Here is a 55,451-nt window from a genome sequence, read left to right on the forward strand (position 1 = left end):
GCTCACGACGTCGTCGAGCGCCGTCACCGGGTCGCTGCTGTTCTACCTCGGCTCGGCGCTCGGCCTGTGGGCGATCGTGCAGGGCATCGTCGCCGCGGTCACGAAGCGCGGACGCGGCTGGGGTGTCTTCGCGATCATCCTCGCGATCGTCGCGGCGATCGCGTTCGTGGTGGCCATCCTCATCTCGGCCGTCTCGGCCAGCGGGATGTCCTGACCCGACCAGATCGTCCCGGACGGCCCGTCGTGCACCCGCACGGCGGGCCGTCCTCGTCCCCGAGGGCGACACGAGCGTGACCCCCGTGCGCGTGGCACCGCTCGCTCTCGGGGCGGCGCGGTTACCCTCGAACCGATGTCCCTCCCGCCCGACGACCGCCAGCAGCCCGACCGCACCGACCGCGCCCGGGAACCGCGTCATGCGGCGCCCGTGACGGCCGGCGTGAGCCCCGGCAGCACCTTCGCTCCGATCAGCCTGCGCCCCGCGGTCGACGCCGACGCCGTCCAGCAGCGGCTGCGCGACCTCGGGCAGAGCCGCAGCACCGACGCGCTCGCGGAGCGTGCCGAGCTCCTCCGCCTGCTCGGTCGGCTCGACGAGTCGCTCGTCATCGCCGAGGAGGTCTTCCGCCTGACGATGTTCACGGGGGAGCGCTCGGACAAGGTCTCCGCACGGATCCGTCGCGCGCACGTCCTGCACGACCTCGGGCGGTACGAGCGTGCCGCGACCGAGTCGGCCCTGGCACGGGACACCGCCCGGACCGAGGAGTGGCCGGAGCTCGAGGGCGCAGCGGCCGAGCTCGAGGGCTGGTCGCTGTTCGAACTCTCCCGCTTCGACGAGGCCCGTGCCGCGCTGTCCCGGGCGTACCAGGCGTTCCGCCAGGCCGGTGCGCCGTCGGAGCGCACCGAGGCGCTCCGCACGGCGGTCGAGGCAGCGCTCCGGGCCTCGGTCGCGCAGCCCCCGGCCGAGGACAAGCCGCGCACCGCCCGCGACGTCGCCGCACGCCGTGCGGACGAGGACGAACCGGCCGCACCCCGCGCTCCGGAGCCCGTGCAGCAGACCCCGACGGTGCGCCGCCGGGTCCTCGGTGCGCCGGACGCCGCCCGGACCGAGGCGGACGAACTCTGGGGCCGCATCGCCGCACGTGCCGCGCAGAAGGGCCAGGCCGGACGCGACGAACCCGGCGACGACGAACGGTGACGACGCTCGAGGCCGTCCGGTCCCGCGCCGAACACCTGATGACGGCACACCTCGGGGCGGGCAGCTGGTCGTTCGGGTTCGACCACGCCAAGACCCGGGCGGGCCAGTGCGACTTCGCCCGCAAGCGCATCACGGTGAGCCGCCACCTCGCCGTGCGGTTCTCCGAGGACGACGTCGACCAGGTGCTCCTGCACGAGATCGCGCACGCGGTGGCCGGGGCCCGCGCCGGCCACGGACCCACGTGGCGCCGGACGGCGAAGGCACTCGGCTACACGGGCACACGCCTGTACGACGGCCCCGTGGCGAGCGAACTCGCACCGTGGATCGGCACGTGTCCGGCCGGGCACGAGCACTTCCGCTACCGCACCCCGACCCGGCCGCTGGCGTGCGCGAAGTGCTCCCGCCGGTTCGACCCCCGGAACGTCATCGCGTGGGAGCGCCGAGCGGCGGAGGCCAGCCGAGCTACCGCATGATGCCGATCGCATGCGGAGGCGCGCCGGTAACCCGTTAGCCTGGGCGGATGCACACGGGGCAGCACATCCGCACGGACACCGGTTCCACGTGGTTCTTCGACGCCGGACGGATCGCCCTCGACTTCGCACACACCGGCGGGTTCGCCGACGATCCGGACGGCCGACGTCCGCGGGCGCAGCTCGGCGAACTGCTCGCGACACCGGCCGACCTCGACGAGTGGCTGAGCGACCACACCGAGCCGATCGACGTCGGCGCGACCGCCCGCGAGCTGCAGGACGCCCGGGCCCTCCGTGCAGCGATCGCCCGACTGGCCGTCGCCGCGGCTCCGGGTCCGGCCTCGACCGCGGCGGAACGGACCGCGGTGGCTGCCGGCCTCCGCGCCGGGACGGGTCGCACGCGCCCGGCACCGGACGACATCGACACGGTCAACCTGTTCGCCGCGCTGCCGGACGTGCCGCCGAGCCTGCCCGGCGGCCGTCGTCGTGCGGGCGCGAACCGGGTGCGGCTCGCCCAGGCGCTGTCGAGCGTCGCACGGGACGCCGTGGCCCTGTTCACCGAGGTCGGCTTCGACGACGTCGCCGCGGACGGACAGCCGACGCGGTTGAGCCGCTGCTCGGCGGACGACTGCGGCCTCGTCTTCTACGACTCGTCGCGCGGGGGTACACGCCGGTGGTGCTCGATGCAGCGGTGCGGCAACCGGGCGAAGGTGCGGGCGCACCGGGCCCGACGCGCGGCGGTCTGAGCCGACCCGCGCCTCCTGGCCTGCTCGCGGCTCCGGCCCGGGCCGATTCGCGTGCGTCACGAAAACAAGGATTCGGCGTGCCGAATCCTCTGGCATGCTGTCTGCATGACCGACACCGCTGCCCGTCCCGCCGAGACGACCACGCCTCGGAAGCGCGCGGCCGGCCTGACCCTGCTCGGCCCCGCGTTCGTGGCCGCCATCGCCTACGTCGACCCCGGCAACGTCGCCGCGAACCTCACCGCGGGCGCGAAGTACGGCTACCTGCTGCTCTGGGTCCTCGTCGCCGCGAACGCCAGCGCGGTCGTCGTGCAGTACCTCTCCGCCAAGCTCGGCGTCGTCACCGGCAAGTCCCTGCCGGAGCACCTCGGCCTGCGGATGAAGCGCACGCCCCGGCTGCTGTTCTGGGCGCAGGCCGAGGTCGTGGCCGCCGCGACCGACATCGCCGAGGTCATCGGCGGCGCACTCGCGCTGCACCTGCTCTTCGGGCTGCCACTGGTCGCCGGCGGGGTGATCACCGGCGTGGTCTCGATGGCGATCCTCACCCTGCAGAGCCACCGCGGCACCCGGACGTTCGAGGCCGTGGTGACGGCGATGCTCGCGATCCTCACGGTGGGGTTCTGCGCCGGGCTGCTGTTCGCGCAGGTGTCACCGGGCGAGCTCGTCTCGGGGCTCGTCCCGCGGTTCGAGGGGTCCGGGTCGGTGATGCTCGCCGCCTCGATGCTCGGCGCGACGGTGATGCCGCACGCGGTCTACCTGCACTCCGCCCTGGCGCGCGACCGGCACGGCGACGTCCCGGCGGGCCCGGAGCGTCGTCGGGTGCTCGTCGCGACGCGGTGGGACGTCGGACTGGCGCTCCTGGTGGCCGGCGGGGTGAACATCTGCATGCTCGTCCTCGCGGCGGCGACGCTGCCCGGGGTCGCCGACACGGACTCGATCCCCGGAGCGCAGCGGGCGATCGCCGAGCACGTCGGACCGGTCGTGGGCGTGCTGTTCGCGGTGGGGCTGCTGGCGTCGGGGCTCGCCTCGACCTCGGTGGGCTGCATGGCCGGCGCCGAGATCATGAAGGGACTGCTGCACGTGCGGATCCCGCTGCTGGCCCGACGGCTGGTCACGCTCGTGCCCGCCATCGTCCTGCTCGCGGTGAACGCGGACGCGACGATGCTGCTCGTGGTGAGCCAGGTCGTGCTGAGCTTCGGGATCGCCTTCGCGATCGTGCCGCTGGTCGTCTACACGTCCCGGCGCAGCGTGATGGGTGCGGACGTCAACGCGATGACCACCCGCGTCGTCGCGGGGGTCATCGCGTTGGTGATCGTCGCGCTCAACGTGGCGCTCATCGTGCTGACGCTGGCCGGTTAGTCGACGACGCGGACGCCCTTCCAGAACGCCACGTAGCCCGAGTAGTCCTTGCCGACGCGGTCGAACGACGACGGGATGGGCGTCGGGTACGACCAGGCGTTGTCCTGCAGCGCCTGCCCGTCGACGTTCACCGTGTAGTACTGCGTGTCGCCCTTCCACGGGCAGTGGTACTGGGTGGGGCTCTCGGTGAACAGCTCGCTCTTCACGCTCGACGGCGGGAAGTACCAGTTGCCCTCGATCTGGATGAGGTCCTCCTGCGGGGCCTCGGCGATCACGGTGTCTCCGACGACTGCCTTCACGGCACGCTCCTTCGCTCTGCGGTCCGGCGGGGTACCGGATGTGGAGGTCGAACGCTACGCGCGCGAACTCGATTCCCGCAGGGTCTCCAGCTGGCCGTCCACCGCGAGCGCCGCGTGCACGTCGGCCGGTTCGAGCGCCGCGGCCGCCTCGGACGCGCTGACCAGGTGCTTCACCGCCCGCCGCAGTCCCGTGTAGGCCGCACAGGCGGCCGCCGCCTCGGGCGAGGTGTGGTCGATCCCGACCTCGGCGAGCGCGTCGACCACGGCACCGGCCGCGAGCAGGTCCTCGACCGCGAAGTCCGGTGCGTCCGGCACGTCCGCGGCCTCGCCCGCCGCTTCCGCGGCGTCGTCACCGGGTGCGTGGTGGCGTCCGGCGGCGACGATCGCGACGACGCAGCGGTCACCGCGTTCGGCCTGGAGGCGCGTCACGCGTTCCGCGACCGCCGTCGCGTTGCCGAGGTGGCCGAGCACGACCTCCGGACCGTCCGGCACCTGCGCGGCGACCGCGCGGAGCGCCCGTCGGCGGGCGGGTCCGTCGTGCGCCGCGGACGCCGGGAGGACGTCGACCCAGACGACCAGGTGCGTCCCCGGGGCGATCCGCGCGGCGCCGCCGGTCCCCCATGCGAAGCGGACCTGGTACTTCTCCTGCGTGCGTGCTGCCACCTGCGACACGATAGCCGTCGGCGGGTCCCTGATCCTTTCCACAGGTGCTCCGCCGTCCGGGGTTCGTCAGGGTCGGCGACCGTAGGATCTGTTGCCATGGAGATCGCCCCCGCACCCACCCTGACCGGCGACCGCGTGACGCTCGAGCCCCTCGGCTCCGAGCACGCGGACGACCTGCGGGCGGCGGTCGCGGACGGCGATCTGTGGCGCACCTGGTACACCTCGATCCCCGCCCCGGCACAGGTCGACGACGAGATCGACCGGCGGCTCGCCGAGCAGGCAGCGGGACGGATGGTGCCGTTCGCGGTGCGCGACCGCCCGACCGGCCGGGTCGTGGGGTCGACGACGTTCCTCAACCCCGACACGGGCAACCGCCGGGTCGAGATCGGTGCGACGTTCCTGTCGCGGTCGACGCAGCGCACGGGCATCAACACCGAAGCGAAGCTGCTCATGCTCTCGCACGCGTTCGACGTCTGGCAGTGCATCGCGGTCGAGTTCCGGACCCACTGGCACAACCTCCAGTCCCGCACGGCCATCGCGGCACTCGGTGCGAAGCAGGACGGCGTGCTCCGGAACCACTCGATCGGTCGTGACGGCACGCTGCGGGACACCGTGGTGTTCTCCGTGATCGCGTCGGAGTGGCCGACCGTCCGGTTGTCCCTCGCCGAACGGCTCCGTCGGCACGACCGCGCCGAGGGCGCTCGACGCCGATCCGCCCGGCACGCCTGACGCGATGCCGTCCGGCACGCCTGCCGCCGGGCCCGCCGCTCGTCCACCGCGCACGAGTAGCGTTCGCGGCATGCACGTGGGCATCCGGATCACCCTCGACGCACCGGTCGAGGCCGTGCGTGACGCCCTGCTGTCCCCGGCGGTGATGGTCGCCGTGACGAAGCCGTTCCTGGTCTACCGGTCGCGCGATCCGCAGGGGTTCCCGGTGCGCTGGGTGCCGGGCGAGCCGCACCCCATCACCGCGAGCGCCTTCGGCGTGGTCCCGAGCGGCGACACGCACGTCGACCTCGACCTGTACGAGGTGCGCGGTGTGCCCGTGCAACGCGACAACGGCGGTGGCACGAGCGGGCTGTTCGGACGGATGTCGATGCAGCACCGGATGGCGACCGTCGACCTCGGGGACGGTCGGACGCGCCTCGTCGACCGGCTCTCGTACCGGATGCGGCCCGCGGTGCTCGGCGTCCTGCTCTGGCCGGGGATGTGGGTGATCTGGCAGTGGCGCGCGCTGCGGATGCGCGCCCTCGCGCCCGGTTGGCGGCGCGCCCGACGAGCCGCGGCCTGACCGCCGGACCCGCGCCGTTCCTCCAGGCAGGGCGTACGCTCGTACCGTGAGCCAGACGCATGAGCCGGCAACCGACGACCGCGTGCACAGCACGCTCGCCACCGTGGACTGGCGGCGGATGACCTTCGACCTGTACCGACGGGTGCGGGCGACGAACGACCCGGAGACCGCCCACGCGCTGTGGCGCGAGACTCGTGACGCGATGTTCGGCGAGCACCCGGCCAGCCCGCTGCTCGACGAGGACGCCCGCGACTTCGAGTCCCTGCCCGTCCCGGACTACGACCCGTCGTGGCGCTTCCGTGCCCGGATCGAGCCGGCGGAGCCCCTCGCGATGGACGTCGAGACGGGCACCGACGGCATCGTGCACTTCGACCGGCTCGGCGTCGTGACCCTGGCCGGCATCGGTTCGCTCGACGTGTGGTCGCACGGCGGCTACGCGGGCGGCGTGTTCATCCCGGTCAAGGACTCGAGCGCCGGCAAGGCCCGCGGGACCTACGGCGGCGGACGCTACCTCGTCGACACGATCAAGGGCGCGGACCTCGGGGGCGACGACGGCGAGCTCGTCCTCGACTTCAACTTCGCCTACAACCCGTCGTGCGCGTACGACCCGGCGTGGGCGTGCCCGCTCGCGCCTCCGGGCAACACCGTCGCGGTCCCGATCCCCGTCGGCGAGCAGTACGACTTCTAGGGTGGAGCACATGTCGGGTCTCGTCGCGATCGACGCCGGAGGGCGCATCCCGCCGTTCGAGCAGGTCCGGTCCCAGATCGCCGCGCAGATCAGCGCCGGGTACCTCGTGGACGGTGAACGGCTGCCGAGCGTCCGTGGACTCGCGGACGAGCTCGGGCTCGCCGCCGGGACGGTGGCGCGGGCGTACCAGTTGCTCGAAGAGGCCGGGCTCGTGCAGACCGCACGCGGCGCCGGAACCCGGGTGATCCGACCGGCCGAGGTTCCGTCGTCGGTGACCGATGCCGCCCGTGCCCTCGCTGCCGCCGCACGGGCCGCGGGGCTGTCCGCCGACCAGGCCGCTGCCGCCCTGCGGGACGCCTGGCCCGCCTGACGCGGGCGCGCGCTGCGTCAGGGCGCGCCGCGCCGCAGTGTGCGAGGTTCCGCGCGGCGTGCGATGCCGCGCGCGTCCCACGGCACGTGGAACCTCGCACAGTGCCGCGGCCTTCCGCGTCCGGCGCGCTGCGTCAGCAGCGCTCGAACACGTAGTCGTCGCTCGACGGCGTCACGAGGTCCCGGTCGCGGAGGATCGTCATCGCCGGCCGCTTCGCCGAGGCACACACCGACGACCACGACTGCTCGCTGTTGTCCGAGTACTCGACGTCGATGACCCGCTTGCCGTACGCCTTCGTGTACTCGCCGCACTCCTGGTAGACGAAGCACTCCTCGGCGACCACGAAGTCGAAGCCGGTCTGCTTCCGCCCGGACGCCCCGAGCTGCGGCGTGTTCTTCTGCCCGACCGCGAGCCCCTCGCCGTGCCCGAGACGGACGAGCGCGGCGGCGAGTGCGAGGTTCCCGGAGCGCGTCAGCTTCCCCTTCGAGCGCGTCCACGAGTCGAGGTTGTCGAACTCGACGGCGTCGAACCCGCGATCGGCGCACCGGGCGACGGACTTCGTGAGGACCCGCACGATCGTCGCGCGCTTCGCAGCGGTCGTCGTGTCGAGCAACATCTCGTCCGGCCAGCCCGGGTCGGACACCGGCTTGCCCGATCGGTCGCGGAGGATCGCCGTCGGGTGGTCCCGCTTCCACATCGCGGCGTCCTCCGGCTGGGTCTGGAAGCCGTTGACGTAGCAGATCGAGTACTTCCCCGCCGCCGGGCGTGCGGTGCTGTCGCGTTCGACGATCGTGACACCTGCCGGCGGCGCGTACGAGCCGCCCAGCTGGTAGTCGGGGACGCCCGAGGTGGGCAGGTTCCGGTACGACGCGGTGGGCACCGCGGCGGCGCAGGACGCCGTCCCCAGGACGGCGACGAGGGCCGTCGCGACGGTCAGCAGGACGGTTCTGGTGCGCACCGGTGCATCCTCGCACGAGCCGGCGGACACCTCGGCCTGGGGGATCCGACCCGCGCACGCTATGCTGGACGTACTCGAGGCGCCGATCGCCTCGTGCGTCGTACGGACGCCCCCGAACTCCCGGTCCACGGACCGATGATCGAGCACCTCCCGAAGGTGCCAGGCTTCTCTGCTGCGGCGACTGCGCCAGCCACACCCGTTGGCGCGCATCCCGCCCGCGCGCTGCCTCGCAAGCGCGACCACAGCCGGAGCACTCCGGTTGGAAAGGTCACCATGACCAACGAAGACATCCGTTTCTCCGACCTCGGCGTCCCCGCGCCGATGGTCGCCGTCCTCGCCGACCAGGGCAAGGAGACCGCGTTCCCCATCCAGGAGGACACGCTCCCCGACTCCCTGCAGGGCAAGGACGTGCTCGGCCGTGGCCGCACCGGCTCCGGCAAGACGATCGCGTTCGCGATCCCGCTCGTCGCCCGCCTCGCCGCGAGTGGCCGCAAGCGCCGCGCCGGCCGGCCCCGTGCCCTGGTGCTCGCCCCCACCCGTGAGCTCGCGACCCAGATCGACGTCGCCCTCGCCCCGCTCGCCAAGGCCATGGGCCTGAACACCACGACCGTCTTCGGCGGCGTCGGGCAGGGTCGTCAGGTCGACGCCCTGCGCGGCGGCGTGGACGTCGTCGTGGCGTGCCCCGGCCGTCTCGCCGACCTCATGCAGCAGGGCCACGTCAACCTCGGTGACATCGAGGTGACCGTCCTCGACGAGGCCGACCACATGGCCGACATGGGCTTCCTCCCCGGTGTGACCAAGATCATGCAGGCCACGCCCGAGCAGGGGCAGCGTCTGCTGTTCTCCGCCACGCTCGACAACGGCGTGGACAAGCTCGTCAAGAAGTTCCTGCACAACCCGGTCATGCACTCGGTCGACGAGGCGAACAGCCCCGTCGAGGCGATGACCCACCACCTGTTCGAGGTCGCCGACGCCGACGCGAAGAAGGACCTCGTCCGGACGCTCGCGAGCGGCACCGGTCGTCGCATCCTCTTCATGCGCACGAAGCACCACGCCAAGCGCCTCGCCAAGCAGCTCAGCAGCCAGGGCATCCCGGCCGTCGACCTGCAGGGCAACCTGTCGCAGGGTGCCCGTGAGCGGAACCTCGCGAAGTTCTCCTCCGGCGAGGCCCTCGTGCTCGTCGCCACCGACGTCGCCGCCCGCGGTGTGCACGTCGACCACGTCGAGCTCGTCGTGCACGTCGACCCGCCCACCGAGCACAAGGCGTACCTGCACCGCTCGGGCCGTACCGCCCGCGCCGGTTCGTCCGGTGACGTCGTCACCGTGACGATGCCCGCCGAGCGTCGCGACGTCGCGCAGATGATGCGCGCGGCCGCGATCAAGGTCACGCCGCAGCAGGTCACGGCGAACTCCCCCGCCGTCACGGAGCTGGTCGGCGAGATCGCTCCGGTCCGCCACGTCGCCCCGGAGCAGCCGGCACAGCAGCAGCGCCAGCCCAAGCAGCGCACCACCGAGTCCGACAACGCGAGCGGCGGCCGTCGCCGTGGTCGCGGCGGTCGTCCCGGAGGCGCGGCGCAGCCCGCGCGCACCGGCTCGGCTTCCGGGTCGTCCGGTGCAGGGCGTCGCGGCGGTCGTCCCGCCGAGGCCGGCGCCGGCGCGTCGACCGGCTCCGCCGGTGGGCAGCGCTCGGGTGCCGCGTCCGGCGGTCGCCGCAGTGGTGGCAGCCGTCGCGCGTCGAGCGACACCGTCCGCGGCGGGTCCGCTCCGGTCTGGTCCTCGGAGGGCGGCTACGCCGCCGGTCGTGGGTCCGGCACCGAGTCGGGCGGCAACCGTCGTGGTGGCTCGCGCCGCGCCTCCCGTCCGGCGGGTTCCGCGCGCTGACGGCTCGCGCCGCGCACAGCGTCGACCAACCGCGGTCCCGCCGGTTCCGCGCGCTGATCCTGTCGGCGTGGGGAACCTCCACGCCGCCTGAGCACGGACGCACTCCACGGGCGTAGGTTCTCCTTCACCGGATGCCGCGCGAGCGACTGACGGGGAACTGTCCGCTGTCGGAAGGAGAGCCTATGGCTGGGATCGAAGACGTCAAGAACGCCGCTGCGAAGGCAGCTGGCAAGGCCAAGGAAGCCGTCGGGAACGTGACGGACAACGACCGCCTCAAGGCTGAAGGCAAGACCGATCAGGTCAAGGCCGACACCAAGCAGGCAGGTACGAACGTCAAGGACGCCGCTTCAGGCGTGGCCGACAGCCTCAAGAACGACAACAAGTAAGCCGGTCCAGTACCGCGCTGCGAAGCCCCCGGGTCCGATTCGGATCCGGGGGCTTCGTCGTGCGCGGGTGGCGTCGGCCGCTACATGAGGGCGCCGACCGATGCGAGTCCGGCGCGGAGGAGCGCTCCGCGACCGCCCTCCATCTCGTCGGCAACGGCGTCGGAAGCTGCCTCCATCGGGCTCATCCAGGTCAGCTCGAGGGCGTCCTGCCGGGGCTCGCACGTGCCGGTCACGGGGACGACGTACGCGAGGGAGATCGCGTGCTGCCGTTCGTCCGTGTAGACGGACGCGCCGGGCAGCGGGAAGTACTCGGCCACGGTGAACGGGGTGGGGCTCGACGGCAGCTGCGGGAACGCCATCGGCCCGAGGTCCTTCTCGAGGTGCCGGAACAATGCGGTCCGGATCGACTCGCCGAACATCACGCGCCCGGACACGAGCGTGCGGGCGATGGAACCGCTCGGGGCGACGCGCAGCAGCACGCCCACCTCGGTGACGACGCCGAGGCCGTCGGTGCGGACGGGCACCGCCTCGACGTAGCAGATCGGCAGTCGACGGCGGACGTTCGCGAGCTCCTCGTCGGACAGCCAGCCGGAGTCGGGGTCGGGGGTGCGCAGCGAGGCCATGCACCGTGTCTACCAGTCACTGTGGCGAGTTCGGCGGAAGGCGCGGGGGTTGGGGATGGTTGATGCGTCAACTACTGTCGTCCACATGATCGATCGCGATGCCGTGCAGTGGACCCGGAGCCCCTCCGAGCGTGCGGGGACCCCGCTGCTCGTGACGATGCACGGGGTGGGGTCGAACGAGCGCGACCTGCTCGGACTCGCCCCGGCGCTGCCGTCGTCGTGGACCTTGGCGTCGCTGCGTGCGCCGATGCCGTTCGGGCAGGGGTACAGCTGGTACCCGCTCGGCACGCCGGGCTCCCCGGCACTCGGGCCCGTCGACGAGTCCGTCGCCGGTGTCCTCGAGTGGATCGACTCGGTCGCGGCCGAGCACCCGCGGATCGGGCTGCTCGGGTTCTCGCAGGGTGGGTCGATGGCGCTGCAACTGCTCCGGGCACGGCCCGCTGCGTTCGCGTTCGCGGTGTCGCTGTCCGGCTTCGTCGTCCCGGGCGTGACGGACTCGCGTGACGAGGCCGTCGCCGCCGTCCGGCCCCGGGTGTTCCTCGGGCACGGCGACCTCGACCCGGTGATCCCCGGCGAGGCCACCGCCCGGACGCAGGCGTGGGCGGCGACGAACACCACCGTCACGGATCGCACGTACGAGGGCCTCCCCCACGCGGTGTCCGCAGCGGAGCTGGCGGACGTGGCCGCGTTCATCGGCGCGTAGGCGCGCTCGGCGGGCTCGGCGCGCTCGGCGCGTCCCGCGGCGCGCTTGGTGAGCAGAAATGGTCGGGTCCGACGTGCGGACTCGACCATTGCTGCTCACGATGCGGACGGGAGGCGCGGTGCCAGCTGGCACCGCGCCTCCCGTCACGGGTTCCGACGTCAGTCGGCGAGGATCTGCAGGAGGTCCTTGCGGAGCTGGTCGATCTTGGCGGTCGCCGCCTTCGCCTGCTCCTCCGTCGCGCTGGTGCGGTACATGTGCAGGACGCCCATGGTCTTCCGCAGCGCCTCGATGAACTCGCGGGACGAGTCCGGGAGGCCCGGCGCGTCGAAGGCCGCGGCGATCTCGTCCGCCTTCGCCTCTGCCTCGGCCTTGCCGGCGTCGGTGAGCTCGAAGAGCGTCTTCCGGCCGTCTCCCGTGGAGACGACGAGGTCCTCGTCCACGAGCTGCTGGAGCGTCGGGTAGACCGAACCGGGGCTCGGCTTCCAGGCGCCGCCGGTGCGTTCGGCGATGGTCTTGATGACGGCGTAGCCGTTCTGCGGGCCCTCGGCCAGCAGGCCGAGGGTCGCGAGGCGGACGTCGCCGCGGCGACGGCGTTCGCGGCCGAAGCCGGGACCGCCGAACCCCGGACCGCCGAAGCCGGGTCCGAAGCCGCGACCGAAGCCGGGGCCGAAGCCGGGGCCGAAGCCGCCGCGTCCGCCGTGGTCGTGGTCACCGCGGTCGCGGCCGGGGAAGCCGGCGCCGTGGTGCTGCCGCGCGCCGCCGAAACGGGGGCCGCGCGGGTGCTGGGTGGTGTCGAAGTCGTTGTGCATGGGTCGCATGATGCGTCCTTCCGTCGTGCTGAGTCGGCTCGCGAACGGTCTGACCGGAATCGTCTTCGTCGTATCGCGATGTGTTAACGATAGATCGGTAACTATCGCTCTGTCAAGGGGTACGTCCGCACGGGCCGCTGTCGGTGGTGGCGGGCAGGATGGGACGGACCATGACGGACGTCCTCGAGCGCTTCTCCCCCGCCACCGCGGAGTGGTTCCGCGGCGCCTTCGCCGCACCGACCCCGGCGCAGGCCGGTGCGTGGGACGCCGTCTCCACCGGGCAGCACGCGCTCGTGATCGCCCCGACGGGGTCCGGCAAGACGCTGGCATCGTTCCTGTGGTCGATCGACCGACTCATCAGCTCGACCGACCGTCCGCCCGCGAAGCAGCGCACCCGGGTGCTCTACGTGTCCCCGCTGAAGGCCCTCGGCGTCGACGTCGAACGGAACCTGCGCAGCCCGCTCGTCGGCATCACCCAGACCGCGCGGCGCCTCGGGCTCGAACCACCCGACGTCACGGTCGGGGTCCGCAGCGGTGACACCCCGTCGTCCGATCGGCAGAAGCTGCTGCGGCAGCCGCCGGACATCCTCATCACGACGCCGGAGTCGCTGTACCTCATGCTCACCTCGCAGGCGCGCGAGACCCTGGTGAACGTCGACACCGTCATCGTGGACGAGGTGCACGCCGTCGCGTCCACCAAGCGCGGCGCCCACCTGGCGGTCTCGCTCGAACGGCTCGACGACCTGCTCGAGAAGCCCGTGCAGCGGATCGGGCTCTCGGCGACGGTGCGCCCCCCGGAAGAGGTGGCGCGGTTCCTCGGCGGACGCGCACCGGTGTCGATCATCGCCCCGCCGGCGCAGAAGACGTTCGACCTGCGGGTCGTCGTGCCGGTCGACGACATGGCCGAGCTCGGTGCACCGCCCGTCGGTGCGGACGCGACCGAGTCACCGACGAACGGGTCGATCTGGCCCCACGTCGAGGAACGCGTGGTCGACCTGGTCGAGGAACACCGGTCGACCATCGTGTTCGCGAACTCCCGCCGCCTGGCCGAGCGGTTGACGGCACGGCTGAACGAGATCCACGAGGAACGCGTGCTCGCGGCGGCGGGCTCGGTCGGCGACGGGGCGCTGGTGCCGGCCGGTGCCTCCCCCGCCGACGACGGCCTGCCGGTCGCGCGCGGGCGTCCGCAGTCCCCGGCACGGACCTCGGCGCACGCCGTCGCACCGCAGGGCACGAAGCGGCCCCCGGCGCAGGTGATCGGCGCGTCCGGGCAGACCGGTGGCGGGGGCTCCGATGCCGCCGTGCCGGTGCTCGCCCGCGCCCACCACGGTTCCGTCTCGAAGGACCAGCGCGCCATCATCGAGGACGACCTGAAGTCCGGTCGACTGCGCTGCGTCGTCGCGACGAGTTCGCTCGAGCTCGGCATCGACATGGGCGAGGTCGACCTCGTCGTGCAGGTCGAGGCGCCGCCCTCGGTCGCGAGCGGCCTGCAGCGCGTCGGTCGCGCCGGGCACCAGGTCGGCGAGATCTCCCGCGGCGTGCTGTTCCCGAAGCACCGCGCCGACCTGGTGAACAGCGCCGTGACGGTCGAGCGGATGGTCGCCGGGCAGATCGAGTCGATCTCGGTGCCGGCGAACCCGCTCGACGTCCTCGCGCAGCACACCGTGGCAGCGGGGGCGATCGACACGGTCGACGTCGAGCACTGGTTCGAGCTCGTGCGGCGGAGCGCCCCGTTCAGCGGTCTGCCCCGCTCCGCGTTCGAGGCCACGCTCGACCTCGTGACCGGGCGCTACCCGAGCGACGAGTTCGCCGAGCTCCGCCCGCGCCTGGTGTGGGATCGCGTGCACGGCACCCTGACCGGGCGTCCGGGTGCCCAGCGGCTCGCGGTCACCAGCGGCGGGACGATCCCCGACCGCGGCATGTTCGGCGTGTTCATGGTCGGCGAGAAGGCCTCACGCGTCGGCGAGCTCGACGAGGAGATGGTCTACGAGTCCCGCGTCGGCGACGTCTTCGCGCTGGGTGCGACGAGCTGGCGCATCGAGGAGATCACCCACGACCGGGTGATCGTCAGCCCCGCGTTCGGGCAGCCGGGTCGCGTGCCGTTCTGGAAGGGCGACGGTATCGGTCGCCCCGCGGAACTCGGCCGTGCCACCGGGGCCTTCGTGCGTGAGGTCGAGGGGGCTTCCGACGACGACGCACGTGCCAGGGTCGCCGCCGGCGGGCTCGACGAACGGGCCGTGACGAACCTGCTCACCTTCCTCCGCGACCAGCGCGCCGCGACCGGACACGTGCCGAACGACACGACCCTCGTGATCGAACGCTTCCGTGACGAGCTCGGCGACTGGCGGCTCATCCTGCACTCGCCGTACGGCATGCAGGTGCACGCGCCGTGGGCCCTGGCCGTCGCCGCACGACTCCGTGAGCGCCACGGGATCGACGGCGACGCCATGGCCGCCGACGACGGGATCGTCGTGCGCATCCCCGAGACCGATGCCGAGCCTCCCGGCGCCGACCTGTTCGTGTTCGAGCGGGACGACCTCGAAGCGCTCGTGACGGACGAGGTCGGGGCGTCGGCGCTGTTCGCCGCGCGCTTCCGTGAGTGCGCCGCGCGGGCGCTCCTGCTGCCCCGCCGGAACCCCGGGCAGCGGTCCCCGCTCTGGCAGCAGCGGCAGCGGGCCTCGCAGCTGCTCGAGGTCGCCCAGAAGTACCCGACCTTCCCGATCGTGCTCGAGACCGTGCGCGAGGTCCTCCAGGACGTGTACGACGTGCCCGCCCTGCTGGGGATCGCCGACGACATCGCGGGCCGGCGCATCCGGTTGGTCGAGACCGAGACGGAGACGCCGTCGCCGTTCGCGCGATCGCTGCTCTTCGGGTACGTCGCCGCGTTCATGTACGAGGGGGACTCCCCGCTCGCCGAGCGTCGGGCGGCCGCACTGTCCCTCGACTCGACGCTGCTCGGCGAGCTGCTCGGTCGTGCCGAGCTCCGCGAGCTGCTCGACCCGGCGGTCATCGCCTCGGTCGAGCGTGACCTGCAGCGGCTCTCACCGGACCGCCGGGCACGCGACGCCGAGGGGATCGTCGACGTCCTGCGGCTCGTGGGCGCGCTCGACCTCGACGAGATCGTGGACCGGAGCTGGCTGGCGGAGGCGGATGACCGCGCCGCAGCGACGACCGAGTTGCAGACCGTGCTCGCCGCGCTCGAGCGGGACCGCCGCGTGCTCGCGTTCTCGCACGCCGGTGCGACCCGCTGGGCCGTGATCGAGGACGCCTCCCGCCTGCGCGACGCCCTCGGGGTGCCCCTGCCGATCGGCGTGCCGACGGCGTTCGTCGAACCGGTGGCCGACCCGCTCGGCGACCTGGTCGGCCGGTACGCCCGGTCGCACGGGCCGTTCTCCGCGCAGGACGCCGCCGGACGGCTGGGGCTCGGGATCGCCGTCGTGCAGGACACCCTGCGCCGCCTCGTCGCCGACCGCCGCGTGGTCGAGGGCGAGTTCCGTCCCGATCGCCAGGGTGCGGAGTGGTGCGACGCCGAGGTGCTCCGCCGCATCCGCACGAAGTCGCTCGCGGCGCTCCGGCACGAGGTCGAGCCGGTCGCGCCGGACGCCCTCGCGCGGTTCCTGCCCGCGTGGCAGCACGTCCGGACCGCCGGTACCCGCGGTGGGCTGCGCGGCGTCGACGGGGTGCTCCAGGTCGTCGACCAGCTCGCCGGGGTGGCACTGCCCGCGAGCGCGTGGGAGACCCTCGTGCTGCCGGCACGCGTCGGCGACTACGCGCCGAGCATGCTCGACGAGCTCACCGCCACGGGCGAGGTCCTCTGGTCCGGCGGCGGCACCCTGCCGGGCAACGACGGCTGGATCCGCCTGCACCTCGCCGACACCGCGACCACGACCCTGGCGGAGCCCTCCGGTGACGAGACGACCGAGCTCCAGCGGGACGTGCTCGGTGCGCTCGCGGGCGGCGGCGCGTACTTCTTCCGGCAGCTCGGGCAGGCCGTGGGCAGCACCGACGACACCGCCCTGTCGACCGCACTGTGGGACCTGGTGTGGGCCGGACAGATCACGAACGACACCTTCGCGCCGTTGCGGGCGATGCTCGGCGGGAAGGCGAAGAGCTCGAGCGCACCCCGCGCACGGGCGTACCGCGGGCGTCGTCGGCCGACGATGCCGACGCAGTCCGGTCCGCCGTCCGTCGGCGGCCGGTGGTCCCTGCTCCCCCTCGCCGAGTCCGACGCGACCGTCCGTGCCGCCGCGACCGCCGAACAGCTGCTCGAGCGGTACGGCGTCGTCACCCGCGGCGCGGTGCAGGTCGAGGGCGTCCGGGGCGGGTTCGCCGGCGTGTACCGGGTGCTCTCCCGCTTCGAGGAGTCCGGCCGGGCACGCCGGGGCTACTTCGTCGAGGGCCTCGGTGCCGCGCAGTTCGCGACGGGGCCCACCGTCGACCGGCTCCGCACCTACGCGCGCGACATCGACGACGACGAACGGGCCGACCCGGACCGGTCGCGTGATGCCCTGACCCTCGCGGCGACCGACCCGGCGAACGCGTACGGGGCATCGCTGCCGTGGCCGTCCGACACCGCCCCCGGGCCCGACGACGACGGTCCGGGCGGCGCCGACGGTACCGCTGGTCGTCCCGGTGGGACCGCCGACTCCGCTCCCGCGAAGACGACGGACCGCGGGCACCGGCCCGGGCGCAAGGCGGGTGCGCTCGTCACGACGGTCGACGGGCACCTCGCGGTGTACGTCGAACGCGGTGGCAAGTCGGTGCTGACCTTCACCGACGACCCGGCGGACCTCGCCGTGGCGGCGGCGTCGATCGCCGCGACCGTGCGGAGCGGCCTGCGGAAGCTCTCGGTCGAGCGGGTGGACGGGGACTTCGTCCTCGAGACGCCGCTCGGTTCGGCGCTGCGCGAAGCCGGGTTCACCGCCACGCCGCAGGGGCTGCGTCTCCGTGTCTGAGCGCACGACGGGGGTGCCCGGTGCCTGAGGGCGACACCGTCTTCCGCGCCGCCCGTCGGCTCCACGCCGCACTGGCGGGGAAGGTCCTCACCCGCAGCGACTTCCGGGTGCCGGCGTTCGCCACGCTCGACCTCGTCGGCCGCACGGTGGACGAGGTCGTCCCGCGTGGCAAGCACCTGCTGCACCGGATCGGCGACCTCACCGTGCACTCGCACCTCAAGATGGAGGGGCGGTGGGACGTCTACGCGCCCGGGGACCGCTGGCGTCGCCCGGCACACCAGGCACGGGTGGTGCTCGACGCTGCCGACGTCTCGACGGTCGGCTTCGCGCTCGGGGTGCTCGAGGTCGTCCCCCGCGACCAGGAGTCCGAGATCGTCGGGTACCTCGGCCCCGACCTGCTCGGTCCCGACTGGGACGCCGACCTCGCGCTGGCGAACCTGACGCGGGACCCTGATCGTCCGGTCGGCCTCGCACTGCTCGACCAGCGGGTGCTCGCCGGCCTCGGGAACGTCTACCGCAACGAACTGTGCTTCCTGCGCGGCGTCCTGCCGACTCGTCCGGTGCGCGAGGTGCACGACCCGGCGCGGATGATCGCCCTGGCGAGCCGGCTCATCCACGCCAACCGTGACCGCAGCGCCCGTGTGACCACCGGGGTCGATCGGCCCGGTCGGCGCTTCTGGGTGTACGGCCGAGCGGGGAAGCCGTGCCTGCGCTGCGGGACGCCGATCCGGTACGGGGAGCTCGGTGAGTCGGAGCTGACCCTGCGCGACACCTACTGGTGTCCGCGCTGCCAGACCTGACGGGGCGCGGCCACCGCGCCGGCGCTACGCGCGCGACATGATCCACGCCAGCATGTACGACCGCGAGTTCGCCGAGTCGACCACCGCGTCCGGCAACGCCCGCGCCTCCCGCAGCGCCGTGGCCGCATCGGCCCGTGACGCCAGCGCCCGGTACATGAGCAGGTAGTCGCCGAACTGCACGTCGTACCTGCCGTCCGGCACGGCCTCGGCCAGCACCCGACGGATCTGCGCCGCCCCACCGGCATCGACGTACGAGGCCGCCACGGCCGGCATCGGGATGAGCTCGATGCCCGCGGGCGCGGCCGCCGCGGCGCTGAACCAGGTCGCGTGGTCGCGCTTGCCGCCCCAGGTCAGCGAGACCACCCGGTGCCGGAACTCCGGGAACGCGGAGAGGTCCGGGTCGAGCACGTCCCGTGCGGCCGAAGCCGCCTCGTTGGAGAGCAGCCAGGTCCCGACGGACCGGAGCGACGACGACCCCGACGACGACCCCGACGACGAGCCGGACACCGCTCCCCACAGCGCGACGCCGTTCCACGCCGAGACGGCCTCGGACGACGACTCCTGGTTGTTGCCGTCCGCGAACGGCGAGAACCCGGACGCCCACGAGTGCTGCGCGTACGGGTCGTAGACGCGGAGCGCCGGGAACGAGGCGGTGGCCTCCGGCGAGGCGATGTCCGCCGCGACGAGGTCGGCCACGGTCCGCCACCGGCTGACGAGCGCCGGGTCGTCGGCGGCGAGGACGGCGGCTGCGGACAGCACGTAGCCGTAGTGGAAGTGGTGGTCGTTGAACTCGTCGGAGCCGAACGAGGCCTCCTGCCCGACGAGCCCGTGCAGCGTGGGGTCGTAGGCGAAGCACCGCGCCGTGCGGGTCCCGCACCCGGCGGGGTCGAACCACTGGTCGAGCTCGTCGACGACCGAGGTCTTCAGCGCGTCCGCCACCGACGAGAGGTCGAGCTGCGTCGCGAGCCGGTACAGGTTCGCGACGCGGTACAGGTCCTTCCCACCGCCGTAGCTGTCCGCGGCGTACGACGAGGCATCCACCGTGGAAGCGTCGGCGCGGACCTGGGTGACGAGCGCCGCTCGCTCCGCGGACGACAGCCCCGACAGGTCGAGGGTGTCCGAGGGCCGGACCGTGTCGACCGCGAACCGCAGGGCGGTGCCGGTGCAGACCGGGGCCGGTCCCTGGACGGTCTCGTAGTGCAGGCCGGTGCACTCCAGGCCGGTCGTGCCCTGCCCCGGCTGCGGGACGAGCACGCCCCGGTCGCCGGAGCCGAAGTCGTACGTGAGCGTCGTGCGCTGCTTCCCCCGCGAGGCGCTGCGGTCGAGCGCGACCCCCGTGAGCGGACGGGCGGCGGCGACGAGCCGGGCCGTCTGGGCCGCGGTCGCGCCGTCCGGGACCGGCAGGAGCACGACGCTGCCGCCGGACCGCACGTCGATCGTGTCGCCGTCGATCGTCCCGTCGCGGACGACGAGCTGCCAGGTCCGGCCACCGCTGGTGACGGTCCCGGTACCGTCCCCGGTGCCGTCGATCGGCGAGGTCGCGGTGACGGTGCCGGCACGCGCGGCGGTGTACGTCACGAGCGGCGAGCCCTCGGCGACCACCGTGTGCCCGAGGACGGTGGAGCCGTCACGGTGCTCGACGGTCACGGACACCGAGTCGTAGGCGGACACCAGGGTCGAAGTCGCACCGAGGTCGAGTCCGACCTGCTGCGTCGCGCCGCCGGCGATGGTCTTCTCGGTGGCCGTGACGGTGGGGAGCCCGGCCGCGAAGCCGTCGTCGGTCACCTGCCACGAGATCGGGCTGGGGAACACCGGCTGCGGTGCCGCGCCGAAGACGAGTCCCGAGAACCAGCGGTTCGTCGGCGGCAGCAGGCCGTCGGCGAGGCGCATCGCGCCCGCCTTCGACGACGCGACGTCGCCGAGAGCGGCGACCGCGCGCGCCTGTGCCGCACCGTTCGTGGTGGGCGAGGTGGTCTCGCCGGGGTGATCCGTGCCTCCAGGACCGGTGCACGCGGTCACGAGCATCGCGACGGCCGTCACGACGGTGACGCTGGTGGACAGCCTGGAGGCACGGCGCACGCCGACCCGACGGCGCGCGTCCGGCGCCTGGTCGCGACGGGCAGACCGAGGCAGCCGGAGCATGGGGCTACAGTCCGATCTGCCGCGCGAAGTCACGGACGAGGTCCGTGACGCCCGCGAGCCGGCCGTCGTCCCGCAGGTGCAGGGTGGCGTCCACCGGCGTCCCGGGGCTCGTGATCCCGCTCGACGGCGACGCGGAGAGCTCGGGGCTCTCGACGTCGACCGTGGTCTTCGCCTGTCCTTGGTCGTTGGTCTCGACGCTGACGCTCTTCACGGTGCCCCGGATCGTCGTGTCGTTCGGGAGCACGAGGTCGACCGCGGCGCCGTTCCGGATCCGCCCGTAGTCCCGGGCCGTCACGATGAAGCTCGAGGTGACGAAGAGGCTGTCCTCCTTGTGGATCGTGCCGAGCTCGGAGCCGGCCTGCACGTATCCGCCGGTCTTCACGTCGACCTTGGCGACGGTGCCGGAGACCTCGGCCTTGAACGTGATGAAGCCGTCGGCGCCGATGTCGTACGCGCTCGTCTGCGTGTTCGCGCCCACGACGCCCTTCCGGATGTCCTGCGCGAGCTGGAGGCTCTGCACCTGCAGGAGCTGGTCGCCCTTCCGGACGGTGTCGCCCTCCTCGACGTACTCCTCGGTGACGGTCCCGCCGTAGTCGGTGCCGACGGCGTACTCCTGCGCGGCGATCGCCGCCGAGGTGCTCGCCACGGCGCTCTGCCGCTGGTTGAAGACGAGCGTGCACGCCGCCACGACGACGAGCACCACGATGAGCCCCGCGAACAGCCGGAGTCGGTTCGTCCAGGTCATGCCGTCACCCCGTCCAGCATCGCGGTCAGCCGGTCCGTCACGCGGTTCCGGGCCTGTTCGCGGAACGCGGCGATGATGAACGCGAGGAACACGAGGGTGTTCGTGGTGTTCCAGGCCGTCGCGAGCGTCAGCTGCCCGTTGTCGAGGTCACGCCAGACCGCCACGACGCTCGTCAACGCCAGGAACACGAACACGAGCACCTGCGGGACGATGAAGTTGAACGGGGAGGGCGTCCGACCACGGGAGGCGCCGGTGACGTGCCACGCCTGCTCCTTGCCGCAGACGACGTTCCAGAGCGCGCTCGCGTAGATCGGGAACGAGACCGCGGCGAGCAGGAGCGTCTCGTACCGGAACGACCCGAGGGCGTAGAACGCGAGGAGCACCTGCGCACCGTAGAAGCCGAGGTAGAACAGCACCCACTCGCCGGCCCCGATCGTCAGGTTCATCGGGCGCAGGTCGAAGTAGATCTCGAGCGGCGGTACGAGCAGGAGGAGCCCGGGGACGATGCCCGTCAGGTAGAAGCTCGCGGTGACGAGGTACTGCAGCCGCTGGTCCATCGTCAGCCGGTGCTTCGGGCGGAACGGGAAGTGCGTGAGCAGGATCTCGAAGCCGCCCGTGGCCCACCGGAGCTGCTGCTTGGTGAAGCCCTCGATGGTCTCCGGGGCGTCGCCGACGGCGAGGGTCATCGGGATGAAGACGGTCTTCCAGCCGCGCTCGTGGAGCATCAGGCTCGTCCAGACGTCCTCGGACTTCGAGTCGGTGTACATGCCGCCGATCTCGTCGATGGCCTCGCGGCGGAAGATGACGTTCGTCCCGACGCAGAACGCCGCGTTGAACCGGTTCCGGCCGGGCTGGATGAACCGGTAGAACACCGTCTGCATGTACCCGGCACCCCGCGAGACGAGGTTGTGGAGGTTGCCGTACGACTGCGGGGTCTGCACGAAGGCGATCCCGTCGTCGGCGAAGAACGGCACGGTCTCGAACAGGAAGTCCGGCTTCGGCACGAAGTCCGCGTCGAAGACCGCGAAGTAGTCGCCCTTGGCGAGCGTCAGCGCGTGGTTGATGTTGCCCGCCTTCGCGCCGTGCGACGAGAGCCGACGGACGTACCGGGCGCCGAGCTCCTCGGCGAGCGCCCGTACCTCGTCGCTCCGCCCGTCGTCGAGCACCCACGTGCGGTGCTCGCCGCGCATGGCCACCGCGGCCTGCACGGTCGCGGCCACCTTGGTGAGCTCCTCGCCGTAGACGGTGATGAAGACGTCGACGTCCACCCGGCGTCCGCGCACGTGCATCGGCCAGCGGTGGGGCTGGTCGGCGGCGCCGCTGCGGGCGATGGTGTCGCGGTCGAACAGGGTGTCCTGGGTGTGGTGGAACGCGAAGTCCCGGGGGTCGGAGCCGCCGGAGAGGATCGTCCACATGGACAGGAGCGCCTGCCCCACGAGCACGCTCTCGGCGACGATCACGAGTCCGTACGGCAGGAAGTCGCCCCGGTTCGCCGGGTCGAGGAGGAACACCGCGTACGCCATCACGCCGAGCGTGGCGACGAGCACGATGAGGACCATCACGGGGCTGTGCGCCCGGCTCTCGGCACGCGGTCGGACGTAGGGCACCGGCTCGGTCTGCCGGCGGCGTCGGGCGCGCTCGCGGTCGCGCGGCGTGAGCGGTGCCGGGAGCTGGAAGTCGAAGGACTGCAGCTCGTCGGTCGCCTCTGGTGCTCGGAGTGGCGTCGGGGTACGACGAACGTCGGGTGGTGCGGACATGGCGTGGTCTCCTGTCGGGTTCGGAGAGGACTCACGCGTGGTCGAGCGCAGGCGCCGACGCATCGTGAGACGGGCGTCGGCGGCTGCGGCGACATGGATCCGGACCCTCGGGAGGTCCGGCCGGCGAGGGACTAGGGATCCTGCGCCGGCGGTGCTCGCGACCGTGGGTGCGGTCGCGGTGTTCGGTGTGTCGTGTCGTGGTGCGGTCGTGCTGTCGACGGCCCGTCGCCGTCGGTGTTGCGAGCGTAGGTCCGACGGTGGTGCTGGTTCGTGACGAACGTGTGAACAAGTCTCGGGGGCGGCGATCGTGCGGTTTCCCGCAAGCGGCCGCCCCCGACGCGACGTCAGACCGCGGAGCGTCCCGCGGCGGGGCGTCGGCGCAGGGTGGCGTCGAGCACGGCCGGCGGCTGGTACTGCTGGTCGAGCCGTCCGACGTCGGTGCCCGGCGGGACGATCGCGTCGATGCGGTCGAGGACCTCGTCGGAGAGCACCACGTCGGCACCGGCGAGCAGGTCGTCGAGCTGCTCCACGGAGCGCGGGCCGATCAGGGCGCTCGTGACGCCGGGGTGCGCGATCGCGAAGGCCATCGCGAGGTGGGTCATCCGGATGCCGGTCTCCTCGGACAGTGCGACCACCTGTTCCACGGCGTCGATCCGTCGCTCGTCGCGGTTGTGCCGGAACATGGTCACGCGGGCGAGGTCGGTGTCCTGCCCCTTCCGGAAGCGGCCGGTCAGCATGCCGCCGGCGAGGGGACTCCACACGAGGGACCCCATGCCGTACCGCTGGACGACCGGGAGGACCTCGCGCTCGATGCCGCGGTTGAGGATCGAGTACGTGGGCTGCTCCGTCCGGAAGCGCTCGAGCCCGCGGCGCTCCGACGTCCACTGCGCCTCGACCTGCATCGACGCGGGGAAGTCCGAGCTGCCGATCGCCCGGACCTTGCCGCTGCGGATCAGGTCGGTCAGGGCGGACAGGGTCTCCTCGAGGTCGACCGTGTCGTCGGGTCGGTGCGCCTGGTACAGGTCGATGTGGTCGGTCCGGAGGCGCCGCAGCGACCCCTCGACGGCCTGCGTGATCCACCGCCGGGAGTTGCCGCGCCGGTTCGGGTCGTCGCCCATCGGGCCGTTGAACTTGGTGGCGATGACGACGTCGTCCCGGCGGCCGGCGAGCGCCTTGCCGAGCAGTTCCTCGGAGCCGCCCTGCGAGTAGCGGTCGGCGGTGTCGATGAAGTTGATGCCCGCGTCGAGTGCGCGGTGGACGATGCGGATCGAGTCCTGCTCGTCGCCGTTGCCGATGCTGCCGTCGGTGCCGAGCATCATGGCGCCGAGGGCGAAGGGGCTGACCTGGATGCCGGTGCGGCCGAGGGTGCGGTACTGCATGTGCGGTTCCTCCTGTCGATGGCGTTCCGGGTGTCGGTGCCGTATCGTGGCCCGAAGTGGAACGCTCTTCCGGAACTATACGGAACGGCTTTCCGTTTACGCAAGAGGAGGACTCCGTGCGCGCCGACGCCCGACGCAATGCCGACGCCCTGACCGACGCCGCCAAGGCCGTCTTCGCGACCGACGGGGTGGACGCCCCCGCGAAGCTGATCGCGGACCGGGCCGGGGTCGGGGTCGGCACGCTGTACCGACGGTTCCCGCAGCGCTCGGACCTCGTCGTCGCGGTGTTCCAGCGGGCGGTCGAGTCGACGGCGGCCGCCGCGGACGAGCTCGCCGCCGCACACGCTCCCGACGAAGCGCTCGGCCTGTGGCTGCAGCGGTTCACCGAGTTCGTCGCGACGAAGCGCGGGCTCGCCGCCGCCCTGCACTCGGGCGACCCGGCGTTCGAGGCGCTGCCGGACTACTTCCTCGCGCGACTCGGTGGCGCCCTCGGTGGACTCCTCGATGACGCAGCGGCCGCCGGGACGATCCGCCCCGACGTCGACGCGCAGCAGCTCCTGCACGCGGTGGCCGACCTGTGCCACGGTGCTCCGACGATCGAGCAGAGCCAGCTGCTCGTCGGGCTGCTCGTGGACGGGCTCCGCTACCGGGCGACGGCCTGACCGGCGGGGTGGAGCCGCTCGGCCGCGGTCGCCCGGACGGCCTCGGTCACGCGCTCGAGCAGCGGTGAGGCCAGGTTCCAGCGCTGCCACCAGAGCGCCACGTCCGCCCGACGGCCGGGAGTGAGCTCGACGAGGTCACCCCGGTCGAGGGCATCGAGGCACTGCGCCTCCGGCAGCATCCCCCAGCCGAAGCCGAGCGACACCGCACGGGCGAAGTCCGCCGAGGTCGGGACGAAGTGCCGAGGCCCGGACGGCGCGTGGCCGAGCACCCGCCGCAGGTACCCCTGCTGCAGGTCGTCGTCGCGGTCGTAGTCCACGAGGGGCACCCGGTCGAGGAGCCGTGTCATCCGCTGCTCGCTGTCGACACCCGGCAGGTACCGGGCGACGAACGACGGGGAGGCGACGGCCCGGTACCGGTCGATCCCCAGCGGCACCGAGGAGCACCCCTGCACCGGCTCGGCCTCGGCCGTGACCGCCGCCATCACCGTGCCCGCGCGGAGGAGTTCGGCGGTGCGGTCCTGGTCCTCGCGGTGGAGGTCGAACACGACCTCGGTGTCGGCACGCACGAGGGCGAGCGCGTCGAGGAACCAGGTACCCAGCGAGTCGGCGTTCACCGCGAGCGGGATCGAGGGGACGACCGAGTCGCCGCCGCCGAGCGCCCGGGTGGTCTCCTCGTCGAGCAACTGGGCCTGTCGTGCGTGACGGAGGACGACCTCGCCGTCGGGGGTCGGGCGGACGGGCGTCGTCCGCTGCAGGAGCACCCGGCCCACCTGCTGCTCCATCGACTTGATGCGCTGCGACACCGCCGAGGGCGTGATCGACAGCGCTCTGGCCGCGGCGTCGAGCGTCCCGTGGTCGACCGCGGCGAGCAGGGTCTCGAGGTGTTCGCGCTGCATTCGTGGCATGCAGCTGAGCTTACGCAGCATCAGGAACGTGAGCTGTACTGCACGTGGCCGCGGCCGTACGGTCGGACCGTGACCACACTCCTCCCCCTGCTCGCCGGCCTCGGTACCGGGCTCGCGCTCATCGTGGCGATCGGTGTGCAGAACACGTACCTGCTCCGGCTCGCGGTGACCTCGTCGGTACGGGTCGTCGCAGCGGCGGTGGTGGTCTGCGCGCTCTCGGATGCCGTGCTGATCCTCGCGGGGGTGCTCGGTGTCGGGGTCGTGGTGGAGCGGTTCCCGGAGGCGCTCGTGGTGATCCGCTTCGTCGGTGCGGCGTTCCTGGTGACCTACGGGGTGCTCGCGGCTCGGCGGGCGCTGTGGCCGTCCGGCGCGGCGATGCGGGTGGAGTCGGCGGCGGCGGACGACGGCGTGCCGGTGGCGACCGCGGCGGTGGGACCGGCCACCTCGGCGACGGTGTGTGCGGGACGGACGCGCACCGCGCCTCCAGGACCCCGACGAACCGACCGCGCCGTCACCATGCGGACAGCCGTCGTGACGATGCTCCTGTTCACGTGGGCCAACCCGCACGTCTACCTGGACACGCTCGTATTCCTCGGGTCCGTCGCGAACCAGCAGGGGCCGGCGGAGCGGTGGTGGTGGACGGTGGGGGCGGTCCTCGCGAGTTGCATGTGGTTCGGCGCGCTCGGGTTCGGCGGACGGCTGCTGCGACCGTTGTTCGCGAAGCCGCTGACGTGGCGCGTGTTCGACGGGCTCGTCGCGCTCGTCATGCTCGGGTTCGGCGCGGCGCTCGCGCTGGGCGCCTGACGCGGCGCACGGCGGGTGGCCGCGTGGAACCACGTTTCTGACACCGAACCAGCCCCCGCGCGTGGTTCGGTGTCGGAAACCTGGTTCGACCCGCCCGCCAGCGCCAGAGCCAGCGCCAGCGCCAGCGCCAGCGCCCGCGCAAGCGCCAGCGCCAGAGCGCGCGCCCGCCCTACTGCAGGCCCTTGCCCACCCGGCTGTTGCGACGGCTGTACCCGAAGTAGATCGCGAACCCGACGACGAGCCAGATGACGAACCGGAGCCACGTCTCGACCTCGAGGTTCAACATCAACCAGAAGCACAGCACCGCCGAGACGATCGGCAGCACCGGCGACCACGGCACCCGGAAGGCACGCGGCGCGTCCGGCCGCGAACGACGGAGCACGATGATCCCGATCGACACGAGCACGAACGCGGACAGGGTGCCGATGTTGATCATGCCCTCGAGCTTGTCGACCGCGGTGAAGCCGGCGAGCAGCGCGACGACGACACCCGCGACGACCTGCACGCGCACCGGGGTCTGCGTCTTCTCGTTCGTCTTCGAGAACCAGCGCGGCAGCAGGCCGTCACGGCTCATCGCGAAGACGATGCGGGACAGGCCGAGCAGCAGCACCATGACGACCGTGGTCAGACCGATCAGGGAGCCGATCGCGATGATGCCGGCGGCCCACGGCAGCCCGACGATGTCGAAGGCCGATGCCAGCGACGGCGTCTTCTCCTCGGCCAGGCGCTGGTACGACACCATGCCCGTGATGACGACGCTGACGCCGACGTAGAGCAGCGTCACGATACCGAGGCCGATGAAGATGCCGCGCGGCAGGGTCTTCTGCGGGTTCTCGGTCTCCTCCGCGCTGGTCGCGACGACGTCGAATCCGATGAACGCGAAGAACACGAGGGAGGCCGCGGCGAGCAGGCCGAAGACGCCGTACTGGGCGGGCTCCGAGCCGGTGAACCAGGACACGAGCGACTGGGTCCAGACGCTCCCCTCCGAGCCGCGGGCGGGCGACGCCGGCGGGATGAAGGGGGTGAAGTTCGCGGCCTTGACGAAGAACGCACCGGCGACGATGACGAACACGACGATGGCGACCTTGATGACCGTGATGACGGCCGAGACCCGCGACGACAGGCGGGTGCCGAACGCGAGCAGCACCGTGAAGATGCCGACGATCAGGACCGGGCCCCAGGTGAACGGGATCGGCCCGAGCTGGATCGTGCTCGGCAGGTCGACGCCGAACACCTCGAACGCGGTGCTGAGGTAGATGCCCCAGTACTTCGCGATGACGGCGCTGGCGGTGAGGGTCTCGAGGATGAGGTCCCACCCGACGATCCAGGCGAGCAGCTCGCCCATCGTGGCGTAGGTGAACGTGTACGCGGAGCCGGCGACGGGGATCGTCGAGGCGAACTCGGCGTAGCACATGATCGCGAGGCCGCAGGTGACGGCGGCGAGCAGGAACGAGATGATGACGCCTGGTCCGGCGAAGTTCGCGGCGGCGTTCGCACCGACCGAGAAGATGCCGGCGCCGACGGCGACCGCGATCCCCATCGCGGCGATGTCGAACGTCTTCAGGGAGCGTTTCAGGGACCGGCCCTGCTCCTCGGAGTCGGCCAGTGAGGCCTCGATCGACTTGATGCGGAGCTTCTGTGCCATGGGGTGGATCCCGTCATCGGCTGGCGGCGGACCCCGCGACATTACTGGTGTACCACCCCGACACGCAAACACCGCGGACGGGTGTGGCCCGGCAGCGCGGCCTCCGACAGCGCGTGGTCCGGGGCCCGGGAGGCGCGGCTCGGCTCAGACGGACCGGCGCCAGTCCGACAGGAACCGCGCTCCGGCGTCGTCGTGGATCACGCCGTCGGGTGCCGTGAGCACCGGGTAGGGCGTCGCCGGGACCCCGTCGGACGGGCGGACGTCGACGTGCGCCACCTCGTGGCCGTTCGCGTGCAGCCAGTCCGCCATCGCGTAGTCGCTCCGGGAGTCGCCCATCGTCCGCCACGCCAGGGGCAGCTCGCCGTCCTGCGCGAGGAGCTCGAGCGACCGTTCGGCGCCCATGTCCTTGCCGCTGCGGTCGGACTCGACGTCGGTCGAGATGATCGTCGGGTCGATGCGCCACTGCACGGCACCGTCGGCGTCGGGGCGGACGTCGTCGAGCCGGCGGACCCCGAGCCCGCGGCGCTGGAGCGCGGCCATGGCCTTCGCGTCGAACTCCGGCTGGCGGGCGAGGTACGTGGCGTTCGGCACCTCGACGCGCTGCTCGATCGAGACCATCGCGCGCTTCGTCTCGTCGAAGAAGACCAGGTCGGCGTACTCGTCGCGGACGAGCTCGCGCATCTCGTCGGCGTAGTCCCGCGGCAGCGCCAGGTTCTCGGCGACGGTCAGCTCGCCCATGCCGCCCTCGTACTGCGGGCCGATCGAGCACCAGACGGCGCCCTTCTCGCACACGGCGTGCACGCGGCCGCCCGCCGCGAGACCGCCGGCGAGCAGCGGTCCGACGACCTCCTGCCGGATGAAGGCGTCGCTCCGCCCCGTGTTGAACACGACTGGGATGCCCTCGGCCGCGAGCGCGACGAGGTCCTCGATGATGCTCGGGATCGCGATGGTGCGCGAGACGGGGCTGGCGATGGGCCCGTCGACGTCGAGCAGGAGTCCGAGGCGAGGTGCGTTCACGACGACCATCCTTGCAGCCCCGGTGGTCAGCGCCGTGCGGCCGTCCGCGCGGTGAAGCGGTCGAGCAGCTGGCCGAGGGCCTCGGGTGCGGGCACGTGTCCCTGCCCCGGCACCTCGGCGTACTCCGAACCCGGGACGGCCTCGACGACCGCCCGGGCCGCCTGCCGCATCCACTCGAGGCCGTCGCCGCCGGCCGCGACGAGGACGGGCACGCCCACGGCTGCGGCCACCCGCTCGGGGATCGCGAGACCGTTGAGGACCCGGACGTCACGGCTCAGCACGTGCGCGTCGACGACGAGGGACCGCCACAGCGCACCCTTCAGCCGGAGTGCGGTGATCTGGCCCATGGGGACGCCGAGGACGTGCGCGAGGAACGCCCGGACGGCCTGGGCGCGACGTCCGACCGCGACGTGCTCGTCGAGGACGTCCGCGAAGACGACGTCGTCGGCGTGCGGGTCGACGGTGGCGCGGTAGGGCGGTTCCCAGAGCACGGCGGCGTCGAGTCGGACCCCGCCCGCGAGGCCGTGCAGCACCACGCCCGCGCCCACGCAGAGGCCGACCGCCGTGACGGGACCCTCGACGTCGGCGACGACGGCCGCGAGGTCCTCGACCTCGCGCTCGATCGCCCACGGGTCGGTGTCGCCGCTCGCGCCGCGGCCGCGTCGGTCGTAGGTGATGACCCGGTAGCGGTCCTGCAGGGTCGCGGTCAGGCCGGTGACGAACGGGGTGCCGTGGTGGTCGAACGCCCCGCCGACGACGACGAGCGCGGGGCCGGTCCCGGCGTCGGACACGGCGAGCACCGTGCCGTCCGCGGAGACGACCGTGCGGTCGACGTGCTGGTCCATGGGGTCCTCGAAGGTGGGTCGACCGCGGTGCGCCGCTGGCGCGCGTGGGGTCCTTCGGGTCTGGTCCTTGGCGGGTCGGTTGTGTCGAGCATGACAGCCCCGTGCCCCCGCGTCGACACCCGCAACCAGGGGGAGAACACCGGGTCGATCACGTGATTCACAAAATCGTGAATCAGGTGTAGCGTTCGCGGCATGGACGATGTGGTCGTGGCATCCGGGCTCGTGAAGACCTTCGGACGTGCCCGCGCGCTCGACGGCCTGGACCTCCGGGTCGCCGCCGGCGAGGTGCACGGGTTCCTCGGCCCGAACGGCGCCGGGAAGTCGACGACGGTACGGGTGCTGCTCGGGTTGCTCCGAGCGAGCGGTGGTTCGGTGCGCGTGTTCGGGCGCGATCCGTGGCGCGACGCCGTGCCCGTGCACGCGGACCTCGCCTCGGTGCCGGGCGACGTCGCACTCTGGCCGAACCTGACCGGCGGCGAGACGATCGACCTGCTCACGGGGCTGCGGGGCGGAGCGGTGCCGGAGCTCCGCGCGCGCCTGGTCCGTGACTTCGACCTCGACACCCGCAAGCACGCCCGGTCCTACTCGAAGGGCAACCGCCAGAAGGTCGCCCTCGTCGCCGCGTTCGCCCGGCCTGCCCGGCTGTACGTGCTCGACGAGCCCACGAGCGGCCTCGATCCCGTCATGGAGGAGGTCTTCCGCGCCGAGGTCCGCCGCGTCCGGTCCGAGGGGGCGACCGTGCTGCTGTCGAGCCACATCCTCAGCGAGGTCGAGGCGCTCTGCGACCGGGTGACGATCATCCGTGCCGGGCAGGTCGTCGAGGAAGGCACCCTCGCCCAGATGCGACACCTCACCCGGAGCAGCGTGTCCGTCACCACGGACGCCCCGGCGGACGCGATCCGGGCGCTGCCCGGCGTGCACGACCTGGTCGCCGAGGACGGCACCCTGCGGTTCGGCGCCGAGGCGTCAGCGGTCGCGGGCGTGATCGCGGCGCTCGACGGCCACCGTGTCGAGGCGCTCACGGTGGAGCCGCCCTCGCTCGAGGAGCTCTTCCTGCGCCACTACGGCCGGGAGGGACGATGACCGTCATCGGGGGCGCGTTCCGTCGCGAGCGTGTCCGGGTGCCGGTCTGGGCCGTCGTCGGCGGGCTGCTCGCCGCCGCCACCGCAGCGGCCGTGCCGCAGGCGTTCGGCGACGCCGCCGAGCGGCGGACGCTGGTCGAGCTCATCACGGCGACCCCGAGCCTCCTGGCCATCCGCGGCGTCCCGGACGGCACCGACGAGGGTGCGTACGCGTTCTTCGAGATCTTCACGTACCTCGGGCTCGTCGCGGGCCTGATGTCGGTCTTCCTGGTGACCCGGCAGACCCGGCAGGACGAGGACTCCGGCCGAGCCGAGCTCCTGCTCGCGGGCCCGGTGCACCGCCGGAGCCCGCTCGTCGCAGCCGTGTGGGTGGCCACGGCCGCGAACGTCCTGCTCGGTCTGCTCGTCACGCTCGGCTTCGCGGCCGGCGGCCTGCCGGCGTCGGGGTCCGCCCTCGCCGGCACCGCGGCCACGTGCGTCGGCCTCGCCTACACCGGCGTCGCCGTCGTCGTGGCGCAGGTCGCGCCGACCGCTCGGTCGACGAACGCGATCGGCGTCGGGGTCGTCGCCGCCACGTACCTGCTCCGTGCGGCCGGGGACGCCGTCGGGACCCGGAGCGCCGACGGCCTCACCGTGACGAGTGCCTGGCCGAGCTGGCTGAGCCCGATCGGGTGGGGCCAGCACGTCTTCCCCTTCACGCGACAGGACTGGGGACCGCTCGTGCCGTGCCTGGTCGTGGCGGTCGTCGGCGTCACGGCAGCCCTGGTGGTGCGCGGCCGGCGGGACCTCGGCGCGAGTCTCCTCCAGGAACGACCGGGTCGCGCGGACGGTCGACTCCGGACGTCGCTCGGGCTCGCCTGGCGCCTGCACCGGACCACCGTGCTCGCCTGGGCCGTCGGTGGGGCGGTCCTCGGAGCGTTCGCCGGGGGACTCGGCACCACGGCGATCGACGCGATCGGCGCCGATTCCTCTGTGACGAGGCTGCTCGAGACCCTGGTACCCGGCGGCCGCGGAGCCCTGCTGGACGAGTTCGTCGCCGCGGTGGTCGGGATCACCTCGATCCTCGCGGCCGCCGCCGGGATCGGAGCGTTGAACCGGGCCGCCGAGGACGACCGCGACGGCCGCTCCGAGCTCCTCCTCGCCACGCCGGTCGGACGGGTCCGGCGTCTCGGGGAGTGGCTCGGGATCGGCGTCGGCGCGGCGGTGGCGGTGTCGCTCACGACCGGTGTCGTGGGCGGACTGGCGTTCATCGCGACCGGGACGGACCGGTTCTGGTCGACCGTCGCGGCCGGGCTGGCGCAGATCCCGGCAGCGCTCGTGCTCATCGGCGTCGCGGCCGTCGTCGCGGTCGCGCTCCCGAGGATCGCCGGGTGGCTCGTGTGGGTCGCCCTCGGGGTCGCGCTCCTGCTCGGCCAGTTCGGCGGCCTGTTGCGGGTGCCGGACTGGGCTCGGCAGATCAGCCCGTTCACCCACACGCCCGGTGTCCCCGCCGCGCACGTCGACTGGGCCGGGGCGTGGTGGCTGCTCGGTGTCGCAGTGTTCCTCGGTATCGTCGCTCTCGTGCTCGCTCGTCGCCAGGAGACCCGCCCGTGACGCCGGAGGCGAACCGTCTCGTCGAGGCGTTCGCGGACGCCGGGTTCCCCCGGATGCCCGCCGCCGCACTCGTCGCGGTACTGACCAGCGAGTCGTCGGCCCTCACCGCCGCGGAGCTCGCGACGGAGCTCGAGGTCAGCCCCGCCGCCGTGTCCGGAGCAGTCCGCTACCTGCAGACCGTCGGGATGATGACCCGGCAACGCGTCGCGGGCGACCGTCGGTACGTGTACGAGCTGCCCGAGCACGCCTGGTACGCGGCGTCGGTCAACAACCAGGCGCTGTACGAACGGCTCGCATCCGTCGCAGAGACCACGGCGGCGTCGCTCGACGTGCCGGCCGCCCGGGAGCGCGTGCTCGACATGGCCGGGTTCTTCCGGTTCGTCCAGCGCCGCATCCCGGACCTGCTCGACGAGTGGAACGCTCAGCGTTCCTGACCGTCAGCGCCCCCACCCGTCACCGCTCGCGGGAGATCGCTCGGCGGTGGCCGGCGTCGACCACGACCACCAGCAGCCGGCCGTCGTCGATCTCATAGATGAGGCGAGAGTCGGCCGAACGGATCCGCCAACCCGGTCGGTTCACGAGCTTCCGCGCGGCTGGGGGACGTCGGTGCTCGGCGAGGAGCGTGCGGATGACACGTTGCGCGCACGGGATGACCTCGATGCGTTCGTTCTCCGCGATGGCGGCGTCGCGTGAGGGAGACGGGCTCGCGCCGGGCATCGTCGATGATCGACGCCAGGCGGGTCCGCGCTCGTGCGTTTCGTATAGGTCAGACCAGGGCCGTCGTGCCCACCGACTCCCGCTCGAGCAGGGACCGCTTCACGTCGAGCCCCCACGCGAAGCCGCCGAGCGTGCCGTCGGTCCGCAGCACGCGGTGGCACGGCACGAACAGCGCCGGGGCGTTCCGCGCACACACGCTCGCCGCGGCCCGGACGGCGTCGGGTCGCCCCATCGCGGCGGCGAACCCGGTGTAGGTCAACGTCCCACCGGCGGGGATCAACCGGAGCTGCCGCCACCCCTCGGCGAAGAGCTCGGTGCCGAACTGACGCACCGGCACCTGCATCGCGTGCTCGACCTCGCCCGCGTAGAACGCGTCGACGGCGTCCGCCGAGGCCACACGTCCGTCCACCACGCGTTCCGGCCGGTGCCGGTCGGCGAGGCGCGCGAGGATGCGCTCCGCGTCGTCCGTCCAGCCCGAGGCGAGGACGCGGCCCTCGGTGTCCTCGAGCACGGTGAAGGGGCCGTCGGGGGTGTCCAGCGTCTGGATCGTCGCATCGGTCATCGTTCGTCCTTCCGGGCGGCCGGAGCCGCGGTCGTGTGGGTCGCACCGGTCGTCGCCGTCGCGCGGTCGATGATCGGTCGCCAGCAGTGCATCGTGAGGTAGCTCCGCCACGGCGCCACCTGCTCCGACCATAGGGAGAGCTCGCGCGCCGAACCGGGCAGCCCGAGTTCCTGTGCACCGTTGCGCACGGCGAGGTCGCTGTGGAGGAAGACGTCCGGGTGGTGGCGGACCCGGAGCGCCACGTAGTCGGCGGTCCAGGGCCCGATGCCCTTCACCGCGAGGAGTCCGGCGCGCAGCTCGTCGAGCGACTGCCCGCCGTCGACCACGAGCGACCCGTCGGCGAGCGCGGCGGCCACCCGGAGGATCGTGTCGACGCGGGCAGCCGGGCCGCGGAGCACCTCGTGCCCGCGGGCCGCGATGACGGCGGCGGACGGGAACAGCAGGCCGTCCGGCGCGATCGCGGACGGCACGGGCGCACCGAGCGCCGCGACCAACCGCGTCTGCGCCGTCCGGGCCGCCGCGACGGACACCTGCTGGCCGATGAGGGTCCGGAAGACGATCTCGTGCGGGTCCACGGCGCCGGGCAGCCGGATGCCGGGGACCCGGGCGACGGCGTCGGCGAGCTGGGGCACCGCGCCGAGCACGGCGTCGACGGCTTCCGGATCGGCGTCGAGGTCGAAGTACGAGCGCACCCGCGCCACGAGCGTCGGGAGGTCGGAGAGGTCCGTGACCCGCACGCGCAGGTCGATCCCGCTCCCCCGCCCGGCCACCCCGGGGACGGCGGCCGAGGCGCTGAACCAGGCCGCGCCTCCTGGCAGGTCGAGCACCCGTCCGTACGACGTGACCCGCCCGGCGTCGTCGACCTCCACCTGCTCCGTGCCCGCCAGGGCGTGGAGCGCGTGCCAGTCGAGGAGCCCCTGCGCGTCGAACGGCGCGCGCGCCGGCAGGTGCACGTGCAGCGCCCCGTCCGCGACCGGTCGGAGCGTGCGGCGTGCGCGGAGCTCGGTCGGCGTGACCGCGAAGACCTCGCGCACGGTCTCGTTGAACTGGCGGACGCTCGCGAACCCGGCGGCGAACGCGACGTCCGCGACGGGCAGGTCGGACGAGGTGAGCAGCGTCCGCGCGGTCTGTGCGCGGTGCGCCCGGCTGAGCGCCTTGGGCCCGGCACCGAGCTCGGCGGTCATGATGCGGTTGAGCTGCCGCTCGGAGTACCCGACGCGGGCGGCGAGGCCGGGCACGCCGTCGCGTTCGACGACGCCGTCGAGGACGAGGCGCATGGCGCGTCCGGCGACGTCCTCGCGGAGGTCCCACTCGGGGCTGCCCGGTGTCGCCTCGGGCAGGCAGCGCTTGCAGGCGCGGAAGCCGGCGAGGTGCGCGGCGGCACTGGTGCGGTAGAAGGTGACGCCGGACTCGCGGGGCGTCCGGGCCGGGCACGAGGGGCGGCAGTAGATGCCGGTGGAGTGCACGGCGGTGACGAACTGCCCGTCGAACCGGGCATCGCGGGAGGCGACGACCCGGTAGCGCTCGGCGTGCAGTGTGTCTGGTGCGGTGGACATGCCCACAGCCTGACACGGCTCACCGACATCGACTGGCGGAAATCAGACAGGGCAGCGGACACCCGTCAGTGCGGGAACGCAGGCCTGGAGGCGCGGCTAGCGTGGGGTGGGTGACCCTGGTGGACGACGTGGCCGACTCCGGCGACCTGCCCTGCCGGACCGACGTCGAGATCGCGCTGCTGGTGGTGTCCCGGCGGCACCGGTACGAGGGGCGACCGGCGGACGGGGCGCTGCCCGCCCTGGACGGCGAGCCGGACGACCTGCGCGAGCGCGTCGAGCTGCGCGCGGGACTCGGGATCGTCGGCGACCGGTACTTCGCGTCGCGGGCGCACGTGCACGCCTCGGTGACCGTGATCGGTCTCGAGGGGCTCGACGCCGTCGCCGCCGAACTCGGTGCGGCCGTCGACCCGGTCGCGACCCGGCGGAACGTGTTCCTCCGCGGGGCGGACGTCGAGGCGCTCCGGGGCCAGCCGTTCGCGCTCGACTCCGGGCAGGGGGTGGTCCGCTTCCGCGGGTACCGGCCGGCGAAGCCGTGCGCCTGGATGGACCACGAGGTGGCCCCGGGGGCGTTCCGGGCGATGCGCGGGCGGGGCGGGGTGCGGTGCGACCCGGAGTCCGACGGCGTCCTCGCCCTCGGTCCCGCGGTGCTCCGCACGGCCCGCCCCGTCGCGCTCCCCTGACGCGCCAGCGCAGTGCCGGCTACGCGGTCAGTGCGGACTCGATGGCGTCGACGAACGCCGGCAGGTCGTCCGGGTTCCGCGAGGTGATGAGCCCGCCGTCGACCTGGACCTCCTGGTCGACCCACTCGGCCCCGGCGTTCCGCACGTCGGTCTGCAGCGACGGGAACGACGTGATCGTCTTCCCCGACACGACACCGGCCTCAATGAGGGTCCACGGCCCGTGGCAGATCGCGGCGACGGGCTTGCCGGCCTCGGCGAACGCCTGCACGAGGGAGACCGCCTGCTGGTCGGTGCGGAGGGTGTCGGCGTTGATCGTGCCCCCGGGGACGACGAGCGCGTCGAACGAGCCGGCGTTGACACCGGCGATGGTGGTGTCCGGGTCGACGTTCTTGCCCGGGTCCTTGTCGCCGACGAGGGTCGCGATCGCCCCGGTCTCCTGCGCCGCCACCGTCACGGTCGCGCCGCGCTCGCGGAGCTGGTCGATCGGGACGACGATCTCGTCCTGCTCCACGCCGTAGTTCGTCGCGATGACGAGGATCTTCTTGCCGTCGAGTGCTGCCATGGTCGTTCCTTCCGCGGCCCGGTCGTTCCGGCCGCACGACCAGCGTCGTCGGGGAGCGCTGGAAGCGTCCGCAGGTGGACAGCCGTGGGCGGCGATCGGGTCAGCCGCGGATGCGGAAGGCCGTTCCCTCGCGCTCCACGGAGATGCCGTCGTAGCCGCCCACTCGGTACAGTCCCGCGGTGACGTCGGCCTCGAGCGTCCCCACGACGACCGTGGTAGCCCCTGAGGCGATGGCGGCCTCGAGCCCGGCGGGTGCGTCCTCGAAGGCCACGCAGTCGGCGGCGTCGACACCGAGCAGTGCCGCACCGCGCAGGTACCCGTCCGGGTGCGGCTTGCCGTGCTCGACGTCCTCGGAGGCGACGAGCGCCTCGGGCACGTGCACCCCGGCGGCCTGCATCCGCTCCACCGCGAGGTCGCGGGGCGCACTCGTGACGATCGCGACCGGCACCCCGGCGTCGACCAGCCGGGACACGAACGCCCCGGCGCCCGGGACCTCCGAGATGCCCTCGGTGCTCTCGCGCTCCTCGGCGACGAGCCCGGCAGCGATCCGCAGCTGCTCGTCGTGGTCGAGGTCGGGCAGGAAGCGCTGGATCGTGCTGATCGCCTGGCGGCCGTGCGAGAAGGCGAGGATCTCCGCGGGGTCTATGCCGTGCTCGACACCGAAGCGGGTCCAGGTCGCCTCGACCACCGCGGTCGAGTCGACGAGCGTCCCGTCCATGTCGAAGAGGACCCCGGACGCCACGATGTCGATCACGCGCCCGACCCTAGCGTGCCGCCCCGGTCACTCGCCGGGGTCGGGCGCGCGGTGCCGGTCACTCGCCGGGGTCGGGTGCGTGGTGCCGGTCACTCGCCGGGGTCGGGTGCCCGCACGTACCGGGTGAGCAGCACACCGTCACGCCCGAGGAGCACGTGGGCCGGCCGGAAGCGCCGGAGGTCGGGCGAACCGCCGCGGGTGATGCGCGGGCCGGCGCCACCCTCGAGCGACGGGTCGACCGTCAGCGTGAGTTCGTCCACGAGGTCCGCCGCCACGAGCGCCCCGAAGAACGTCGGTCCGCCCTCGCAGTGCACCGTGCCGAAGCCGCGCGACACCAGGGCGTCCCGCAGGGTGACGGGGTCGACCGTGTCCGGGTCGTCGTCGGAGCTGCACGGTACGACGTCCGCGACCGCCGCGAGCGCCGCGGCCCGGGGCGACGACGCTGCGGTCGTCGAGGTGAGGACGATCGGACGCACCGGCGCCTCGGTGAACACCGGGGACGCCGGGTCGAGGGACAGCGAGCCCGAGACGATCGCGAACACCGGGTGGTCGGGCAGCCCGTGTGCCCGCCGCCAGGCCACGTCGGCGTCGTGCAGCACCATCGGCCCGTAGCCCTCGTCACGGACGGTCCCGGCGGCGACCAGCACCGCGTCGGCCACCCGGCGCAGCAGGTCGAACACGCGCAGGTCGTCCGGCCCGCCGAGCGAACCCGAGACCCCGTCACCCGCGGCCGTCGCCGAGCCGTCGAGCGTCGTCACGAAGTTCACCCGCAGCCAGGGTGCGACCGCCCCCGCCGTGTACAGCTCGAGCAGCTCGTCGTCGGACAGGTCGGCGATCGACGGCGGGAGGACGCTCACGTGTTGTGCCGCGCTTCCACCGGTGCCCGCCAGCCGAGCGTCGCCTCGACCATGCGCATCGCGTCCACGCTCTCGGCGACGTCGTGCATCCGGACGATCCGCGCGCCGAGCATCGCGCTCACGGTCGCGACCGCCAACGACCCCGCCAGTCGCTCACCGCGGGGGCGCCCGAGCGACTCCCCCACGAAGTCCTTGTTCGAGACCGCCGCGAGCACCGGGTAGCCGAGCGCGACCACCTCGGGCAGGCGTCGGGTGAGCTCGAGCGTGTGCACCGTGTTCTTGTTGAGGTCGTGCCCCGGGTCGACGATGATCCGCGACTCCGGGATGCCAGCCGCGAGGGCCCGGTCGACCCGCTCGCGCAGGAACCCGACGACCTCGGTCGTCACGTCGCCGTACTGCGGCGGGGCCGGCAGCGGACGACGGGGCTCCGCCAGCGAGTGCGTGATCACGATCGTCGCGTCGGAGTCCGCCACGACGGCCGCCATCCGGGGGTCGGACAGCCCCGTCGTGTCGTTCACCACGCTCGCACCGGCCTCGATCGCCGCTGCGGCGACCTCGGGCCGGAAGGTGTCGACGCTGATCGTCACGTCGGACTCCTGCGCGAGCTGCCGGACGACGGGGACGACGCGGTCGATCTCGTCGGCGGCGGGCAGCTCCGGCCCCGGCGCGAACTTCACGCCGCCGATGTCGACCCAGTCCGCGCCCTGCTCGGCCGCGTGCACGGCGGCCTCGACGGCACGGTCGAGTGCGAAGGTCGCGCCGCGGTCGTGGAACGAGTCGGGCGTGCGGTTCACGATCGCCATGACGGCGATGCGGTGGTCGAAGTCGACGGTCCGGCGGCCGATGGTGCGCACGGGCTCGCGCAGGTCGGGGACGACCCACCCGGGTGCGGTGGCAGCAGGGCCCTGGCGCGCCCCGCCTCGCTCGGTCGTCACGCGTCCGCCCCGCGGCCGGCCCCGACATCCGCGCCTGCACCGGCACCGATCAGGGCGATCGCCTCGGCCCGTCCGGCGGCCTCGGCCAGGGTGCCGGTCGCCGCCACGGTCACGGTCGTCGACCCGGTCTGCCGCTCCCCACGGGTCGTCACGCACTGGTGCTGCGCGTCGAGGACCACGAGGACGCCGGCGGCCCCGAGCCCCTCGGCGATGGTCGCCGCGACCTGCTCGCCGAGCCGCTCCTGCAGCTGCGGACGGGAGGCCACCGCGTCGAGCACGCGCGACAGCGTGCCGAGGCCGATGAGCCGGTCCCCCGGCGCGTACGCGAGGTGCGCCACACCGAGGAACGGGAGCAGGTGGTGCTCGCACACGGACCGGAACTTCACGTCGCGCACGATGACGAGCTGCCCGCGGTCGCCCGGTTCGGCGTGGACCGTGCCGTCGCGGGCGATCGCCACCGCGTCCGTCCCGATGCCGGAGAAGAACTCGGCGTACGACTCGGCCACACGAGCGGGCGTGCGGGCGAGTTCCGCGCGGTCGGGATCCTCGCCGATCGCGAGCAGGAGCTCCCGCACGGCGGACTCGATGCGCGCACGGTCCAGACGTTGGTTCACCCGTCCATCCAACACCAGCCCTGGCCGCAGGACGCGACCGGCCACCGGGGGTGACGTACCCCGTCGAGGCGAGCCGCGCCTCCAGGAAATCCCCTGGAAGGAAGCTGTGACGTGCCGGAAACCCAGCGCCCTTTAAGCTTGTTCGGTGAGCGCCCCGCAGACCGACACCACGCCCCGGAACCGCTTCGCGACCGGCCTCGACCGCTTCTTCTCCATCACGCACCGCGGATCGACGATCCCCCGCGAGATCCGGGGCGGCCTCGTCTCCTTCGTGACGATGGCCTACATCGTCATCCTCAACCCGCTCATCCTCGGCGGGTTCAGCCAGGACCAGGCGCCGCAGGACGTCCTCGGCGGCTGGCTGCAGAACGCCCAGGTCGCCGCGGCCACCGGACTCGTCGCCGGGCTCATGACGATCGCGATGGGCCTCATCGCGAACCTGCCGTTCGGCATCGCCGCGGGGCTCGGGATCAACTCGTTCCTCGCCGTCAGCGTCGTGCACCAGGTCACCTGGGCCGAGGCGATGGGCCTCGTCGTCATCAACGGCGTCGTGATCGTGATCCTGGCGTTGACGGGCATCCGGACGATGATCTTCACGGCCGTGCCCGCGCAGCTCAAGGCGGCAATCACCGTCGGCATCGGTCTGTTCATCGCGTTCATCGGCCTGGTCGACTCCGGGTTCGTCCGCACCACGAAGAACGCCTCCCCGCCGCTGCAGCTCGGCGAGGACGGCTCCATCGCAGCACTGCCGACCATCGTCTTCCTGATCGGCCTCGTCATCATCGGCACGCTGATGGCCCGCAAGGTCCGGGGCGCCCTGCTCATCGGCATCGTGGCGACCACGGTCATCGCGATCATCCTGCAGGCGATCTTCACGGTACCGACCTCGGTCGACTCCCCCACCGGCTGGAACCTCAACGCGCCGGGGCTGCCCTCCGCGCTGTTCGCGGTGCCCGACCTGTCGCTCGTCGGTCACGCGGACGTCTTCGGTGCCTTCACCCGCATCGGCCCCATCGCCGCGTCGATGCTCGTCTTCACCCTCGTCTTCACGAACTTCTTCGACGCCATGGGCACGATGACCGGCCTCGCGAAGGCCGCCGGTGTCGCGAACCCCGACGGCACCTTCCCGCGCCTGAAGTCGGCGCTCGTCGTCGAGGGTGCCGGTGCCATCGCCGGTGGTGGCGCCTCGGTGTCGTCGAACACCGTGTTCATCGACTCCGCCGCCGGCATCGGCGAGGGCGCCCGGACCGGCATGGCCTCCGTCGTCACCGGCCTGCTGTTCCTGGCGTCGATGTTCCTCACGCCGCTCACGCAGGTCGTCCCGCTCGAGGTCGCGGCCGCCGGGCTCGTGGTCGTCGGTGCGCTCATGGTGGCGCAGGTGAAGGACATCGACTGGACCGACTTCGGGGCGGCGCTGCCGGCGTTCCTGACGATCGTGATCATGCCGCTGACCTACTCGATCGCGAACGGCATCGGTGCGGGGTTCATCAGCTGGGTGCTCATCAAGCTGCTGTCCGGTCGTGGCCGTCAGGTGTCGTGGCTCCTGTACGTCGTGGCGGCGGGCTTCCTGCTGTACTTCGCGCGGGGGCCGCTCGAGGTGCTGCTCGGCGTCGGCTGAGGCGCGGGAGGCGCGGCCTCAGTCCGCCAGGTCGGCCGGCGTCGCCTCGTGGTGGCGTCGGCCCCGGGAGCGCCGGTCCTCCTTCATGCCCGCCTCGAACAGGTGCTTTCGTCCCTGCACGAGCTCGTCCCGCGCGGTCCGTTCGAGCTCCTTCGCGAGGGCGTAGTACCCGTCGTCGTAGTCCTCGACGACCTGGAACGTCCACCGGCCGGCGATGACGTTGCGTCCGACGAGCTCCGAGTCGATGCGGTCCGCCAGCTCGGTGTGGCCCGCGTCCCGGAGCTGCTCGACGGCCTCGCCGAGGTTCAGGTCCGCCATCCCGGTCAGCCGGTGGAACCCGTAGAGCAGTCCGCGGGCGTGCTCGATCACCTCGACCGCTGCCGACAGGGTGCCGAGCGCCTCGACCGTGGCGTCCGAGACCCCCTCGGGCACGCGGTGCTGCTCGTCGGGGCCCTGTGCGTCGTCGTGCGGTGCGTCGTTCGTCATGGGTCCCGTCTACCGGACCGCTGCTCCCTCCGCTCCGAGGTGCCTCACTTCGTGGCGTTCGGGTGGTGCGTGTGCACCGCGAGGAGATGGACGACCATCTGCGCTTCGTCGACCGTGAACCACAGCCGAGCACCGCGACGGAGCTCGTACTGCCGGCGGACCCACACCCGCCCGGAGTGCGTCACGGACCCGAGCTCACCACGGAGCGCGTGACACGCGAGGTCCTCGGTCAGCGGGTCGGTCGTCAGGCGTTCCCATGCTGCCGCCACGGCGTTCCGCTGCGTGGCGACGACGTCCCGCCATCCCTGCTCCGCTGCTCGGTTCCCGAAGACGATCGTGTACTCGGTGGTGCGGACCGGCCGCACCACGCCGGAACGACGGGCCACCCGTCAGGGCTTCTCGACGACGACGGGGCTGTCGGTCACCTCGACCTCGGAGGTGTCCCAGCCGGCGGCGATGGCTTCGGCGGAGTTCCGCCATGCCTGCATCTCGAGCAGGAGCCGGCGCGGCTGCCGCAGCGAGAACGAACCCCGTGCGACCTCGACGATCTCCTTCGCGAACCGCTGCTGATCGGCGCGGCTCAGGAGCTTCAGCCACGGGTAGGGGATCGCCAGACGGTCGTGCAGCGGCAACTGCTCGTTGATCGTCACCGCGGCGATGAGCTGCGCGGCGATGTCGAGCACGGCCTCGTCGTCGTCCGAGCGCTCCTTCGTCGTCAGCACGAGCGGCTTGCCGTCGCGACGGGTCACCTCGAGCGGTTCCTGCTCGGCCGCGGCGAACACCTCCTTCGCATGGCGCGAGAGGTCGGAGGACTGCACCGCGCGACGAGGCCGAGACGGTACGGGAGCAGGGGCGAGGATCGTCACGGATCAAGGCTATTCAGAACGCGTTCTGAACACAAGTGGCCAGGGGTCGGCCGGGGGCGGTACGGTTCGGGCATGACCAGGTGGGTCGCGCTGCTGCGCGGGGTGAACGTCAACGGGATCACGATCAGGAGCGCCGAACTCGCGGCGCTGTTCCGGGAACGCGGCTACCAGGACGTCCGGACCGTCCTCGCCTCCGGGAACGTGGTGTTCGGCTCGGACGGCACGGCCGCCGCCCTGAAGACCGACATCGAGCAGTCGCTCCGGGACCGCTTCGGATACGACGCCTGGATCGTGCTCGTCCCCCACGACGAGCTTGCCGCCGTCGTGGACGGCTTCCCGTTCCCCGCCGCCGAGGACCGCCACGACTACGTCGTGTTCGGCTCCGACGAGGACGCCCTCGACGACCTGCTGGCCGACCTCGAGGTCGACGAGTCCGTCGAGCGCGTCGCACGCGGCGTGAGGGTCGTCTACTGGTCGTGCCCGAAGGGGTCGAGCACAGACACGGTGTTCGCCAAGCGGGCCGGTGCCGCACGCTTCAAGCGGACGACGACGACCCGCAACGCGAACACGCTCCGGAAGCTCCTGTGAGCCGGGGTGGTCTGCACCACGTCGAACTGCGCACCGCCGACCTCGACGCGTCCGGTCCCGCGTGGGACTGGCTCCTGACCGAGCTCGGCCACGAGCCCTTCCAGCGCTGGCCCGACGGGCGGAGCTGGCGGCTCGGCGACCTGTACGTCGTGCTCGAGACCGCTCCGCTGCCGGGCGAGCACGATCGACGACGCCCGGGCCTGAGCCACCTCGCGTTCCACGCCGGTGGCACCGACGACGTGGCCCGGATCTGGGCGGCCGCGCCCGCGCACGGATGGCGACGCCTCTACGAGGACCGCCATCCGCACGCCGGCGGGCCGGACCACCACGCGGCGTTCCTCGAGGACGCCGAACGGTTCAAGGTCGAACTCGTCGCCGACTGAGCGGCGACGACCGGCCGCGGACAGCCACGCTCAGGACTGGGGCGGCTGCCCGTTGCTCGCGGTGGTGCCACCGTCGACCGGCAGGATCGCCCCGGTGATGAACGACGCCGCGTCACTCGCCAGGAACAGCACGGCCGCCGCGACCTCGTGCGCACGACCCGCGCGGCCGAGGGCGATCCGCTCCTCGAACTTCTCCTGCAGCTCTTCGTCCTCCGCCTGGTCCTGCGTGAGGTCCGTCCACACGAGCCCCGGCGCCACGGCGTTCACGCGGACGCCGAACTGCCCGTTGTCGAGCGCGGCGGCCTTGGTGAAGTTCGAGACCCCGCCCTTCGCCGCGTTGTAGGGGCTCATCCGCCAGTCCGCGTCCTCGCCGGACACCGACGAGGTGTTCACGATCGACCCCTTCGTGGCACGGAGGAACGGCAGCGCCGCCCGGGTGCCGTAGAACACGCTGGAGAGGTCGGTCTCGATCACGCGGTGCCACTCGTCCGGCGTGATGTCCGTGATGTCGCCGGAGCTGAAGGTGCCGGCGTTGTTCACGAGCACGTCGATGCGGTCGAACCGCTCGATGGCCGTGTCGACGACCCGCTGCCAGTCGGCCGGGCTCGCGACGTCCGCGTGGAGCGCCACGACCCGGTCGCTCGGCAGGCTGTCGCCGACCGCTCGCACCTTCTCGTCGACGCTGTCGGTCAGGACGACGGACGCGCCCTCGTCGACGAACGCCCGCGCGGTCGCCTCGCCGATGCCGGACCCGGCACCCGTGACGATCGCCACCCTGCCCTCGAACCGGTTGCCCATGGTGTCTCCTCTCGTTGCACGATCCGTGCCCGGGGAGACGCCATCGGCCCAGCGGGGCACGGCGAGCCATGGTGCCCGCACCCGCCTGGGCGCGTTCGGAGGGTGTCAGGCGGTCGTGTCGTCCGGCTCCAGGTCGCGGTCGAGCGAGATCGTCGGGATCGACGCCGTGACGACCGATCCGTCGGCACGGAGGGTGCCCTGGATGTCGGCCGTCGTCGGCGCGCGCCCGGACATCCGTGGGCCCTGGTGCGGCAGCGGCACGACGGTCGGCTCGCCGGCGGTGACGTCCCACTGCTGGTTGTGCACCCACGCGGTGAACCCGGAGCCCGTCTCGACCGTGAAGGTCATGGCGTCCTGCTCGAGGTCGACGCGCACACGCGATCCGCGCACCGTCAGGCGGTAGGTGATCCGCTCCCAGTCCTTCGGCAGCCGCGGGTTGAAGGTCATCCGGCCGCCGTGGTCCCGCATGCCGCCGAACCCGTTCACGACCGCGCCCCAGATGCCGCCCGTCGAGGCGATGTGCACCCCGTCGGTCGTGTTGCCGTGCAGGTCGGCGAGGTCGACGTACAGCGCCGTCTGGAAGTACTGCAACGCGAGGTCGTGGTAGCCGACCTCGGCCGCCATGATCGACTGCACGACCGCCGACAGCGTGGAGTCGCCCGTCGTGAGGGCGTCGTAGTAGTCGAAGTCGCGACGCTTCTCGGCAGCGGTGAACTCGTGCCCCTGGAGGAACAGCGCGAGCACGACGTCGGCCTGCTTGAGGACCTGGAACCGGTAGATCACCAGCGGGTGGTAGTGGAGCAGCAGCGGGCGCTTGCTCTCGGGGGTGTTGTCGAGGTCCCAGAGTTCCTTGTCGAGGAACTGGGCGTCCTGCGGGTGGATGCCACGGTGCGGGTCGAACGGGATCTCCATCGACTCGGCCGCGTGCTCCCAGTCGGTCACCTCTTGCGCCTGCAGCCCGGTCCGCCGCACCATGCGCTCGTACTCTTCCGGGTCGTCGGCTGCGAGCTCGCGGCAGGCGTTCACGGCGAACCACAGGTTCGCCCGAGCCATCACGTTCGTGTAGAGGTTGTCGTCGACGACCGTCGTGTACTCGTCGGGACCGGTGACGCCGTCGATGTGGAACTTCTTGTCGCCGTTCGACCGCCAGAACCCGAGGTCCTCCCACAGGCGGGCGGTCTCGACGAGGATGTCGATCGCACCGCGCTTGAGGAACTCGCGGTCGTCCGAGGCGCGGACGTACTGCATGAGCGCATGCGCGATGTCCGCGTCGATGTGGTACTGCGCGGTGCCGGCGGCGTAGTAGGCGCTGGACTCCTCGCCGTTGATCGTCCGCCAGGGGAACAGCGCGCCGTGCTGGTTCAGCTCGCGGGCGCGGGACCGAGCCGCGTCGAGCATGTTGTAGCGGAACCGCAGGGCGTTCCGGGCGACGATCGGCGCCGTGTACGACAGGAACGGCAGGACGTAGATCTCCATGTCCCAGAAGTAGTGGCCGCCGTACCCGGAGCCCGTGACGCCCTTCGCCGCGATGCCGTGCCCGTCGGTCCGGGCCGTGGCCTGCGCGAGCATGAACAGGTTCCACCGGACGGCCTGCTGGAGCGCGGGCTGCCCGACGATCTCGACGTCGCTCCGCGCCCAGAAGTCGTCCATCCACTCGGCCTGCCGCGCGAAGGCCGCGTCGACGGACTCGGCACGCGAGCGATCGAGGGTCCGCTCGCAGCGGTCGGCGAGTTCGCGCGCCGGGACCCCGCGGGACGTGTGGTAGACCACGTGCTTCGTCAGGCGGATCGGCTGCCCGGCGCGCGCCTGCACGCGGTAGACGTGCTTCGCCAGGTCGTCCTCGATCGACGAGGACTCGTCCCAGCTGTTCTCGGTCTCGAGGTGGTGCTCGACGCCGACGCAGATCGTCATGCCCGAGCTCGCCGCCTGGTACCCGAGCAGCGAACGGCCGCCGGTGCTGCGCTTGAGCTTCGGCTCGAGCACCCGCTCGGTGAACGCCTCGGCCTTGCGCGGGTCGAACGCGTTCGCCGCCGCACGCATCCCCGCGTGGTACTCGTCCTGCACGTCCTGCCGGTTGAGGATCTGGCTCGACAGCAGGATCGAGGCGTCCGCGTCGAGCACGGTCACCTCGTAGTCGATGACCGCCAGGTGTCGGTCGGTGAACGACACCAGCCGCCGCGACCGGATGAGCACGCGCTTGCCCGAGGGCGTCGACCACTCGGTCTCGCGGAACAGGTACCCGCCCCGGAAGTCGAGCCGCCGGGTGTGCCGGAGGATGTCCGCCTCGGCCAGGACGAGCGGTTCGTCGTCGACGTACAGGCGGATCACCTTGGCGTCGGGCGCGTTGATGATCGTCTGCCCGGTCTTCGCGAAGCCGAAGGCGTCCTCGGCGTGCCGGATCGGCCAGGTCTCGTGGAAACCGTTGATGTACGTGCCGTACTGCACGCCGCCACGACCCTCGTCGAGGTTGCCGCGCAGGCCCAGGTACCCGTTGCCGACGGCGAAGTTCGTCTCGGCGACGCCCTGCTCGTCGGGCGCGTACTCGGTCTCGACGAGGGCCCACTCGTCGATCGGGTAGCGGACGCGGTCCAGCGGGTCGGAGGTGATGGGGTTCATGGTGCTCCGTGGGGGAGGAGGGTGTTCGTGGGGAGGGTCGGGAGGGCCTGGAGGCGCGGATCGCCCCGGCCGCTTCGCCTACGTCGTGCTCGTGGCCGGTTCCGGCAGCTCGTCGACGAGTTCGTCGAGGTCGCCGACCACGACGTCGGCGCCGTGCGCCCGGAGCGCGTCGGCCCCGGCTCCGCGATCGACGCCGATGACGAGCCCGAAGGCACCGTTCCGTCCCGCCTCGACCCCGCTCGTGGCGTCCTCGACCACGACGCACTCGGCAGCGGTCAGGCCGAACCGGCTCGCGGCGTCGAGGTAGGTGTCGGGCGCGGGCTTGCCGGCCAGACCGTCTTCGCGGGCGACGAGGCCGTCGACCACCACGGGGAAGCGCTCGAGGATGCCGGCCGTGCGGAGCACCTGCACGGCGTTGGCGGAGCTCGACACGACGGCGACGGACAGCCCGGCGTCGATGGCGGCGACGAGGAACCGGAGCGAACCGGGGTAGGGCTCCACCCCGTGCTCGGTCAGCTCGGCCGTGAACTCGGCGTTCTTCCGGTTGCCGAGCCCGCACACCGTGTCGGCGTCCGGCGGGTCGTCCGGGGTGCCCTGCGGCAGGTCGATGCCGCGGGACTCGAGCAGGGAACGCACCCCGTCGTACCGGGGCTTGCCGTCGACGTACGCGAAGTAGTCCTGTTCCGTGTACGGAGCGACGCCGTGCTGGGCGAGGAAAGGCGTGAACAGCCGGCTCCACGCACGCATGTGGACGTCGGCGGTGGGGGTGAGGACACCGTCCAGGTCGAACAGGAGCGCTCGCTGGTCAGCGAGTCGCGCGGGTGTGCGCCGGTCCGGCGTCGTCATGTGCTGCCCTCCGGGGGACGGGGTCGTCGACGTTGCTTCCGGACGAGTCTAGGACCGCTCCAGGACCGGCGTTCAGGCGCGCCGGGCCCCTGTGGAAAGAGTTCACACACTCGTTCGCTGTGCAGGAGGTTCAGCGCAGCGCAGCGCCTGACGGCAGCGTCCGCACCCACTCCTCGATCGCCGAACCGATCTGCTGCCGGGCGTCGGTCCGCGAGATCGTCGCGGTGTCGTCGCCGGGCTGCGCACCGTACGCACCGAAGTCGGCGTGGTTCGCGCCCTCGACCTCGGTCATCGTCGCGTTCGACGGCAGCAGGTGCCGCGCGGCGTCGACCTTCTCGGGGGTGGAGAGCCCGTCACGCGACCCCGAGACGCTGAGCACGCTGATGTACGACTTGCTGATGTCGTTCGCGCAGTAGCTGCCGAGCAGGAGCAGCCCGTCGGCGTCCGGCGCGAGCTGGCACGCGCGCACGCCACCGAGCGAGTGCCCGCCGACCGCCCAGGACCGGACGTCGGGGGCGTGGGACTCGAACGTCGACAGCGGGCGGGTGTCGAAGAAGGCGAGGTGCAGCGTCGGCTTCGTGATGACGACGGTCGTCCCGCTGGCGACCACCTGCCGGAACGTCGCCATGTACGCGTACGGATCGACCTTCGCGCCCGGGATGAACACGATGCCCGCGCCGTTCGCGGTGCCGGTCGGCGTCATCACCACGGCGTCCCCGGCGTCCCGGACGGCCACACGGTCGTCCCGCCAGACCTGCAGCGCCGCGCTCCGGGTGCCCTGCATGACGATGTTCGCCCAGACGAGGAACACCACCGCGATCAGCACGATCACGGCGACGACCCACGCGGTCCAGCGGAGTGCTCGGTTCATGGTCTCCCTGCTTCCTGCGGGCGTCGGGCGGTGACGGTGAGCCAGCGCTCGTCGGCACCCGGGCGCGTGGTCTCACGGACGTCGACGTCGGTCCAGCCGGAACGGGTGACGACCTCGGCCAGGGGTCCCGGCGTCCAGTAGGTGAAGTGCCGGGCGAGGTCGAGCTTCCGCGTGCTCCACGCGTCGCCGTCGCCGAACTTCACGGTGGCGGCCAGCACACCGCCGGGGTGCACGGCGTCGCGGAGCCGCACGAGGACGCCCTCGAGCTCCGTCCGACCGACGTGCAGCAGCACGGCGTTCGCGAACACGGCGTCGTACGGGCCGCCGAACGCGTCCGAGCGCACGTCGACGAGGCGCGCCTCGTGCCCCGCGGACCGCAGCGCGTCCACGAACGACCGCGCTCCGTCGGTCCGGTCGACGACGAGTCCGGCCGCCTCGAGCGCGACGGCGTCACGCCCCGGGCCCGACCCGAGCTCGAGCACCCGCGCCCCGATCGGGACGAGTGCGAGCAGGTCGTCGACGAGCCCGGCACGGTGGTCGTCGGTGCGCTCGGCGTAGCGGTCGGCAGCACGCTCGTAGGCGTCCAGCGTGCGCTTGGCGGCGAGGTCACGACGCATCACGACCTCGTGCCGACCGTCGGGCAGCGGGTCACCGGGCTCGTCGGCCGCGGTGAAGCCACAGCGCTCGTACGTGCGACGGGCCGTGGCGTTGTCCGGCATGACCGACAGGTCGAGGGTGTCTGCCCCGGCGCTCGCGGCCCAGGTCGCGACCGCACGGATGAGCGCGGCCGCGACCCCTCGGCCGCGGGCGGCGGGGTCGACCCACATCGAGATGAGTTCGGCGGAGCCGGGGTCCTCGCCCGGGACGCCGCTGGCCATGCCGACGACGGAGTCGTCCTCGGCGTGGGCGAGCAGGTCGAGCGCTCCGGGGATCGAGAGGCGGGTCCGCCACCGGTGCTCGGGCGCGTCGGCCCAGTCGGCGAGCGTGGACCCGAAGGCCTCGGGAGCGTCCGCGAGCGCCGCGAGCCGGACCGGACGCCAGGTCTCCCAGTCGTCCGCCGTCACCCGGCGCAGCGTGATCGTCACGCCCCGACGCTACCGCCCGCGGGTGCGAGCCGACCCTGCCGGGCCGACCCGCGCCTCCTGGGCCGGATCAGACCGCCGCCGCCTCCGTGACGGCCGCGCGCAGCTCCGCCGCCGCGGCTGCGACGTCGTCCGCGCTGTAGATGGCGCTCCCGGCGACGGCGATGATCGCTCCGGACGCCTGCACGGCCGCGATCGACGACGCGTTCACGCCGCCCGCGATCGAGAAGGGGACGCCGGAGGCCTCGCCGGCCTCGAGCAGGGTGGAGAAGGTGAAGCCCTCCTCGGCCTGCTCGTCGAGCCCCGCGTGCACCTCGACGAACTGCGCGCCGAGGGCGACGACCTCACGGGCCCGGGCGGGCTTGTCCGCGACGCCGATGAGGTCGACGACGACGCCCTTCCCGTGCTTCTCGGCAGCGGCGACCGCGCCCGCGATGGTGGAGTCCCCGGCGACGCCGAGCACGGTGACCAGGTCGGCGCCCGCGGCGAACGCGATGTCCGCCTCGAGCTCGCCGGCGTCCATGGTCTTGAGGTCGGCGAACACGGTCTTGTCCGGGTGCGCCTCCTTCATCGCGGTGATGACGGAGAGCCCGGCGCTCTTGATGAGCGGCGTGCCGAGCTCGAGGACGTCGACGCTCGGGGCGGCCTTCGCGGCGAGGTCGAGCGCGGCCTCGGTGGTGAGGGTGTCGATGGCGAACTGGATCTGCATGGGTGTGCCTTTCACTCGAGGTTGGCGTGGCTGGGCCACAGGTCGTCGGCGGAGCGTCCGCTCCGGGTCCACAGGGCGTGGAAGAGTGCGTCGCCGAGCAGGACCACGGCCTGCTCGAAGCGGCTGCCCGCGTACTGCTCGGAGGCGCTGCCCGACCGGTCCGTCTTCGTCGCGGCGGGGACGACGAGGGTGACGGCGGCGAGCGCGCCGAGCGGCGAGTCGTCGGTCGTCGACACGGCGAGCACGTCAGCGCCGACGTCGACCGCGGTGCGCGCCGCCTGGACGATGCCGGTGGTCGTGCCGGAGCCGCTCGCGACGAGCAGGACGTCCCCCGTCCGGATGGCCGGGGTCGTCACCTCGCCGACGACGTGCACGTCGAGTCCGAGGTGCATGAGCCGCATGGCCGTCATCCGCAGCGCGAGGCCGGAGCGGCCGGCTCCGTGGACGAACACGCGCTCGGCACCGCTGAGGAGCTCGAGCGCGGCATCGGTGTCGCCCCGGACCGTCTCGGCGAGGTCGGCGGACTCGCGGACGATCAGGGCGAGGGCGTCGGTCACGGTGTCAGCGGGCATGCCATCGATCGTGGTCGGGACGCGGGTCCGCCGCCGCTACCCGACACGGCGGGGTCCCCATCCGATCGGGTGGCCCCACCCGCTCGGGTGGGAGTCGTACGGTTGGTCACGTGACCGACAACGTGCGCGACGACGGGACGGCGGCTCCGTCGGCCGTCCAGGAGGCGCGGCGCGACCCCGCAGGACGCCTCGCCGCCGCCGACCACGCGCGCACCGTCGCGGAGCAGGCGGACCGGCACGCACTCACCCTGGAGTCGGTGCTCGCCGTGCTCCGGTCGCCGCGCGTGGGCGACGCGGCCGCCCGTGCCGAGGCCGTCGAGATCGCGTCGGCAGCGCTCGTCGACCTCCGGACCGTGACGGACCGGCAGCGCGGCGCGTTGCTCGAACCGGTCACGGGGGCGTTCTCGCGGCTCCGGGCCGACCTCCGTCCGCTCGTCCGGTTCGGGGACCTCGACGTGCAGTTCGTGGAACCGCCGGCGACCGGTCGAGCACTCCCCGGCGACGTCGCCCACAGCGCCCGGGCGATCGTGCGAACGGCGGTGCTCGCCCTCGTGGACGAGGGAGCTGCGCGGCGCGTCCGTATCCAGTGGGACTGCGACGGCCGGAACCTGCTCATGCAGCTCCGCGACGACGGAGCCGGCACGCTCGACGTGCACGACGACACCGTCCGGCCGATCGCCGAGCGGGTCGCGACCCTCGACGGCGAACTGCACGTGGCGTCCACGGCGGGCTGGGGGTCCGTGCTCGACATCGCGATCCCGCTCGACCCGCCGGCGGGGACGCCGGTGTCGTCGGAGGCGTCCGACCTCACGCCGCGGGAGCAGGACGTGCTGCGGCTCGTCGCCACCGGGATCGGCAACCGGGAGATCGCCGACGGGCTCGGGATCAGCCCGAACACGGTGAAGTACCACGTGGCGAACCTGCTCCGGAAGCTCGGCGCGCGGACCCGGGCGGAGCTCGCCGCGGTCAGTTCCCGGGCGTGATCCCGGCGGGGCTGAAGCGGTAGCCCATGCCCGACTCGGTCACCAGGTAGCGCGGGTGTCCCGGGTCCGGCTCGAGCTTCCGCCGCAGCTGCGCCATGTACAACCGCAGGTACCCGGAGTCGTTGCCGTGCGACGGTCCCCACACGTCGGTGAGGAGCATCTCGCGCGTCATGAGCCGGTCGGGGTTCGTCACGAGGACCTCGAGCAACCGCCACTCGGTCGGGGTCAGTCGGATTGCCGGACCGGACGGCGGCGTGACCTGCTTCGCGACGAGGTCGACGACGAGGTCCCCGATCGACACCGAGGGCGTCGCACCCGCGGCCGACGCTGCCGCGACCTGCCGTCGGCCGAGCGCCCGGAGTCGGGCGAGCAGCTCGTCCATCTGGAAGGGCTTCGTGACGTAGTCGTCCGCGCCGGCGTCGAGTGCGTCGACCTTGTCCGACGAGTCGGTCCGACCGGAGAGCACGAGCACCGGGACCTGCGACCAGGCCCGGATGCCCTCGAGCACACCGATGCCGTCGAGCCGGGGCATCCCGAGGTCGAGCAGCACGAGGTCGGGCCGCTCGGTGATGACCGCGTCGATCGCGGCCCGGCCGTCCCGGGCGGTGACGACGTCGTACCCGCGGGCGGCCAGCGTCACGGCGAGCGCCCGGACGAGCTGCACGTCGTCGTCGGCGATCAAGACCTTCATCGCGCACGGCCCTTCATCGGATCTCCACTCCCAGGTGTCCGGCGATCGGCAGCCGCACCACGACGGTGAGTCCGCCGCCGGGGGTGTCGTCGACCTCGATCGTGCCGCCCATGCCCTCGGTGAACCCGCGGGCGAGGGCCAGTCCGAGTCCGAGTCCGGTGTCGTTGTCAGTGTCGCCGAGGCGCTGGAACGGCTGGAACACCTCGTCGACGCGGTCCGACGGGATGCCGGGGCCGTGGTCGGCCACCCGGAGCTCGACGCCGCCGCCGAACGCGCTCGCGGCGATGCGGACCCGTGTGTCCTCCGGGGCGTACCGCACGGCGTTGGCGAGCAGGTTCACGACGACGCGCTGCAGCAGCACGGCGTCGGCGAGCACCGGCGGGAGGTCGGCGGGCAGGTCGAGGTCGACGTCGTCCGGACCGAGCTCGAGCTCGTCGAGCGCGGGGGCCACCACCGTCTCGAGGGCGAGCGGCACCGGCGTCACGGCGAGCACCCCGGCCTGCACGCGACTGACGTCCAGCAGGTCCGCCAACAGCACCGCGAGCTGACGCAGGCTCTCGTCGGCGGTGGCGAGCAGCGCCTCCTGGTCGTCCGCCGACAACTCGATGTCCGGCGCCCGCAGCGTCTGCACGGCCGCCGAGGCGGCCGCGATCGGCCGCCGCACGTCGTGGCCGACAGCCGCGAGGATCGCGCTCCGCACCCGGTCCACCGCCGCGATGCGCTCGGCGTCGACGGCCGCGCGGGTGAGGTCGCGGTGCTCGACGGCGGCGTCGAGCTGCTGCTCGACGACACGCAGCAGTCGGCGTTGGGTCGGGTCGTCGGGCGCGCCCGCGAACTCCAGGACGGCGCCGGACGGGAGGGACGTGGCGGCGTCCGGCGTCTCGCCGAACGTCCCGGACGTGGCCGGCACCTCGTCGCCCTGGCGGATCCGGACGCCGGCGAAGCCGAAGGCCTCGCGCGTCCGGTCGAGCAGCGCCTGCAGGGCGTCGTCGCCACGGAGCACGCTGCCGGCGATCCCCATGAGGAGGGCCGACTCGGCGGCGGCGCGGCGGGCGGCTCGCGATCGACGGGCCGAGCGGTCCACGACGAAGCTCACGAGCACGGCACTGATGACGTACATGACGAGGGCGACCAGGTGCCACGGCTGCTGCACGGTGACCCGGTGCAGGGGTTGCACGAAGAAGAAGTCGAGGCTCAGCCCGGACAGCACGGCGGCGAAGACGGCCGGCCACATCCCGCCGACGAGCGCCACCACGAGCACGAGCAGCTGGTACGCGAGCACGTCCACGGTGATCGAGTCGGGGTCGGTGCTGAACGACAGCAGCCAGGTGAGCAGTGGACCGGCGACGAGGGAGAGCACGAACGCGGCGACGATCCGGCCGCGGGACAGGCTGCCGCCGAGCCTCGGCAGGGCGAAGCCACCGCCGGCCCGCTCGTGGGTGACGACGTGGACGTCGATGTCGCCGGACTCGCGGATGACGGTGTTGCCGATGCCCGGGCCCGTGATCGCCGCGGCGAGCCGACTGCGGCGGCTCACCCCGATGACGATCTGCGTCGCGTCGATCGACTTCGCGAACCGCACCAGGGTCGTCGGCACGTCGTCGCCGACCACCTGGTGGTACGTCCCGCCGAGCTGTTCGAGCAGGGTGCGCTGCTTCCCGAGCGCCCCCGGGTGGCGCTCGCGGAGGCCGTCGTTCGTCGTGACGTGCACGGCGGCGAGCTCGCCGCCGGCGCTGCGGGCGGCGATCCGGGCGCCGCGGCGCAGCAGGGTCTCGCCCTCGGGACCGCCGGTCAGGGCGACGAGGACGCGTTCCCGGGTCTCCCACCGGTGGTCGATGCCGTGCTCGGCGCGGTAGGCCTTGAGTGCGTCATCGACCTCGTCGGCGAGCCAGAGCAGGGCGATCTCGCGCAGGGCGGTGAGGTTGCCGAGCCGGAAGTAGTTCGACAGCGCCGCGTCGATCCGGGTCGCCGGGTAGACGAGCCCGTCGGACAGTCGCTCGCGCAGCGCCGCCGGGGCGAGGTCGACCACCTCGATCTGGTCCGCGGCGCGCACCACGGCGTCCGGGACGGTCTCGCGCTGGACGGTGCCGGTGATCTCGCGGACGACGTCGCCGAGGGACTGCATGTGCTGCACGTTCACGGTGGAGATGACGTCGATCCCGGCGTCCCGCATCGCCTCGACGTCCTGCCAGCGCTTCTCGTTCGTGCTGCCGGGCGCGTTGGTGTGGGCGAGTTCGTCGACGAGCGCGATGTCGGGCCGGCGAGCCAGCACGGCCTCGAGGTCGAGGTCGTCGAGCTGGACGCCGCGGTGCTCCACGATGCGTCGGGGGACGACCTCG

Annotated in this window: 57 protein-coding genes (2 of these 57 only partly in view); 25 read left to right on the forward strand and 32 right to left on the reverse strand. The window is 72.7% G+C overall.

The annotated features are described in order from the left end of the window. The 5 genes from BM028_RS06340 to BM028_RS06360 all read left to right on the forward strand — a co-directional run. On the forward strand, window positions 1-214 hold the final stretch of the coding sequence (locus BM028_RS06340; protein WP_092385320.1) for a hypothetical protein. It extends 542 nt beyond the left edge of the window; only the last 214 of its 756 coding nucleotides appear in the window; its start codon lies beyond the left edge, outside the window; its stop codon occupies window positions 212-214. Window positions 215-349: 135 nt separating this feature from the next. After that, window positions 350-1,192, forward strand: a complete 843-nt coding sequence (locus BM028_RS06345) for a tetratricopeptide repeat protein (RefSeq protein ID WP_070417655.1) — start codon at window positions 350-352, stop codon at window positions 1,190-1,192. Then, the gene (locus tag BM028_RS06350; protein ID WP_092385322.1) at window positions 1,189-1,665 is read left to right on the forward strand and encodes a SprT-like domain-containing protein; all 477 of its coding nucleotides are present in this window, start codon (window positions 1,189-1,191) and stop codon (window positions 1,663-1,665) included. The genes BM028_RS06345 and BM028_RS06350 overlap by 4 nt, the downstream gene beginning before the upstream one ends. Before the next feature lie 47 nt (window positions 1,666-1,712). Further along, on the forward strand, window positions 1,713-2,408 hold the full coding sequence (locus BM028_RS06355) for a CGNR zinc finger domain-containing protein (RefSeq protein ID WP_070417654.1): 696 nt from the start codon (window positions 1,713-1,715) through the stop codon (window positions 2,406-2,408). Window positions 2,409-2,513: 105 nt separating this feature from the next. Beyond that, on the forward strand, window positions 2,514-3,764 hold the full coding sequence (locus BM028_RS06360) for an Nramp family divalent metal transporter (RefSeq protein WP_092385324.1): 1,251 nt from the start codon (window positions 2,514-2,516) through the stop codon (window positions 3,762-3,764). Here BM028_RS06360 and BM028_RS06365 read toward each other — a convergent pair. Both BM028_RS06365 and BM028_RS06370 read right to left on the reverse strand, forming a co-directional pair. Next, a complete protein-coding gene (locus tag BM028_RS06365; RefSeq protein ID WP_070417652.1) occupies window positions 3,761-4,063 on the reverse strand; it encodes a DUF427 domain-containing protein in 303 nt (100 codons plus the stop codon). The genes BM028_RS06360 and BM028_RS06365 overlap by 4 nt on opposite strands. A 54-nt stretch (window positions 4,064-4,117) precedes the next feature. Continuing rightward, entirely contained in the window at window positions 4,118-4,726 is a 609-nt protein-coding gene (locus tag BM028_RS06370; protein ID WP_139201898.1) for a 2-phosphosulfolactate phosphatase, read from the reverse strand. Between the two features lie 96 nt (window positions 4,727-4,822). Here BM028_RS06370 and BM028_RS06375 point away from each other — a divergent pair, with 96 nt between their 5' ends. The 4 genes from BM028_RS06375 (at window position 4,823) to BM028_RS18860 (ending at window position 7,075) form a co-directional block, all read left to right on the forward strand. Beyond that, complete coding sequence (locus BM028_RS06375) at window positions 4,823-5,455, forward strand: GNAT family N-acetyltransferase (protein WP_071295193.1); 633 nt, start codon at window positions 4,823-4,825, stop codon at window positions 5,453-5,455. A gap of 70 nt (window positions 5,456-5,525) precedes the next feature. Then, the gene (locus tag BM028_RS06380) at window positions 5,526-6,017 is read left to right on the forward strand and encodes a hypothetical protein (RefSeq protein ID WP_092385328.1); all 492 of its coding nucleotides are present in this window, start codon (window positions 5,526-5,528) and stop codon (window positions 6,015-6,017) included. Window positions 6,018-6,135: 118 nt separating this feature from the next. Continuing rightward, window positions 6,136-6,705, forward strand: a complete 570-nt coding sequence (locus tag BM028_RS06385; RefSeq protein WP_071295230.1) for a DUF1684 domain-containing protein — start codon at window positions 6,136-6,138, stop codon at window positions 6,703-6,705. Between the two features lie 10 nt (window positions 6,706-6,715). Further along, the gene (locus tag BM028_RS18860) at window positions 6,716-7,075 is read left to right on the forward strand and encodes a GntR family transcriptional regulator (protein ID WP_071295229.1); all 360 of its coding nucleotides are present in this window, start codon (window positions 6,716-6,718) and stop codon (window positions 7,073-7,075) included. A 133-nt stretch (window positions 7,076-7,208) separates the two neighbouring features. Here the strand turns inward: BM028_RS18860 and BM028_RS06395 are convergent, their stop codons facing one another. Continuing rightward, a complete protein-coding gene (locus tag BM028_RS06395; protein ID WP_092385796.1) occupies window positions 7,209-8,033 on the reverse strand; it encodes an endo alpha-1,4 polygalactosaminidase in 825 nt (274 codons plus the stop codon). Between the two features lie 273 nt (window positions 8,034-8,306). Between BM028_RS06395 and BM028_RS06400 the strand changes: the two genes are divergently transcribed. Next, on the forward strand, window positions 8,307-9,914 hold the full coding sequence (locus BM028_RS06400) for a DEAD/DEAH box helicase (protein WP_092385330.1): 1,608 nt from the start codon (window positions 8,307-8,309) through the stop codon (window positions 9,912-9,914). A 182-nt stretch (window positions 9,915-10,096) separates the two neighbouring features. Then, the gene (locus BM028_RS06405; protein WP_070417647.1) at window positions 10,097-10,300 is read left to right on the forward strand and encodes a CsbD family protein; all 204 of its coding nucleotides are present in this window, start codon (window positions 10,097-10,099) and stop codon (window positions 10,298-10,300) included. An 80-nt stretch (window positions 10,301-10,380) separates the two neighbouring features. Here the strand turns inward: BM028_RS06405 and BM028_RS06410 are convergent, their stop codons facing one another. Then, on the reverse strand, window positions 10,381-10,923 hold the full coding sequence (locus tag BM028_RS06410; RefSeq protein ID WP_070417646.1) for an NUDIX hydrolase family protein: 543 nt from the start codon (window positions 10,921-10,923) through the stop codon (window positions 10,381-10,383). A gap of 85 nt (window positions 10,924-11,008) precedes the next feature. On the opposite strand from BM028_RS06410, the gene BM028_RS06415 reads away from it, so the two are divergent. Then, window positions 11,009-11,626: an alpha/beta hydrolase gene (locus tag BM028_RS06415; protein WP_092385332.1), complete on the forward strand. Its 618-nt coding sequence runs from the start codon at window positions 11,009-11,011 to the stop codon at window positions 11,624-11,626. Between the two features lie 158 nt (window positions 11,627-11,784). Here BM028_RS06415 and BM028_RS06420 read toward each other — a convergent pair whose 3' ends face one another. Continuing rightward, window positions 11,785-12,435: a PadR family transcriptional regulator gene (locus BM028_RS06420; RefSeq protein ID WP_092385798.1), complete on the reverse strand. Its 651-nt coding sequence runs from the start codon at window positions 12,433-12,435 to the stop codon at window positions 11,785-11,787. 170 nt (window positions 12,436-12,605) lie between these two features. On the opposite strand from BM028_RS06420, the gene BM028_RS06425 reads away from it, so the two are divergent. Both BM028_RS06425 and BM028_RS06430 read left to right on the forward strand, forming a co-directional pair. Continuing rightward, a complete protein-coding gene (locus BM028_RS06425) occupies window positions 12,606-17,390 on the forward strand; it encodes an Lhr family ATP-dependent helicase (RefSeq protein ID WP_092385334.1) in 4,785 nt (1,594 codons plus the stop codon). A gap of 20 nt (window positions 17,391-17,410) precedes the next feature. Then, window positions 17,411-18,190: a DNA-formamidopyrimidine glycosylase family protein gene (locus BM028_RS06430; RefSeq protein ID WP_092385336.1), complete on the forward strand. Its 780-nt coding sequence runs from the start codon at window positions 17,411-17,413 to the stop codon at window positions 18,188-18,190. A 24-nt stretch (window positions 18,191-18,214) separates the two neighbouring features. Here the strand turns inward: BM028_RS06430 and BM028_RS06435 are convergent, their stop codons facing one another. The 4 genes from BM028_RS06435 to BM028_RS06450 form a co-directional block, all read right to left on the reverse strand. Continuing rightward, a complete protein-coding gene (locus BM028_RS06435; RefSeq protein ID WP_092385338.1) occupies window positions 18,215-20,332 on the reverse strand; it encodes a glycosyl hydrolase in 2,118 nt (705 codons plus the stop codon). Between the two features lie 4 nt (window positions 20,333-20,336). Next, window positions 20,337-21,077 (reverse strand): biotin/lipoyl attachment domain-containing protein, encoded by a 741-nt coding sequence (locus BM028_RS06440; RefSeq protein WP_092385340.1) that lies wholly within the window; start codon window positions 21,075-21,077, stop codon window positions 20,337-20,339. Beyond that, entirely contained in the window at window positions 21,074-22,834 is a 1,761-nt protein-coding gene (locus BM028_RS06445; RefSeq protein ID WP_071295185.1) for a glycosyltransferase family 2 protein, read from the reverse strand. The genes BM028_RS06440 and BM028_RS06445 overlap by 4 nt, the downstream gene beginning before the upstream one ends. A 344-nt stretch (window positions 22,835-23,178) precedes the next feature. Further along, complete coding sequence (locus tag BM028_RS06450; protein ID WP_092385342.1) at window positions 23,179-24,213, reverse strand: aldo/keto reductase; 1,035 nt, start codon at window positions 24,211-24,213, stop codon at window positions 23,179-23,181. Window positions 24,214-24,329: 116 nt separating this feature from the next. Between BM028_RS06450 and BM028_RS06455 the strand changes: the two genes are divergently transcribed. Further along, a complete protein-coding gene (locus BM028_RS06455) occupies window positions 24,330-24,875 on the forward strand; it encodes a TetR/AcrR family transcriptional regulator (RefSeq protein WP_092385344.1) in 546 nt (181 codons plus the stop codon). Here the strand turns inward: BM028_RS06455 and BM028_RS06460 are convergent. After that, complete coding sequence (locus tag BM028_RS06460) at window positions 24,857-25,780, reverse strand: LysR family transcriptional regulator ArgP (protein ID WP_092385346.1); 924 nt, start codon at window positions 25,778-25,780, stop codon at window positions 24,857-24,859. The two genes, BM028_RS06455 and BM028_RS06460, sit on opposite strands and share 19 nt — an antisense overlap. A 69-nt stretch (window positions 25,781-25,849) precedes the next feature. Between BM028_RS06460 and BM028_RS06465 the strand changes: the two genes are divergently transcribed. After that, on the forward strand, window positions 25,850-26,584 hold the full coding sequence (locus tag BM028_RS06465; protein WP_092385348.1) for a LysE/ArgO family amino acid transporter: 735 nt from the start codon (window positions 25,850-25,852) through the stop codon (window positions 26,582-26,584). 169 nt (window positions 26,585-26,753) lie between these two features. Here BM028_RS06465 and BM028_RS06470 read toward each other — a convergent pair whose 3' ends face one another. The 3 genes from BM028_RS06470 to BM028_RS06480 form a co-directional block, all read right to left on the reverse strand. Then, window positions 26,754-28,229, reverse strand: a complete 1,476-nt coding sequence (locus BM028_RS06470; protein WP_070417635.1) for an amino acid permease — start codon at window positions 28,227-28,229, stop codon at window positions 26,754-26,756. A gap of 144 nt (window positions 28,230-28,373) precedes the next feature. Continuing rightward, a complete protein-coding gene (locus tag BM028_RS06475) occupies window positions 28,374-29,255 on the reverse strand; it encodes a hypothetical protein (RefSeq protein ID WP_092385350.1) in 882 nt (293 codons plus the stop codon). 17 nt (window positions 29,256-29,272) lie between these two features. After that, complete coding sequence (locus BM028_RS06480) at window positions 29,273-30,091, reverse strand: alpha/beta fold hydrolase (protein WP_092385352.1); 819 nt, start codon at window positions 30,089-30,091, stop codon at window positions 29,273-29,275. 192 nt (window positions 30,092-30,283) lie between these two features. On the opposite strand from BM028_RS06480, the gene BM028_RS06485 reads away from it, so the two are divergent. Genes BM028_RS06485 through BM028_RS18465 form a run of 4 tightly spaced genes read left to right on the forward strand, consistent with a single transcriptional unit; the run spans window position 30,284 to window position 33,459 of the window. Further along, window positions 30,284-31,174, forward strand: a complete 891-nt coding sequence (locus BM028_RS06485) for an ABC transporter ATP-binding protein (RefSeq protein WP_175496007.1) — start codon at window positions 30,284-30,286, stop codon at window positions 31,172-31,174. Next, complete coding sequence (locus tag BM028_RS06490; protein WP_092385356.1) at window positions 31,171-32,766, forward strand: ABC transporter permease; 1,596 nt, start codon at window positions 31,171-31,173, stop codon at window positions 32,764-32,766. The genes BM028_RS06485 and BM028_RS06490 overlap by 4 nt, the downstream gene beginning before the upstream one ends. Next, window positions 32,763-33,200: a GbsR/MarR family transcriptional regulator gene (locus BM028_RS06495; protein ID WP_092385358.1), complete on the forward strand. Its 438-nt coding sequence runs from the start codon at window positions 32,763-32,765 to the stop codon at window positions 33,198-33,200. Before BM028_RS06490 ends, BM028_RS06495 begins: the two co-directional genes overlap by 4 nt. A gap of 46 nt (window positions 33,201-33,246) precedes the next feature. Further along, complete coding sequence (locus BM028_RS18465) at window positions 33,247-33,459, forward strand: hypothetical protein (protein WP_175496008.1); 213 nt, start codon at window positions 33,247-33,249, stop codon at window positions 33,457-33,459. Between the two features lie 73 nt (window positions 33,460-33,532). Here BM028_RS18465 and BM028_RS06505 read toward each other — a convergent pair whose 3' ends face one another. Next, window positions 33,533-34,045, reverse strand: coding sequence for a methylated-DNA--[protein]-cysteine S-methyltransferase (locus BM028_RS06505; RefSeq protein ID WP_070417632.1), 513 nt, complete (start codon window positions 34,043-34,045; stop codon window positions 33,533-33,535). Then, on the reverse strand, window positions 34,042-35,601 hold the full coding sequence (locus BM028_RS06510; RefSeq protein ID WP_217647230.1) for an AlkA N-terminal domain-containing protein: 1,560 nt from the start codon (window positions 35,599-35,601) through the stop codon (window positions 34,042-34,044). The genes BM028_RS06505 and BM028_RS06510 overlap by 4 nt, the downstream gene beginning before the upstream one ends. A 110-nt stretch (window positions 35,602-35,711) precedes the next feature. Here BM028_RS06510 and BM028_RS06515 point away from each other — a divergent pair, with 110 nt between their 5' ends. Beyond that, the gene (locus BM028_RS06515; protein ID WP_254789429.1) at window positions 35,712-36,281 is read left to right on the forward strand and encodes a molybdenum cofactor biosysynthesis protein; all 570 of its coding nucleotides are present in this window, start codon (window positions 35,712-35,714) and stop codon (window positions 36,279-36,281) included. 19 nt (window positions 36,282-36,300) lie between these two features. Here BM028_RS06515 and BM028_RS06520 read toward each other — a convergent pair whose 3' ends face one another. The 5 genes from BM028_RS06520 to folE form a co-directional block, all read right to left on the reverse strand. After that, window positions 36,301-36,843, reverse strand: coding sequence for a type 1 glutamine amidotransferase domain-containing protein (locus BM028_RS06520; protein ID WP_092385362.1), 543 nt, complete (start codon window positions 36,841-36,843; stop codon window positions 36,301-36,303). A gap of 100 nt (window positions 36,844-36,943) precedes the next feature. Next, window positions 36,944-37,597, reverse strand: coding sequence for an HAD-IA family hydrolase (locus BM028_RS06525; RefSeq protein ID WP_071302454.1), 654 nt, complete (start codon window positions 37,595-37,597; stop codon window positions 36,944-36,946). 89 nt (window positions 37,598-37,686) lie between these two features. Continuing rightward, window positions 37,687-38,454, reverse strand: coding sequence for a pyrimidine reductase family protein (locus tag BM028_RS06530; protein WP_092385364.1), 768 nt, complete (start codon window positions 38,452-38,454; stop codon window positions 37,687-37,689). Then, window positions 38,451-39,389 carry a dihydropteroate synthase gene (gene folP / locus BM028_RS06535; protein ID WP_092385366.1) on the reverse strand — a complete coding sequence of 313 codons (939 nt, stop codon included), beginning with the start codon at window positions 39,387-39,389 and terminating at the stop codon, window positions 38,451-38,453. Before folP ends, BM028_RS06530 begins: the two co-directional genes overlap by 4 nt. After that, window positions 39,386-40,003 (reverse strand): GTP cyclohydrolase I, encoded by a 618-nt coding sequence (gene folE / locus BM028_RS06540; protein ID WP_229085577.1) that lies wholly within the window; start codon window positions 40,001-40,003, stop codon window positions 39,386-39,388. The genes folP and folE overlap by 4 nt, the downstream gene beginning before the upstream one ends. A 145-nt stretch (window positions 40,004-40,148) precedes the next feature. Here folE and BM028_RS06545 point away from each other — a divergent pair, with 145 nt between their 5' ends. After that, entirely contained in the window at window positions 40,149-41,621 is a 1,473-nt protein-coding gene (locus BM028_RS06545) for an NCS2 family permease (RefSeq protein WP_071302451.1), read from the forward strand. An 18-nt stretch (window positions 41,622-41,639) separates the two neighbouring features. Here the strand turns inward: BM028_RS06545 and BM028_RS06550 are convergent, their stop codons facing one another. The 3 genes from BM028_RS06550 to BM028_RS06560 are packed head-to-tail and all read right to left on the reverse strand — an operon-like array spanning window position 41,640 to window position 42,973. After that, window positions 41,640-42,107, reverse strand: coding sequence for a hypothetical protein (locus BM028_RS06550; RefSeq protein ID WP_070417626.1), 468 nt, complete (start codon window positions 42,105-42,107; stop codon window positions 41,640-41,642). Between the two features lie 44 nt (window positions 42,108-42,151). Beyond that, window positions 42,152-42,493 (reverse strand): hypothetical protein, encoded by a 342-nt coding sequence (locus BM028_RS06555; RefSeq protein WP_070417625.1) that lies wholly within the window; start codon window positions 42,491-42,493, stop codon window positions 42,152-42,154. A 3-nt stretch (window positions 42,494-42,496) separates the two neighbouring features. Next, window positions 42,497-42,973, reverse strand: a complete 477-nt coding sequence (locus tag BM028_RS06560; protein WP_070417624.1) for a hypothetical protein — start codon at window positions 42,971-42,973, stop codon at window positions 42,497-42,499. A 72-nt stretch (window positions 42,974-43,045) separates the two neighbouring features. Here BM028_RS06560 and BM028_RS06565 point away from each other — a divergent pair, with 72 nt between their 5' ends. After that, window positions 43,046-43,561: a DUF1697 domain-containing protein gene (locus BM028_RS06565; RefSeq protein ID WP_092385368.1), complete on the forward strand. Its 516-nt coding sequence runs from the start codon at window positions 43,046-43,048 to the stop codon at window positions 43,559-43,561. Then, complete coding sequence (locus BM028_RS06570) at window positions 43,558-43,944, forward strand: VOC family protein (protein WP_070417622.1); 387 nt, start codon at window positions 43,558-43,560, stop codon at window positions 43,942-43,944. The genes BM028_RS06565 and BM028_RS06570 overlap by 4 nt, the downstream gene beginning before the upstream one ends. A gap of 30 nt (window positions 43,945-43,974) precedes the next feature. Here BM028_RS06570 and BM028_RS06575 read toward each other — a convergent pair whose 3' ends face one another. The 7 genes from BM028_RS06575 to hxlB form a co-directional block, all read right to left on the reverse strand. After that, window positions 43,975-44,742: a meso-2,3-butanediol dehydrogenase gene (locus tag BM028_RS06575; RefSeq protein WP_070417621.1), complete on the reverse strand. Its 768-nt coding sequence runs from the start codon at window positions 44,740-44,742 to the stop codon at window positions 43,975-43,977. A 105-nt stretch (window positions 44,743-44,847) separates the two neighbouring features. Then, on the reverse strand, window positions 44,848-47,358 hold the full coding sequence (locus BM028_RS06580) for a glycoside hydrolase family 65 protein (RefSeq protein WP_070417620.1): 2,511 nt from the start codon (window positions 47,356-47,358) through the stop codon (window positions 44,848-44,850). A 78-nt stretch (window positions 47,359-47,436) separates the two neighbouring features. Beyond that, a complete protein-coding gene (locus tag BM028_RS06585) occupies window positions 47,437-48,204 on the reverse strand; it encodes an HAD family hydrolase (protein ID WP_092385370.1) in 768 nt (255 codons plus the stop codon). A gap of 130 nt (window positions 48,205-48,334) precedes the next feature. After that, window positions 48,335-49,075 (reverse strand): alpha/beta hydrolase, encoded by a 741-nt coding sequence (locus BM028_RS06590; RefSeq protein ID WP_092385372.1) that lies wholly within the window; start codon window positions 49,073-49,075, stop codon window positions 48,335-48,337. Then, window positions 49,072-50,160: a bifunctional GNAT family N-acetyltransferase/class I SAM-dependent methyltransferase gene (locus BM028_RS06595; protein ID WP_092385374.1), complete on the reverse strand. Its 1,089-nt coding sequence runs from the start codon at window positions 50,158-50,160 to the stop codon at window positions 49,072-49,074. Before BM028_RS06595 ends, BM028_RS06590 begins: the two co-directional genes overlap by 4 nt. A 67-nt stretch (window positions 50,161-50,227) precedes the next feature. Next, the gene (gene hxlA, locus BM028_RS06600) at window positions 50,228-50,866 is read right to left on the reverse strand and encodes a 3-hexulose-6-phosphate synthase (protein ID WP_070417617.1); all 639 of its coding nucleotides are present in this window, start codon (window positions 50,864-50,866) and stop codon (window positions 50,228-50,230) included. Between the two features lie 11 nt (window positions 50,867-50,877). Beyond that, window positions 50,878-51,438, reverse strand: coding sequence for a 6-phospho-3-hexuloisomerase (gene hxlB, locus BM028_RS06605; RefSeq protein ID WP_070417616.1), 561 nt, complete (start codon window positions 51,436-51,438; stop codon window positions 50,878-50,880). Between the two features lie 110 nt (window positions 51,439-51,548). Here hxlB and BM028_RS06610 point away from each other — a divergent pair, with 110 nt between their 5' ends. Then, entirely contained in the window at window positions 51,549-52,421 is an 873-nt protein-coding gene (locus BM028_RS06610; RefSeq protein ID WP_254789432.1) for a helix-turn-helix transcriptional regulator, read from the forward strand. On the opposite strand, the gene BM028_RS06615 is transcribed toward BM028_RS06610, so the two are convergent. Together BM028_RS06615 and BM028_RS06620 are read right to left on the reverse strand one after the other, a co-directional pair. Further along, entirely contained in the window at window positions 52,405-53,112 is a 708-nt protein-coding gene (locus BM028_RS06615) for a response regulator (protein ID WP_092385376.1), read from the reverse strand. The two genes, BM028_RS06610 and BM028_RS06615, sit on opposite strands and share 17 nt — an antisense overlap. Window positions 53,113-53,125: 13 nt before the next feature. Beyond that, a protein-coding gene (locus BM028_RS06620) for an ATP-binding protein (RefSeq protein ID WP_092385378.1) crosses the window boundary here: on the reverse strand, window positions 53,126-55,451 show its 3' portion. The gene runs 167 nt beyond the window's last position; 2,326 of the gene's 2,493 nt are visible here — the last part of the coding sequence; the start codon falls outside the window, past its right edge; the stop codon is at window positions 53,126-53,128.

Origin of the sequence: Curtobacterium sp. YR515 (assembly GCF_900113095.1) — a bacterium.
Classification (GTDB): Bacteria; Actinomycetota; Actinomycetes; order Actinomycetales; family Microbacteriaceae; genus Curtobacterium.

What these genes read in the sequence shown, in the direction of transcription:
- BM028_RS06575 (WP_070417621.1), bottom strand. Translation starts at nt 44,742, where the DNA reads ATGGGCAACCGGTTCGAGGGCAGGGTGGCGATCGTCACGGGTGCCGGG.
- BM028_RS06590 (WP_092385372.1), bottom strand. Translation starts at nt 49,075, where the DNA reads ATGAACCGAGCACTCCGCTGGACCGCGTGGGTCGTCGCCGTGATCGTG.
- BM028_RS06405 (WP_070417647.1), top strand. Translation starts at nt 10,097, where the DNA reads ATGGCTGGGATCGAAGACGTCAAGAACGCCGCTGCGAAGGCAGCTGGC.
- BM028_RS06490 (WP_092385356.1), top strand. Translation starts at nt 31,171, where the DNA reads ATGACCGTCATCGGGGGCGCGTTCCGTCGCGAGCGTGTCCGGGTGCCG.
- hxlB (WP_070417616.1), bottom strand. Translation starts at nt 51,438, where the DNA reads ATGCCCGCTGACACCGTGACCGACGCCCTCGCCCTGATCGTCCGCGAG.
- BM028_RS06445 (WP_071295185.1), bottom strand. Translation starts at nt 22,834, where the DNA reads ATGTCCGCACCACCCGACGTTCGTCGTACCCCGACGCCACTCCGAGCA.
- BM028_RS06565 (WP_092385368.1), top strand. Translation starts at nt 43,046, where the DNA reads ATGACCAGGTGGGTCGCGCTGCTGCGCGGGGTGAACGTCAACGGGATC.
- BM028_RS06520 (WP_092385362.1), bottom strand. Translation starts at nt 36,843, where the DNA reads ATGGCAGCACTCGACGGCAAGAAGATCCTCGTCATCGCGACGAACTAC.
- BM028_RS06510 (WP_217647230.1), bottom strand. Translation starts at nt 35,601, where the DNA reads ATGTCCACCGCACCAGACACACTGCACGCCGAGCGCTACCGGGTCGTC.
- BM028_RS06505 (WP_070417632.1), bottom strand. Translation starts at nt 34,045, where the DNA reads ATGACCGATGCGACGATCCAGACGCTGGACACCCCCGACGGCCCCTTC.
- BM028_RS06435 (WP_092385338.1), bottom strand. Translation starts at nt 20,332, where the DNA reads ATGCTCCGGCTGCCTCGGTCTGCCCGTCGCGACCAGGCGCCGGACGCG.
- BM028_RS06400 (WP_092385330.1), top strand. Translation starts at nt 8,307, where the DNA reads ATGACCAACGAAGACATCCGTTTCTCCGACCTCGGCGTCCCCGCGCCG.
- BM028_RS06475 (WP_092385350.1), bottom strand. Translation starts at nt 29,255, where the DNA reads ATGGTCGTCGTGAACGCACCTCGCCTCGGACTCCTGCTCGACGTCGAC.
- BM028_RS06580 (WP_070417620.1), bottom strand. Translation starts at nt 47,358, where the DNA reads ATGAACCCCATCACCTCCGACCCGCTGGACCGCGTCCGCTACCCGATC.
- BM028_RS18860 (WP_071295229.1), top strand. Translation starts at nt 6,716, where the DNA reads ATGTCGGGTCTCGTCGCGATCGACGCCGGAGGGCGCATCCCGCCGTTC.
- BM028_RS06485 (WP_175496007.1), top strand. Translation starts at nt 30,284, where the DNA reads ATGGACGATGTGGTCGTGGCATCCGGGCTCGTGAAGACCTTCGGACGT.
- BM028_RS06375 (WP_071295193.1), top strand. Translation starts at nt 4,823, where the DNA reads ATGGAGATCGCCCCCGCACCCACCCTGACCGGCGACCGCGTGACGCTC.
- BM028_RS06410 (WP_070417646.1), bottom strand. Translation starts at nt 10,923, where the DNA reads ATGGCCTCGCTGCGCACCCCCGACCCCGACTCCGGCTGGCTGTCCGAC.
- BM028_RS06420 (WP_092385798.1), bottom strand. Translation starts at nt 12,435, where the DNA reads ATGCACAACGACTTCGACACCACCCAGCACCCGCGCGGCCCCCGTTTC.
- BM028_RS06470 (WP_070417635.1), bottom strand. Translation starts at nt 28,229, where the DNA reads ATGGCACAGAAGCTCCGCATCAAGTCGATCGAGGCCTCACTGGCCGAC.
- BM028_RS06480 (WP_092385352.1), bottom strand. Translation starts at nt 30,091, where the DNA reads ATGGACCAGCACGTCGACCGCACGGTCGTCTCCGCGGACGGCACGGTG.
- BM028_RS06355 (WP_070417654.1), top strand. Translation starts at nt 1,713, where the DNA reads ATGCACACGGGGCAGCACATCCGCACGGACACCGGTTCCACGTGGTTC.
- BM028_RS06380 (WP_092385328.1), top strand. Translation starts at nt 5,526, where the DNA reads ATGCACGTGGGCATCCGGATCACCCTCGACGCACCGGTCGAGGCCGTG.
- hxlA (WP_070417617.1), bottom strand. Translation starts at nt 50,866, where the DNA reads ATGCAGATCCAGTTCGCCATCGACACCCTCACCACCGAGGCCGCGCTC.
- BM028_RS06585 (WP_092385370.1), bottom strand. Translation starts at nt 48,204, where the DNA reads ATGACGACGCCGGACCGGCGCACACCCGCGCGACTCGCTGACCAGCGA.
- BM028_RS06460 (WP_092385346.1), bottom strand. Translation starts at nt 25,780, where the DNA reads ATGCCACGAATGCAGCGCGAACACCTCGAGACCCTGCTCGCCGCGGTC.
- BM028_RS06550 (WP_070417626.1), bottom strand. Translation starts at nt 42,107, where the DNA reads ATGACGAACGACGCACCGCACGACGACGCACAGGGCCCCGACGAGCAG.
- BM028_RS06345 (WP_070417655.1), top strand. Translation starts at nt 350, where the DNA reads ATGTCCCTCCCGCCCGACGACCGCCAGCAGCCCGACCGCACCGACCGC.
- BM028_RS06425 (WP_092385334.1), top strand. Translation starts at nt 12,606, where the DNA reads ATGACGGACGTCCTCGAGCGCTTCTCCCCCGCCACCGCGGAGTGGTTC.
- BM028_RS06440 (WP_092385340.1), bottom strand. Translation starts at nt 21,077, where the DNA reads ATGACCTGGACGAACCGACTCCGGCTGTTCGCGGGGCTCATCGTGGTG.
- BM028_RS06385 (WP_071295230.1), top strand. Translation starts at nt 6,136, where the DNA reads ATGACCTTCGACCTGTACCGACGGGTGCGGGCGACGAACGACCCGGAG.
- BM028_RS06360 (WP_092385324.1), top strand. Translation starts at nt 2,514, where the DNA reads ATGACCGACACCGCTGCCCGTCCCGCCGAGACGACCACGCCTCGGAAG.
- BM028_RS06615 (WP_092385376.1), bottom strand. Translation starts at nt 53,112, where the DNA reads ATGAAGGTCTTGATCGCCGACGACGACGTGCAGCTCGTCCGGGCGCTC.
- BM028_RS06450 (WP_092385342.1), bottom strand. Translation starts at nt 24,213, where the DNA reads ATGCAGTACCGCACCCTCGGCCGCACCGGCATCCAGGTCAGCCCCTTC.
- BM028_RS06415 (WP_092385332.1), top strand. Translation starts at nt 11,009, where the DNA reads ATGATCGATCGCGATGCCGTGCAGTGGACCCGGAGCCCCTCCGAGCGT.